The 57251-nt window shown below is 63.0% G+C and carries 52 protein-coding genes (2 of these 52 running past the window's edge); 27 read left to right on the top strand and 25 right to left on the bottom strand.

The features are described 5' to 3' along the window. Window positions 1-270, bottom strand: partial view of a LysR family transcriptional regulator gene (locus Q3C01_RS14930; protein ID WP_458146084.1) — the start only. The gene continues 714 nt to the left of window position 1, outside the view; 270 of the gene's 984 nt are visible here — the first part of the coding sequence; its start codon is at window positions 268-270; its stop codon lies off the left edge, out of view. 269 nt (window positions 271-539) lie between these two features. On the opposite strand from Q3C01_RS14930, the gene Q3C01_RS14925 reads away from it, so the two are divergent. The 9 genes from Q3C01_RS14925 to Q3C01_RS14885 all read left to right on the top strand — a co-directional run bounded on the left by Q3C01_RS14925 (window position 540) and on the right by Q3C01_RS14885 (window position 8400). Next, window positions 540-1505, top strand: a complete 966-nt coding sequence (locus tag Q3C01_RS14925; protein WP_458146083.1) for a helix-turn-helix domain-containing protein — start codon at window positions 540-542, stop codon at window positions 1503-1505. A 154-nt stretch (window positions 1506-1659) separates the two neighbouring features. After that, entirely contained in the window at window positions 1660-2121 is a 462-nt protein-coding gene (locus Q3C01_RS14920; RefSeq protein ID WP_458146082.1) for a DUF1127 domain-containing protein, read from the top strand. A 51-nt stretch (window positions 2122-2172) separates the two neighbouring features. Continuing rightward, the gene (locus Q3C01_RS14915; RefSeq protein WP_458146081.1) at window positions 2173-3777 is read left to right on the top strand and encodes a GMC family oxidoreductase; all 1605 of its coding nucleotides are present in this window, start codon (window positions 2173-2175) and stop codon (window positions 3775-3777) included. Window positions 3778-3895: 118 nt separating this feature from the next. Continuing rightward, a complete protein-coding gene (locus Q3C01_RS14910; protein ID WP_458146080.1) occupies window positions 3896-4351 on the top strand; it encodes a cupin domain-containing protein in 456 nt (151 codons plus the stop codon). A 139-nt stretch (window positions 4352-4490) separates the two neighbouring features. Further along, window positions 4491-5195: a hypothetical protein gene (locus Q3C01_RS14905; RefSeq protein WP_458146079.1), complete on the top strand. Its 705-nt coding sequence runs from the start codon at window positions 4491-4493 to the stop codon at window positions 5193-5195. Further along, entirely contained in the window at window positions 5196-6086 is an 891-nt protein-coding gene (locus Q3C01_RS14900; protein ID WP_458146078.1) for an alpha/beta fold hydrolase, read from the top strand. 230 nt (window positions 6087-6316) lie between these two features. After that, entirely contained in the window at window positions 6317-6721 is a 405-nt protein-coding gene (locus tag Q3C01_RS14895; RefSeq protein WP_458146077.1) for a VirK family protein, read from the top strand. 176 nt (window positions 6722-6897) lie between these two features. Further along, window positions 6898-7203: a hypothetical protein gene (locus Q3C01_RS14890; RefSeq protein WP_458146076.1), complete on the top strand. Its 306-nt coding sequence runs from the start codon at window positions 6898-6900 to the stop codon at window positions 7201-7203. 711 nt (window positions 7204-7914) lie between these two features. Beyond that, complete coding sequence (locus tag Q3C01_RS14885; RefSeq protein WP_458146075.1) at window positions 7915-8400, top strand: hypothetical protein; 486 nt, start codon at window positions 7915-7917, stop codon at window positions 8398-8400. 25 nt (window positions 8401-8425) lie between these two features. Here the strand turns inward: Q3C01_RS14885 and Q3C01_RS14880 are convergent, their stop codons facing one another. Both Q3C01_RS14880 and Q3C01_RS14875 read right to left on the bottom strand, forming a co-directional pair. Then, window positions 8426-9730: a TadE/TadG family type IV pilus assembly protein gene (locus Q3C01_RS14880; protein WP_458146074.1), complete on the bottom strand. Its 1305-nt coding sequence runs from the start codon at window positions 9728-9730 to the stop codon at window positions 8426-8428. Window positions 9731-10071: 341 nt separating this feature from the next. Continuing rightward, complete coding sequence (locus tag Q3C01_RS14875; protein ID WP_458146073.1) at window positions 10072-10326, bottom strand: hypothetical protein; 255 nt, start codon at window positions 10324-10326, stop codon at window positions 10072-10074. Window positions 10327-10632: 306 nt separating this feature from the next. On the opposite strand from Q3C01_RS14875, the gene Q3C01_RS14870 reads away from it, so the two are divergent. Then, window positions 10633-10797 (top strand): hypothetical protein, encoded by a 165-nt coding sequence (locus Q3C01_RS14870; protein WP_458146072.1) that lies wholly within the window; start codon window positions 10633-10635, stop codon window positions 10795-10797. 306 nt (window positions 10798-11103) lie between these two features. After that, window positions 11104-12684 carry a sensor domain-containing diguanylate cyclase gene (locus tag Q3C01_RS14865; RefSeq protein ID WP_458146071.1) on the top strand — a complete coding sequence of 527 codons (1581 nt, stop codon included), beginning with the start codon at window positions 11104-11106 and terminating at the stop codon, window positions 12682-12684. A gap of 15 nt (window positions 12685-12699) precedes the next feature. Here Q3C01_RS14865 and Q3C01_RS14860 read toward each other — a convergent pair whose 3' ends face one another. After that, window positions 12700-13260, bottom strand: a complete 561-nt coding sequence (locus Q3C01_RS14860; RefSeq protein ID WP_458146070.1) for a carboxymuconolactone decarboxylase family protein — start codon at window positions 13258-13260, stop codon at window positions 12700-12702. A 245-nt stretch (window positions 13261-13505) separates the two neighbouring features. On the opposite strand from Q3C01_RS14860, the gene Q3C01_RS14855 reads away from it, so the two are divergent. Both Q3C01_RS14855 and Q3C01_RS14850 read left to right on the top strand, forming a co-directional pair. Next, on the top strand, window positions 13506-13979 hold the full coding sequence (locus Q3C01_RS14855; RefSeq protein WP_458146069.1) for a 2TM domain-containing protein: 474 nt from the start codon (window positions 13506-13508) through the stop codon (window positions 13977-13979). Between the two features lie 105 nt (window positions 13980-14084). Further along, window positions 14085-14285, top strand: a complete 201-nt coding sequence (locus Q3C01_RS14850; RefSeq protein WP_458146068.1) for a hypothetical protein — start codon at window positions 14085-14087, stop codon at window positions 14283-14285. Window positions 14286-14309: 24 nt separating this feature from the next. Here the strand turns inward: Q3C01_RS14850 and Q3C01_RS14845 are convergent, their stop codons facing one another. Genes Q3C01_RS14845 through Q3C01_RS14835 form a run of 3 tightly spaced genes read right to left on the bottom strand, consistent with a single transcriptional unit; the run spans window position 14310 to window position 16524 of the window. Next, a complete protein-coding gene (locus Q3C01_RS14845; RefSeq protein ID WP_458146067.1) occupies window positions 14310-14882 on the bottom strand; it encodes a peroxidase-related enzyme in 573 nt (190 codons plus the stop codon). Next, on the bottom strand, window positions 14879-15349 hold the full coding sequence (locus Q3C01_RS14840; RefSeq protein WP_458146109.1) for a CMD domain-containing protein: 471 nt from the start codon (window positions 15347-15349) through the stop codon (window positions 14879-14881). The genes Q3C01_RS14845 and Q3C01_RS14840 overlap by 4 nt, the downstream gene beginning before the upstream one ends. A 17-nt stretch (window positions 15350-15366) precedes the next feature. Next, complete coding sequence (locus Q3C01_RS14835; RefSeq protein ID WP_458146066.1) at window positions 15367-16524, bottom strand: PLP-dependent cysteine synthase family protein; 1158 nt, start codon at window positions 16522-16524, stop codon at window positions 15367-15369. Window positions 16525-16604: 80 nt separating this feature from the next. On the opposite strand from Q3C01_RS14835, the gene Q3C01_RS14830 reads away from it, so the two are divergent. The 4 genes from Q3C01_RS14830 to Q3C01_RS14815 all read left to right on the top strand — a co-directional run bounded on the left by Q3C01_RS14830 (window position 16605) and on the right by Q3C01_RS14815 (window position 22032). Then, window positions 16605-17585, top strand: a complete 981-nt coding sequence (locus Q3C01_RS14830) for a LysR family transcriptional regulator (protein WP_458146065.1) — start codon at window positions 16605-16607, stop codon at window positions 17583-17585. Then, complete coding sequence (locus Q3C01_RS14825; RefSeq protein ID WP_458146064.1) at window positions 17582-19042, top strand: NAD(P)-binding domain-containing protein; 1461 nt, start codon at window positions 17582-17584, stop codon at window positions 19040-19042. Before Q3C01_RS14830 ends, Q3C01_RS14825 begins: the two co-directional genes overlap by 4 nt. A 26-nt stretch (window positions 19043-19068) precedes the next feature. Beyond that, window positions 19069-20376, top strand: coding sequence for a citrate-proton symporter (locus tag Q3C01_RS14820; RefSeq protein WP_458146063.1), 1308 nt, complete (start codon window positions 19069-19071; stop codon window positions 20374-20376). 93 nt (window positions 20377-20469) lie between these two features. Further along, window positions 20470-22032 (top strand): serine hydrolase domain-containing protein, encoded by a 1563-nt coding sequence (locus tag Q3C01_RS14815; RefSeq protein WP_458146062.1) that lies wholly within the window; start codon window positions 20470-20472, stop codon window positions 22030-22032. Window positions 22033-22074: 42 nt separating this feature from the next. Here the strand turns inward: Q3C01_RS14815 and Q3C01_RS14810 are convergent, their stop codons facing one another. After that, entirely contained in the window at window positions 22075-22539 is a 465-nt protein-coding gene (locus Q3C01_RS14810; RefSeq protein WP_458146061.1) for an Lrp/AsnC family transcriptional regulator, read from the bottom strand. Between the two features lie 163 nt (window positions 22540-22702). On the opposite strand from Q3C01_RS14810, the gene Q3C01_RS14805 reads away from it, so the two are divergent. Beyond that, window positions 22703-23716: a 1-aminocyclopropane-1-carboxylate deaminase gene (locus Q3C01_RS14805; protein ID WP_458146060.1), complete on the top strand. Its 1014-nt coding sequence runs from the start codon at window positions 22703-22705 to the stop codon at window positions 23714-23716. A gap of 203 nt (window positions 23717-23919) precedes the next feature. Here the strand turns inward: Q3C01_RS14805 and recQ are convergent, their stop codons facing one another. The 5 genes from recQ to Q3C01_RS14780 form a co-directional block, all read right to left on the bottom strand. Then, window positions 23920-25785, bottom strand: coding sequence for a DNA helicase RecQ (gene recQ, locus Q3C01_RS14800; protein WP_458146059.1), 1866 nt, complete (start codon window positions 25783-25785; stop codon window positions 23920-23922). Between the two features lie 244 nt (window positions 25786-26029). Then, a complete protein-coding gene (locus Q3C01_RS14795) occupies window positions 26030-26773 on the bottom strand; it encodes a polysaccharide deacetylase family protein (RefSeq protein ID WP_458146058.1) in 744 nt (247 codons plus the stop codon). Between the two features lie 111 nt (window positions 26774-26884). Then, window positions 26885-27880 carry a homoserine O-succinyltransferase MetA gene (gene metA, locus Q3C01_RS14790; RefSeq protein ID WP_458146057.1) on the bottom strand — a complete coding sequence of 332 codons (996 nt, stop codon included), beginning with the start codon at window positions 27878-27880 and terminating at the stop codon, window positions 26885-26887. A 12-nt stretch (window positions 27881-27892) separates the two neighbouring features. Beyond that, the gene (locus Q3C01_RS14785; RefSeq protein WP_458146056.1) at window positions 27893-29194 is read right to left on the bottom strand and encodes an O-acetylhomoserine aminocarboxypropyltransferase/cysteine synthase family protein; all 1302 of its coding nucleotides are present in this window, start codon (window positions 29192-29194) and stop codon (window positions 27893-27895) included. A gap of 166 nt (window positions 29195-29360) precedes the next feature. Next, on the bottom strand, window positions 29361-30296 hold the full coding sequence (locus Q3C01_RS14780; RefSeq protein WP_458146055.1) for an alpha/beta hydrolase: 936 nt from the start codon (window positions 30294-30296) through the stop codon (window positions 29361-29363). A 153-nt stretch (window positions 30297-30449) separates the two neighbouring features. Here Q3C01_RS14780 and Q3C01_RS14775 point away from each other — a divergent pair, with 153 nt between their 5' ends. Beyond that, window positions 30450-31337, top strand: a complete 888-nt coding sequence (locus Q3C01_RS14775) for a branched-chain amino acid aminotransferase (RefSeq protein ID WP_458146054.1) — start codon at window positions 30450-30452, stop codon at window positions 31335-31337. Window positions 31338-31343: 6 nt separating this feature from the next. Here the strand turns inward: Q3C01_RS14775 and Q3C01_RS14770 are convergent, their stop codons facing one another. The 4 genes from Q3C01_RS14770 to Q3C01_RS14755 form a co-directional block, all read right to left on the bottom strand. Beyond that, window positions 31344-31961: a class I SAM-dependent methyltransferase gene (locus Q3C01_RS14770; RefSeq protein ID WP_458146053.1), complete on the bottom strand. Its 618-nt coding sequence runs from the start codon at window positions 31959-31961 to the stop codon at window positions 31344-31346. A gap of 212 nt (window positions 31962-32173) precedes the next feature. Beyond that, a complete protein-coding gene (locus Q3C01_RS14765) occupies window positions 32174-33049 on the bottom strand; it encodes an acyl-CoA acyltransferase (RefSeq protein WP_458146052.1) in 876 nt (291 codons plus the stop codon). 36 nt (window positions 33050-33085) lie between these two features. Further along, the gene (locus Q3C01_RS14760) at window positions 33086-34066 is read right to left on the bottom strand and encodes an amino acid--[acyl-carrier-protein] ligase (RefSeq protein WP_458146051.1); all 981 of its coding nucleotides are present in this window, start codon (window positions 34064-34066) and stop codon (window positions 33086-33088) included. A 68-nt stretch (window positions 34067-34134) separates the two neighbouring features. Beyond that, on the bottom strand, window positions 34135-35355 hold the full coding sequence (locus tag Q3C01_RS14755; RefSeq protein ID WP_458146050.1) for an acyl-CoA dehydrogenase family protein: 1221 nt from the start codon (window positions 35353-35355) through the stop codon (window positions 34135-34137). A 342-nt stretch (window positions 35356-35697) separates the two neighbouring features. Between Q3C01_RS14755 and Q3C01_RS14750 the strand changes: the two genes are divergently transcribed. The 3 genes from Q3C01_RS14750 to mtnA all read left to right on the top strand — a co-directional run bounded on the left by Q3C01_RS14750 (window position 35698) and on the right by mtnA (window position 38256). Continuing rightward, window positions 35698-35970 carry a phosphopantetheine-binding protein gene (locus Q3C01_RS14750; protein ID WP_458146049.1) on the top strand — a complete coding sequence of 91 codons (273 nt, stop codon included), beginning with the start codon at window positions 35698-35700 and terminating at the stop codon, window positions 35968-35970. 282 nt (window positions 35971-36252) lie between these two features. Then, entirely contained in the window at window positions 36253-37128 is an 876-nt protein-coding gene (locus Q3C01_RS14745; protein WP_458146048.1) for an S-methyl-5'-thioadenosine phosphorylase, read from the top strand. Between the two features lie 18 nt (window positions 37129-37146). After that, complete coding sequence (mtnA, locus tag Q3C01_RS14740; RefSeq protein ID WP_458146047.1) at window positions 37147-38256, top strand: S-methyl-5-thioribose-1-phosphate isomerase; 1110 nt, start codon at window positions 37147-37149, stop codon at window positions 38254-38256. A gap of 115 nt (window positions 38257-38371) precedes the next feature. On the opposite strand, the gene Q3C01_RS14735 is transcribed toward mtnA, so the two are convergent. Next, entirely contained in the window at window positions 38372-39007 is a 636-nt protein-coding gene (locus Q3C01_RS14735; RefSeq protein ID WP_458146046.1) for an HAD-IA family hydrolase, read from the bottom strand. A 124-nt stretch (window positions 39008-39131) separates the two neighbouring features. On the opposite strand from Q3C01_RS14735, the gene Q3C01_RS14730 reads away from it, so the two are divergent. The 3 genes from Q3C01_RS14730 (at window position 39132) to Q3C01_RS14720 (ending at window position 44913) form a co-directional block, all read left to right on the top strand. Further along, window positions 39132-39893, top strand: coding sequence for a S1 family peptidase (locus Q3C01_RS14730; RefSeq protein WP_458146045.1), 762 nt, complete (start codon window positions 39132-39134; stop codon window positions 39891-39893). 120 nt (window positions 39894-40013) lie between these two features. Continuing rightward, window positions 40014-41516, top strand: coding sequence for a flavin-containing monooxygenase (locus Q3C01_RS14725; protein WP_458146044.1), 1503 nt, complete (start codon window positions 40014-40016; stop codon window positions 41514-41516). 328 nt (window positions 41517-41844) lie between these two features. Further along, the gene (locus Q3C01_RS14720; protein WP_458146043.1) at window positions 41845-44913 is read left to right on the top strand and encodes an autotransporter outer membrane beta-barrel domain-containing protein; all 3069 of its coding nucleotides are present in this window, start codon (window positions 41845-41847) and stop codon (window positions 44911-44913) included. A gap of 14 nt (window positions 44914-44927) precedes the next feature. Here the strand turns inward: Q3C01_RS14720 and Q3C01_RS14715 are convergent, their stop codons facing one another. From Q3C01_RS14715 to Q3C01_RS14690, 6 genes are all read right to left on the bottom strand, one after another. After that, window positions 44928-45740, bottom strand: a complete 813-nt coding sequence (locus Q3C01_RS14715; RefSeq protein WP_458146042.1) for an MlaD family protein — start codon at window positions 45738-45740, stop codon at window positions 44928-44930. Between the two features lie 85 nt (window positions 45741-45825). Then, window positions 45826-48039, bottom strand: a complete 2214-nt coding sequence (locus tag Q3C01_RS14710) for an acetate--CoA ligase family protein (protein ID WP_458146041.1) — start codon at window positions 48037-48039, stop codon at window positions 45826-45828. A gap of 296 nt (window positions 48040-48335) precedes the next feature. After that, the gene (locus tag Q3C01_RS14705; RefSeq protein ID WP_458146040.1) at window positions 48336-49328 is read right to left on the bottom strand and encodes a glycosyltransferase family 2 protein; all 993 of its coding nucleotides are present in this window, start codon (window positions 49326-49328) and stop codon (window positions 48336-48338) included. A 176-nt stretch (window positions 49329-49504) separates the two neighbouring features. Then, on the bottom strand, window positions 49505-50221 hold the full coding sequence (locus Q3C01_RS14700) for a DUF1614 domain-containing protein (protein ID WP_458146039.1): 717 nt from the start codon (window positions 50219-50221) through the stop codon (window positions 49505-49507). A 68-nt stretch (window positions 50222-50289) separates the two neighbouring features. After that, window positions 50290-50859: a class GN sortase gene (locus tag Q3C01_RS14695; protein ID WP_458146038.1), complete on the bottom strand. Its 570-nt coding sequence runs from the start codon at window positions 50857-50859 to the stop codon at window positions 50290-50292. A gap of 192 nt (window positions 50860-51051) precedes the next feature. Continuing rightward, a complete protein-coding gene (locus tag Q3C01_RS14690) occupies window positions 51052-53316 on the bottom strand; it encodes a marine proteobacterial sortase target protein (protein WP_458146037.1) in 2265 nt (754 codons plus the stop codon). Between the two features lie 188 nt (window positions 53317-53504). Here Q3C01_RS14690 and Q3C01_RS14685 point away from each other — a divergent pair, with 188 nt between their 5' ends. Then, window positions 53505-54266 carry a helix-turn-helix domain-containing protein gene (locus tag Q3C01_RS14685; RefSeq protein ID WP_458146036.1) on the top strand — a complete coding sequence of 254 codons (762 nt, stop codon included), beginning with the start codon at window positions 53505-53507 and terminating at the stop codon, window positions 54264-54266. A gap of 52 nt (window positions 54267-54318) precedes the next feature. Continuing rightward, window positions 54319-55794, top strand: coding sequence for a glycosyltransferase family 2 protein (locus tag Q3C01_RS14680; RefSeq protein ID WP_458146035.1), 1476 nt, complete (start codon window positions 54319-54321; stop codon window positions 55792-55794). 3 nt (window positions 55795-55797) lie between these two features. Here Q3C01_RS14680 and Q3C01_RS14675 read toward each other — a convergent pair whose 3' ends face one another. Further along, window positions 55798-57251, bottom strand: partial view of an acyl-CoA synthetase gene (locus Q3C01_RS14675; RefSeq protein ID WP_458146034.1) — the 3' portion only. Its footprint extends 100 nt past the window's final position; 1454 of the gene's 1554 nt are visible here — the last part of the coding sequence; the start codon falls outside the window, past its right edge — the gene reads right to left on this strand; it ends in the stop codon at window positions 55798-55800.

Here is a 57251-nt window from a genome sequence, read left to right as displayed (position 1 = left end):
CCGCGGCAACTCGATTGCAGCCTCGAGGGATTTGAGGGCCTCCCTGACCATCCCTGCCATAGCCAAGGCTCGCGCGGTGGGTTGCATTCCCGTAGTGGTTCGAATGAACAATTCGTCGTCGAGCATCTCCCTCAGGCGCGCCAGCGAGTGACTGACCGCCGATTGGCTGAGGTTAATCTTTTGGCTGGCTCGGAGGACACTGCGCTCCTCCATGACTGCGTCAAAGACGCGCAGCAGGTTGAGATCGAGCGTGTTGAACGAAGCGGTCATCTTGGATCCGAGTTTAGCGGCATCAATAGACCGCCGATCTCCAGCAGCAACGGTTCCTTATGGTCGATTTCCTTCGACATATTAGAGATCTAGGCCAAAATTTCGATCCCCTTCGGCTCGGCGCCTTTGGCCGGTATTGCCCGCCGTCGGAAGGGCAGCGGGCCAATCGAACTGCACAGCGCGCATTTTCATCCTGAAATCGTTTCACTTCCGCAGTGCCTCATTCCCATGAATATCGCGCCGCCGGCAGCGGTCGGAGCGAATGATGCTTGGCGGCCTCCTCCGAGGACAGGCGCCCGGTTCGGTCCATCTTCAGTGTGCTGACGCTTCGTGCCGCCGGTTGCCCACTCATCCGAAGGTTACCATCCATGATTGCAGATATTGGAGAAGTGTTCTCTGCGCAGAAAGACGGCTCTCCGCCGACGATATTGGCAAGTGGCTGCGCGCCCGGCGAAAGCGGTGTCTCCGTCGTGAGCTTGCGCTACAAGGGCGGCGCGCATTTCAGCGCCTGTCTGCGGCAGCATCTGATCGCCTTTGTTTCGAGGAGCCGGATTGCGTGCCGCCTAGCGGGTAGCGCGCTGTATCACAAGGCGCACGACGGATCGCTCGCGATCTGTCCCGCCGGACTTGATACCTGCGCCGACACCGTCCAGGACCTGGATGCGCTTCTTGTTGCAGTGCGGCCGGACAAGTTTGCGCTCGCGGCCGCCGAAGACGGAGCGGTTGAAGCCGAGTTGAGCAGTCGTCTCTGTGGCCACGACCAGACGCTTTTTGATCTGGCCGGCGTGCTGGCGCGCGAAAGCAAGGAAGGCTACCCGCGCGGGACACTGTTCTGGAACGAAATCGCGGGCCAATTCGTCGACATCCTTGCCGCACGTTACGCGATGCGGACCAGGGCGAAGCGAAACGCTCCGCTGACCGCCGACATGCTCAAGCGGTTGAAGGAGTTCGTCGTCGAGCATCTGAACGAACCGCTTGACGTCGCGACGCTTGCGAGAATGACGCACCGCAGCCAGTTTCATTTTTCCCGCGCCTTCACCCGGTCCGTCGGCGTCAGTCCACATCGCTACGTCGTTCATCTGCGATTGCAACGGGCGGTCGAGATGATTCGAGACGGAACATTTGGTCTCGCCCAAATTGCTGCCAAAACGGGTTTTGCGGACCAAAGCCATCTGACGCGCTGGGTTCGCCGCGTCCATGGCGTGTCACCCACGCAGATCATCGCTCGACGCTGAATCGGATCGCAGGAATCTTCAAGATCGGCCCCGATCATCATCCCAGATAGAGGCCACGCCAACCACCAGCGATCATGACCTGGCGCTGGTTTGGCGCATGACGTCACGCCCCAACAGGTCCTTTCGGTCTCGAAGAAGACCATGGAGAGATTCAATGGAAATGCATTCGCGAAAATCGCTCAACGAAATCCATGGCATCAGCGCTTTGCCGCGGCGCCGGCCGCGATGGCGCTCGCTCATGCGCCTCGGCATCGCACGTGTCCGGGCGGTCCTGAAAGGAATAACGAAGGCGATCGAGGCCGAACTAGCGGCTCGTCACGCCATCGCTGAACTCGTCAGCATGGATGATCACATGCTGCGCGATCTCGGATTAACCCGAGGCGAAATTGAAAACGTGATACGCCGGCCGCAAGGAAATGTCAGAGCGGATGATGTGCCGGTCCTCTCAAGCGATGCCGGTCGCCACCGACCGGCTTTGCCGCCGATCAGCTCTTTCGACCTTTCACCCGAAGCGCGGCCCGCAGCAACCTGCAGCGACTGTGCTCGTCGTGATCAGTTGGAACCTGATGGGCTCGTCAACGCGGATCGACATGCAAAGGCCCGGTCGCTGGTCTGAACGCGCGCGATGTCGTGTTCGCAATACCTCCGACATGGAGAGATCAATACCATGGCATCCAGTGAAGAGAGTTTCGCCGCGCGCGTTCGTGCGAACCAGTGCTCCCTGACTTCCGAAATCGGTACGAAGTTCGACTACATCGTCTGCGGTGCCGGCACCTCCGGTTCGGTCGTCGCCGCAAGGCTCGCAGCAAATCCGAACGTGCGCGTGCTTTTGCTGGAAGCCGGCGGCAGCGAAGAGGCGGACGTGATTGCCGATCCGAACCGCTGGCCGATGACGCTTGGCAGCGAACTGGATTGGGGTTTTGTCGCCGAACCGAATCCACATTTGAACGGTCGCGCGATTCCTTACTCGATGGGTAAGGTCCTGGGTGGCGGTTCCAGCATCAATGTCTCGACATGGTCGCGCGGACATCAGGCCGATTGGGATTTCTACGCCGCCGAATCGGGCGATGCTTCGTGGGGTTATGAAGCCGTTCTCGACCTGTATCGGCATCGAATCGAGGCGTGGACCGGAAGCGCCGATCCGGACTATCGCGGCAAGGATGGGGCGGTGCACGTACAGCCCGCGGCCGCGCCTCATGCGTTTTCGTTCGCGTTGCTCGAAGGCGCCGGGTCAGCAGGCCTGCCGCGTTTTCCGAATGCGAACGGCCGAATGATGGAGTCGCCGGGCGGGTGTGCGTTTGTCGATGAGACGGTCTGCGAGGGAAGAAGGCGGTCGATCTTCCGCTCCTATCTGTATCCGCGGATGGCCGAGCCGAACATCACGGTTGTAACGGGCGCGTTGGTGGCGCGCATTCTGTTCGAGCGTCGCCGTGCCACCGGCGTCGAGTTCCGCTGCAAGGGAAGAACCCTGCGTGCCACGGCCGGTTGCGAAGTCATTCTCTGCCTTGGCGCGATCCAGACACCGAAGCTGCTGATGCAGTCCGGCATTGGCGACGAGGACGAGTTGCGCCGCGCCGGCGTGCCGCTGCTGCAGAAGCTGCCGGCGGTCGGCCGCAATCTTCATGACCACGTCGCGTTCGGATGCGTCTGGGAAAGTACAGATATCGAGCTCCCCCGCGTGCCCAGAAGTCAGACTGCATGTTTCTGGAAAACGAATGCAGCGCTCGACGCGCCCAATTTCTACAGCTATGCGCATCGCGGGCCAGACGTCACGCCCGAGAATGCGGCGTTGCTCAAGTTACCGGCTGACTCCTGGTCCCTGGTCGTCGGAATGCGTCCCAGGAGCCGTGGCGCCGTTCATCTGACCGGGCCGGATGCAGATGATCCCGTCAGAGTTGATGCGAATTACCTTGGCGATGTCCAGGATCTGAAGGATCTTGTGGACGGCCTGGATGTCGCACGTCAGATCGGAAACTCCGCCGCGCTGCGACCTTTTACGGTTCGGGAGATCACACCGGCCACCCGCAATCCCCGAGAGCTTGAACGCTTCTTCCGCAACGGGCTTGGCACCTTCTGGCATCAATGCGGGACCGCGAGAATGGGCCGCGATGCAATGTCGGTGGTGGATGGCCGATTGAAAGTTCACGGCATTGACGGGGTGCGGGTCGCGGATGCGTCCGTGCTCCCGCGCGTGACGACGGGCAATACCATGGCGCCTTGCGTTGTCATCGGCGAGCAGGCTGCTGCCTTCGTACACGTAACAAGTTCGTAACCGGGCGATGAGCGGCGCGAACCGCAGGAATTTTCAAGATTGCGTTTTGCGAAATTCCTAAGTTGGGACCAGCGGTGCCAAGGGGCGGCAGGTTCGAAATAAAGATGGACAAGGAAAAATGTGTCAATCGGCATCTTCAAATTCTCTCCCGGATCGCAACAAGCCGGCCGAATGGCTGCAAACGAGACCTGGCGAACGTTCCCTGATACGCGTGCCGGCGGCCGATACAAACGGTGCATACTCGCTCGTCGAGATTGTCTCGGACCCCGGCGACGGCACCCCGCTGCACGTCCATCAGAATGAGGACGAATACCTCGTTGTGCTGGAAGGAAGAGCGCGCTTCGCGCTCGGCGACAAGGTGTTCGATGCGGAAGCTGGAACGATGGTCACGCTTCCCAGGAACATTCCGCATGCCTGGGGCAACCGCTCGGATTTGCAGCTGCGGATCGCGGTGGTTTGTTATCCCGGCGGGGTCGAGGAAGCCCTCCGCATCATTGCCGGTGGCGGCTTGATCGACATTCCCGCGCTGGCCTCGAGGTTCGGTGTCATCGCCCTCGGTCCCGCGCCGTTCTGAGCAGTGACGTCTCCGTCACGCATGCAATCACAACATCGTTCAAGAAATCTCCTCATGATTGTACTCAACATCAACCAGCTAGTCGCGAATTGGATCAGGTCCACTACCGAACGATTGATTGCGGCCAACTCGAATTATCATGTGTTTCACGCCGCAAATTCGCCGCCCAATCGGCCGTCGGACCGACAAGGCAGCACGCGCTTCTGATGGCGAAAGCCATTTTACACTCACCCACAAATCCGGAGATATCGAGATGCTACTTTTCATCATTCTTGCTCTGTTGGTCATTCTGGCCAAATCGCTGATGCCGCTTGCTGCTGCTGATGCCGACGTCACGTTTGATGCGGCGGTCGCAATTGCTGGGCTGCTTAGCTACGTCGCGATGTTCGGCTACATTTTTTGGCCGCCGAAAACGAACGGCAAGAGTCTCGATCGTTCTCGGCGAGATGCTTCGGTCGCCGAAGGGCATTTCGAAATGCTCGATCATTTGCAGCAAGACATCGCCGTACGCCCCGCAGGACGCGCAGTCGCGGGATCGGGCCTGGTACGGAGGCTTGTTCGGGCGAAAGACGATCCGGCAAAGCAGCGTATCCGGGCGCAGCTCAGCGAGATCGATGATGAGCGGCTCCTTCGCCTTGGCCTCACATCCGAAGACATTGCCGCGCTCCGCGGCACGGCGAGCCCGCAGGTCGAGGCGACTATTGCCCAAGCACTCGATGCGCCGTCAGAAGACGGTTGCACCTACCAGCACTCGCCTTCGATCGCAGGTGTTTCGGATGCAACGGACCATGCGCTGTACCATGAGAGCGATACGTCGCGGCGTGAACGCGTATCCGACTGCTGAGTGCCCAATTTCGGTAGCAAGCCAGGCTCTGGGTTCAATGATCCCGGCAACAATTCAAGCCCGAGGTGTCAAGCAATGACCGATCTACATGAATTATCTACCTCGCACGGCTCGATCGTCGTGGAGGAGACCGGAGACGGTGACCTGCCGGTCCTGCTGATCCATGGAAATTCGCTTTCGCGCGAGGTCTTTCGCAAGCAGCTTGGCGGCGCGCTCTCCAGAAAGTATCGCCTTGTGGCATTCGATCTGCCCGGTCACGGGGAATCCGGCGACGCCCTCGACCCGTCCCGCACATATACTCGTCCGGGTCTGGCGAGTGCGGTGATAGAGATGCTCAGTCTGCTCGGAATTAGCGAAGTTGCGGTGGTCGGCTGGTCGCTGGGTGGTCACATCGCACTGGAAATGGCGTCGAAATATTTCGGCATCAAGGGATTGTTCATCAGTGGGGCTCCGCCGGTAAGCCGGCACAACATGGCCGAAGGGTTTATTCCGACATCGCACATGAGGCTGGCAGGACAACTGCATCTTCGGCCGGAGGATATCCATAAGTTCGGCGAAGCGATCTTCGGTGCGCCGGTCCCCACCGAATTTCGTCGCGCAATCGCACGCGCCGACGGTCTGGCGCGTAAGACGATCTTTGAAGCGGCGCGTTCCGGTGTCGGGATCGATCAGCTCGTGCTGGTCGAAAATCTTGCCGTCCCGCTGGCCGTGGTGAACGGCTCCCAGGATCCATTCGTCAATCTCGATTATCTCGAGGTTCCGAAATATGCAAATCTGTGGGGAGGACGGTGCCATCGCCTGCCGGGATTGAGGCACGCGCCGTTCTGGGAAGCGCCGGACGTTTTTGACGAGCTTCTTGGAAGATTCATCGACGATATCGCTTCGCGATGAGTTGAGGCGATCGTCGACCGATCGCAGCCGGCATTCACAAGGCGTCAGCCAGCTCCGACACCAACCCATCGCAGCGGCGACGCGCAGGGACCTGTTTGGACCGGGCGACAAGGCGCTCGTGCCCCGAATGATGGCGGTCTTTCCGGCCGACAACGACCAGCGCTATCGCTGAAACTCTTGAGAGGACTGGTACGATGAGTAATTCAAAATATCTCGCTGCGGTTAGCTTCATGTGGCTGTTGTCCGGCCTGCCCGGACACGGCGCGTCGGCCGCCGCCGAGCCGGCGCCGTCGCAGTACACCGATGTCGTCAACGCCCTGCAAACCACAAGGCCGGTCAGGCTGCTGACCGATTTTGGCCAATGCGTAAATGAGAGTGCGGGGCAACCCAGCATCTCCTTGCAGGGCGGACTGTCCATCAACGCGTTCGTCGTGTTGCCGGGCCGTGGACTGTTTTTTTCCGACGTGCATCAGACCCTGGACGAGGAGAATCAGCCGGTCACCGAATACATTCGCTACAATTTGACGACTGACGACCGGTTGAAGGTTTCGTTGACGCGCATCGTGAATTCGGCGATGGCGAAGCAGGACAGCTTGGTCTGTCAGATTCCGCTCGGTGCCCGGTTCGTTTGGTAACCGCGCTACTCAATGCGTTCGCAATAGCCGCTGCAGCGGCGATCGAGAAGGGCGCCGGCGTGCCGGGCTGCTTAGCTTCATCGGATGTTTGGCTACATTTTTTAGCCGCAGAGAACGAGCGGCAAAGTCTCGATCGTTCTCGGCGAGGTGCTTCGGCTGCTGAGGAGCATCTCGAAATGACCGATCGTTTGCAGCAAGACATCGCGATACGCCCCGCAGGACGCGCAATCGCAGGATCGGGTCTGGTACGGAGGCTCGTTCGGGCGAAAGACGACCCGGCGAAGCAGCGTATCCGGACGCAGTTCAGTAAGATCGATGACGAACAGCTCCTTGGCCTTGGCCTTACATCCGAAGACATTGCCGCGCTGCGTGGTGCGGCGAGCCCGCCGGCCAACACGGCTATCGCCCAAGGCATCGATGCGTCGTCAGAAGACAGTTGCGCTTACCAGATCTCGCCACCGATTGCAGGCGTTTTGGATTAGGCGGGACTATCAAAGGTATCGCTGACAAATACGTTCCATAGGCATAACTTACAGGTGCGAGCTTGGTCGCGCATGACGCCTACACTGGCTCGTACCATTACTCGCGCGACGCGCGGAAGCTACGCGACGATCGACTGGATCAACTGACCGGCGGCGGAAATACTACGCAATTCCCGCAGGTCATCGCCGCCTATCGCAGGACGAAGGCGTAGAGCTGCAGGGCGTTGAAATCTGAGATAGCATCGACGCCGAGCGCGACCCCTTTCGCCGTCCAGCACGAATTGCCTCTGGCGGAGCTTGCGCGCGGCCTCCACGATCGACCGATAGTATCTGCCGCGCATGATCAGGCATGCTTCAGGATGCCAGTAACCCGCATCGTCTCCAGTGCATCCTCCCTATTTTGGTCACCTTTTGATCGCGATGTGAGCAGTCCAGATTGCGCGCAGCTAAGGTGTCAGTGATTTCAACAGCGAAGCGGATTTCAGGATGCGATGGAAAAGCGCTGCATTACTTGCCGTCGGATTGTTGTTTGTCAGTTTTTGGCTGCAGGGCGGCGCTCGATGTCAAACCTCGCTGGCCCCGCCGCCCTTGGTGAGCGACCAAGGCTCGCCACCAGCGGCTAGGTGTCACTGGGGCGGTCTCAGTCTGTGCAGCAACCCTGCGACAGCCAAAGGTTCGTCGCCTCCGCCGGCAATGGCGCCAGAAGTCCCGATGGATCCGCCGCCCGTTATCCTTGCCTCGCCGCCATCGGCGACCGCCAAAGGTTCGCCGCCACGGGCCAGCAAAAACGTTTCTCCACCCATGGCGACCGACGACGCTCCAGCGCGAACAGCGACCGCCAAAGGTTCGCCACGATCCGCAGCCGCCAAGAACTCGCGACCGCCTCCCAATGACAAAGACGCGCCGGCACCGGCCATCGACAACATTTTGCCCACGCCGACCATCGACAATAATCGGCCCAGGTCGCGCATCGGCAAGCTGTCTCCGTCACAGGAGCCCGGTCCTGATGGCTTTACCGTAGGTGTCGACGATGGCGAGGAGACAGGCGAGCCGCTGCCCATTAAACCTCGCTCAAAACAGTCCAAGGCCAGGCAAAAGGCCGACGTTGCCGAGAGACCATCCGCGACACAGTCGCTGGACGATCAAGCAGAAATTGAGAAACTGAAGCCAAATCTCTCGATTTGCCGAGGCTGCTAAAGGGTAAGGTGCCTTCCGGCGTGCGCTATTGCGTCAGGTGCGCCGAGGAGATGGCCTTCTGAAACAGCGCGGTCAGCGCGTCGCTGATACTGCTGTCGCTCGACACCTCGTAGTAATAGCCGGAGGTCGCGCAGGCCTTCATCTGGGTCGCGATCGAGCTGCGCCAGGGCGCGATGTAGGTGGTGTACCAGCTGTTGTTGGTGATCGCGAGATACGTGGTGTAGAGGATCGCGATGTTGATGCCACGATTCTTGATCGTATCGCAGATCGTGGTGGTGAGCGGCTCCTGGCATCGGCCCGACGAAGCGATGACGGTCTCGGAGCAACTCGACGGGTAGTAGTAGTCGGCCACTCCGTCCGAGATGAAGAACAGCCACTTTTGCGGCGAGGATGCAGTACCGGTGCCGGGCGTCGGAATCGTGCTGTTCATCGAGGACAGAATGCCGTCGAAGTCGGTGCACATATCGTTGTTGTAGTTGGTGTAGGGAATGGTCATCAGGTCGACCGAAGAAACAGCCGTCTTGACTGACGAGAGGCTCGAGGTGAGCGATGAGATCGTCGTCAGGCCGATGGAACTGCAATCGCTTCCCATGGTGTAGACCGCCATGCGGTACTGGTTGCTGACGAGCTCGCTCGACGTCGCCGTATCCGTCAACGACTGCGTCGCGGTCCGCACCAGGTCGATCCGCATCGTGATGCCGAGCTTCTTCGCGATCGAATAGTAACTGCTGGTTTGCTTGGTCTTCTTGGAGCTTGAAGTATAGGTGTCATGGCAAGCGAAGGCGCAACTGTCGGAGGTTGCGGCCTGCAAGGCGGTCATATCAGCGGTGGTCGCTCCGAGCCCCTGTGACGGCGAGTTGTCGAGCAGCACGTAGAAGTCGATATAGCTGGGCAGCGAGGCCGCCGCTGACGAGCTCGCCGACACCGTCATGGTCTTGTAGCCCAGCAGCCCCATGAAATAATTCGAAACGGTCAGTGTTGCAGTGCCGGTAGCCGTCCGGGTGGTCACGGTGTCCGTCACGGTGATGGTCACTGAGCTCGTTGTCATGCCGTATGCGGACATCTGTGCGGTGTACGTGTTCAGTGCATCGCTCTGTGCCGCAGTTGCGGTGTTCGTGATCTCGCTCTTGGCGGTGGCGACCAGCACCGCGGTGTCGAGTGCCGCCATCAGCTTGGCTCGGGCCCGCGTTGCGAGGGAGTAATCGACCGCAGCGCCAACGGTGGCGAGGACGGGCAGTAGAGCAATGGCAAAGGTCACAACGATATTTCCGCCGCGATCGGAGCGGAAACGCGAGAGCAGGCGACCAAAACGCGTGGCAGCAAACGTCAACTTGGCGTCCCCTTAAGCGAAGAATTGAACGCTTCAACCTAGCGCCGAGATGCTTAGGGGGTGGTTGCTTAACGCGTGAGGAGACGTTTCCAGCGCGTTGCTGACCGTGTCGCGCACTCGCGGCAAAATCGTATCGAATCATCGACATGAAAAAGCGGGTGTCGATCAGTCTGTGGTACCGCGCAGATCGTGGCAGTCCTGAAGCGTCGCTCTCTCATCTGAGCGCGCAGATGCGACCTCTCATGCGGCGCCATGGCCGAAGCTTCCCTTAGGTGTCGACCGAGGATGGCCGATGGAGGCGACCGATGCCACCTTGTCGCCCAACGCGAACGGCAGAAAGCTTACCCTCTTGCGCTCAGCACTGCTCGGGCCGCCGTCACATACTCCCGCCAATTCCTTTCCGCGTAGCGCTCGGCCTGTCGAGCGCAGGTGACGTCGGGCGCGTGCGCGGCTGCGATCATCCTGGCGAAGCGTTCTTCGGCGACCGTCGTGTCCGCCGCATCGGTGGTCGAAGCGAAGGTGCTGCTTGCGGCCTGCGGTGCGGCGACGAGTCCCACCATTCCGGTCAGCAAAACACGGCGTGATGTCGTCTTCATTGCGTCATCCTCTCTGGTTCTGGTCGCGCGAGCGTGGCAGGCGAGTGTGTCGTTGCAATCACGACAGAGTAAAGGCCCTCGCCCGGACAGTCCACCAGTCGCGAATACGACCTGACGCCGCGAATGGTCGCGGTCCACCCGGCGAAGGCTTTGCGCAAAACGCCAAACTTCGGACGCTGAGATGGCGAACGCAACGTCGGGCATGGCCGCTCCAGCATCGATGCGCAATGCGGTGCTTGGCTGCGTCGCCTGCATGTGCGATCCGGACCGGCGCTCGCCGCCGAGAGCGACGCGGAGGATGAGGCAATGCCGCCCGTCCCCAACATCTATCTCGACCTCAGGACGACCCACGCGACCATTCCCGCGGGCTCGCTCGGCCTCGGTTTCGGCGACTCGTCGCTGTCGATCGCGCTCGAAGCCCTGGCCACGCTGAAGCGTAGTTCGTTTCCCCACGGCCTGACGGCGGCGTAGTCGATTGCGGTCAATCTGCCGCTCACCGACGACGTCAGTGATCGGGTGTTGCTTTATGCCGCGTGCAACTGACTTCCTGCGTGGTGGATTTTCGGTAAAGCAAACGCACCGTAATTGTTCGGATGACGATGCTGCGCGTTCTCTCGCGCCCACTGATGGACAAGGCTTTTTTCATGCGCGCGATCTTCGCGCGGCAGCTTTACCCGTCAACAGATCGTTAGCCTTCCTGCGAAATCGCCAACTGCGTTATCCTGCCGCAAGGGGGCATTGCGGCAGACTGGAACTGGTTTCGCCTGGGAGGTCGTGATGCCCCGCTTGACGCCGGAACGAACGTTCCTGGCCGGGAAGATTATCTTCAACTTTGGGCAATCGTCGCTCGATTGCGTGGTGCGCCGCATGTCGGAGGAGGGCGCCACGCTCCAACTCGAGACTGGCCTTGGCGTACCCGACCAATTCCAGTTGAAGCTTGCGGACGACGAGTTGCTGGCGTGCCGCGTGGTCTGGCGCTCCGACCGCGAGATCGGTGTCGCTCTCGGCAGGGCCAGTGGCGAGGCGAGGAGCGAGGAGGCGCCGGTCCGGCGCGGCGACGCCTTGATGCGCAGCCAGATGCTGGCGCTGCGCGCCGCGCTCGATCACGTGCCGACCGGCATCGTGCTGCTCGACCCGCAACTCAGGGCGCGCCTGATCAACCGGTCATTCCGCCAGATGTGGCGGCTGCCCCAAGAGGTCGCCGACAGCAATCCCTCGATACTCACACTGCTCTATCATGGGCGCGATACCGGGGCCTACGAAGTGCCGGACACGGAGCTCGATGCGCTCGTTGCAAGGCGTGTTCGCCAGATCGAGGCAGGAGACCCCACACCGGTCGATCTGCGCCGAACCAACGGCGATGTCATGCGCGTGCAGTGCACCCCTCTGCCCGACGGCGGGCGAATGCTGACCTACACGCCCGTTACCGATATCGTGCGCTCCTCCGACGAGCTCAAGCTGCTGCGAGACGCGCTGGAGAACGTCCAGGACGGCGTGCTTCTCCTCGACGCCGACCTGAACGCGAGCTTCATGAACCGGCGGATGCGGCGGTTCTGGGAGGTGAGCGATGAGGAAGCGGCAGTCCGGCCGGCCTACGCGTCACTGGTGCGGCGCGTGCATCGCGCCAGCGCGCCGGATCTTCCCCCAAGCGAGCTGGCAAAATTTCCAGCCAGGCGCGTCGAAGAGGTCAAGGCCGGCGATCACGTGCGCGACCTTCAAACGCCTGACGGCCGGCGGATCCGCGCCCATTGCACGACGATGTCGAATGGCGGCCGCATGCTGACCTATGTCGATATCACCGACCTCACGCAAAAGGCCAAGATGCTGGAGACGTTGGCCACAACCGATCCGTTGACCGGTCTCTTCAACCGCCGCCATTTCCTCGAAAGCCTCGATGCCGAATGGAGCCGCTTCCAGCGCTATTATCGCTCGGTGTCGGTGTTGATGCTCGACATCGATCACTTCAAGTCGGTCAACGACCGCTACGGCCATGCAGTCGGCGACGCCGCGATCAGGACGGTCGCTGCCGCGTGCCTCGATGGTAAGCGCAAGTCAGATATCGTCGGCCGTCTCGGCGGCGAGGAGTTCGCGGTTCTCCTGCCCGAAACCAGCCTGTCCCGCGCGAGAACGGTTGCCGAACGCATCCGCAAGCGCGTGATGAGCTCACATATCGCCGCCCACAAGATCCAGTTCGGCGTCACCGTGAGCATCGGCATCGCCGAGGCCAGCGTCAGCATGTCCGGCACCGATGCGTTGATGAGCGCGGCCGATCACGCGCTCTACCAGGCCAAGGCAGAGGGCCGCAATCGCTGCATTGCCTGGTCGCCGCCGCCGCCCGCAAGCAAGGCGGCGGAGTGATCGCGGGAACCGCTTCTACTCCGGCACCGGCACGTCGAACGTGTTCAGCGTGACCGAGACCATGCAATAGATGCCGACGAGATAGGACAGTTCGGCGGCGCCGTGCTCGCCGAACTCCTTCACTGCCGCGCGCCAGGTCAGCTCGGGCAGCACGCCGCCGCTCACCAGTGCGGACGCCATGTCGTAGGCGACGGCCTCCTGCTTGGTCAGGTCGACCGGCCGCTGGCCGGCGACGATGGTCCCGAGTTTCTCGTCGGACAGGCCGCGCTGCTCGGCGACCAGCACATGCGCATAGAGCTCATAACCGGAGCGGAAATGCGAGCCCGTGACGAGGATCGCGACCTCGCGCACCGGCGCCGGCAGCAGCGGATTCGCTGCGATCGCCTTGACCAGATCCCACACCGGCTTGCCGAAGCGCGGCTCGCGGAGCCACGGATTCCATGGGCCGAGCAGCGCGCCGTCCTCGCGCATGTTCACAAAGCCCTTGAAATGGTCCCTGATCCCCGCTCGCATGTCGTCATAGAGCGGCTTCTGCTCGGCGGTCAGCTTTTTCGGATCGAGAATGGGAAGGCGCATGGCAGCTCTCCTCGTTGAGAAGCGCCGTACCTTGCCCGCACGCTCGTAGGAGGCAAGTGACGTTAAAGTGACGCGTCGGCGATCCCTAGACGTCGCTAGGCGTTTCCTCCCTTATCGTCGCTTTGTCTCGTAGAACCCGATATTTACGCTCTCCTGTCGGGGAAACGTCAGGTGTCTGTCGGGTCGCTGTCGTGTTCGCCATGGAGCCGCACAGCTAGTTTGCAGCCGTCAAATCGAGGACTGACATGATTGTGCAAAAGCTGAGGCTCCAACGAGGATGGTCGCAAGAGGAGCTGGCGGAGCTGAGTGGACTGAGCGTCCGCACCATCCAGCGCATCGAACGTGGCAATGCGGCCAGCATGGAGTCGTTGAAAGCCTTGGGCGCGGTCTTCGAGATCGATTTTTCAACCCTGAAGGAGACAGACATGGATATGACAGCAGGCGAACAAACGATGAAGCCGGACGAAGTCCTGGCCTTCAACAGGGTCAGGAAGATCAAGGGCTTCTACCTGCACGTGACCCAGTATTGCATCGTCGTCGGCGTCCTCGCCGTCTTCAACATCATGACGTACCCACGCTATCTCTGGGTCCTCTGGGTCGCCTTTGGCTGGGGTACCGCCGTGCTGATCCACGGCCTGCGCACCTTTGATAAGGTGCCTTTCATGACCGGCGAGTGGGAGCGGCGTGAGGTCGAGCGCTATCTCGGTCGGAAACTTTGATGAGGCGCGCCGGACCGTATGGGGTGAGCCTCTTCCCCTCTTTTCGAACCGGGCCCTCCAGTCCGCCGACAAAGGCGGGTAGGTTCGATCAAGAGAGCGTTTTGGATGCGAAAGTTCGTCGTTTTTGCTCTTGCGAGCGCGATGTTCGCTGCAGGCTTGTACATCGCAGCTGTTGAGCTGTTCTTGCGCGAAGCGATCTACTATCGTCTTCTCTTCGTTGGCGGCTCCCTGGCCTTGCTGGGCGGTTATCTCCTTTGGACCGATTTTCTTGCGCCGTCGCTCAACATCCGGACCTGGGAGGACTGACGTCCGGCCCGGCCGCGTCCGGCATCACGCCAGCGGTTCGCCCAGCGTGTGCATCAGCCGATTGGCCCAGCCGAAGATCGCGGCCGACAGCACGAGGTCGATCTGTTCGAGCTCGCTGAGGCCTGCGTCAGCCAGTTTGAGAGCGTCATCCGTCGTTGCCTCGATCGGTGTCGTCGAGAGCTTTGTGGCGAAATCGAACAAGACCTGCTGTCGCGTCTCCAGCGCGGCGTCGCGCTCGTCGGCAAAGATCTCCTCGACGACATGGTTCTGCCCGGTGAGACTGATGAAGCGCGAGGCATGAACGGCAGCACAGTAGATGCAGCGGTTGACGATGGAGGCGCTGAGCGCGCCGAGCTCGCGCTCGGCGGACGACAGGCCGTCCTTGCCGTACATGATCATGTTGAACAGCGGCGAGCGGACCTCGAGTGATTCCGGATCATGCGCCAGCGTCAGCACGTAAGGTGACACGCCCTTGTTCGAAGGCGTGACCTTCATCGCCGCGAGCTGCTCCGTCGTTGCGGATGCGAGCTCGACCGGGGTGACATAAGGCGACCAGGTCGGGATCGTGGCGGTGAAGGTGTGAACGACCTCGCTCATCGGGCCTCGACCAGTTTGAGAAGTTTCAGGCCAGCAACGACCCGCAACTGATAGTTCACGAAAGCGGCGAGCTCAGACAGCCGCACGATGTCGGCTTCGCTGACACCGGCGGCCTTCATTGTCTCGATGTCCTGCCGCGTTGCCTTGCGCGGGGAGAGCGTCAGGAGGTCGGCGTGTCGTGCCATGGCGTCGTTCAGTGGATCGCCCGAGCAGCTGCCGGGCTCGGCGAGAGCGGCGACATCCAGATCATGCGAATGCGCGAGATAGGATTTGTAGTGCGCCGTCAGCGCGGCATCGCCGAGGTGCCGGCACATCCGCGCCGCGAGCGCTGCGCGCAGGCCGTGGCTCAGCCCGCCCGGCTCCCGCGGGACCAGCACCGCATCATGGGCGGCTTCGCTCAGGCGCAGGATCTCGGCGCGCGCATTCAGCGCCTGGCCAAGCCGCGACCCCTCTGGCACGCCGGCCATCGTCTCAATCAGCGTGGTCACGCGCCACCTCGTGAGTTTTGCGGGTTTGCGACATCCGCGACCGTGAAGCTGAGCGACTTGCCCATCTCCAGAAAGGCCGACAACTCGGCTTCGTAAGGCGCGGGATCAAGCCCGCGCGCGGCGAGCCATTGCGGATCGTAGTAAGTCTGGCGATAGCGCTCGCCGGAATCGCAGATCAGCGTGACCAGCGATCCCGTCTCGCCGGCGTTACGCATCTCGCTGGCAATGCGGCACAGCGCCAGGAAATTGGTTCCGGTCGAGCCGCCGACCGCACGGCGCAGCCGGCGGGTCAGCAAATTCATCGCCGCGATCGTCGCTGCGTCCGGGATCTTCATCATGCGATCAACCACACCCGGAACGAAGGAGGGCTCGCAACGCGGACGGCCGACGCCTTCGATCAGCGAGGGCCGCTCGCAGATTTGCGTACGATCCTGGTTGCGGAAACAGTCGAAAAAGGCGGAATGCTCGACGTCGGCGACGCAGAGCCGGGTCGGATATTGTCGGTAGCGCAAATAGCGCCCGATGGTTGCCGAGGTGCCGCCGGTACCGGCGCCCATCACGATCCAGTCCGGCACCGGGCGCGGCTCGCCCTTGAGCTGGGTGAAGATCGACTCGGCGATATTGTTGTTGCCGCGCCAATCTGTGGCGCGCTCGGCAAAGGTGAACTGATCCATGTAGTGGCCGTTCAGCCGCGCGGCGAGCGCGGCGGCCTCCGCATAGAGCGCGCGGCCATCGTCGATCAGATGGCAGTTGCCGCCATAATGCTCGATCGCGCCGATCTTCTCCGCCGAGGTCGTGCGCGGCATCACCGCATAAAAGGGTACGCCGATCATCTGCGCGAAATAGGCTTCCGAGACTGCCGTCGATCCCGATGACGCCTCGATCACCGACGTGCCTTCGCGGATATGACCGTTGCAGAGTGCGTAGAGGAACAGCGATCGTGCCAGCCGATGCTTCAGGCTGCCGGTCGGATGGGTCGATTCATCCTTCAGATAGATGTCGATGCCCGCGAGCGCCGGCACGATGAGGCGGATCAGATGCGTATCCGCCGAGCGGCACTGATCGGCTTCGATCGACGCCACGGCCTCGTCCACCCAGCCGCGCCTGTAGGCCGGTCCGGTCGGGTTTTGATGGCGGAAAGGGGCTGGCTCCATGACAAAAAGCTCTCATAATTCTTCTTGCACATCAAGAAATATCATTCATGCTATATCCGAATAATGCAAACGGCCTGCCAATGAACAACGAAATTATCGACATCCGGCTCTTGGAGGCCTTCGCGGCGGTGATGTCGGCAGGCAGCATCACCGGCGCTGCGCGGCTGCTCGGCCGTTCGCAGCCAGTCGTGACGCGGCAGATCCAGGACCTCGAGGCCGATGTCGGCTACCTCCTGTTCTCCCGCAACGGCCCGCGTATCAGTCCGACGCCGAAGGGCGTGCTGTTTCATGCCGAGGTCGAGCGGCTCCTGATGGGCCTGAAGCACATCCGCCAACGCGCCAATGCAATCGGCGCCGGCGCGCTTCCGGTGCTCAGCCTCGCCGCGATCCCGGCGCTGGCCGCGGGCTTCGTCCCGGCCGCGCTTGCCGCGCTGGAGCGCGAGCTGCTGCCGGCTCAGGTGCATGTCCAGGCGCTGTCGGCCGAGAATGTCGTGCAGTCGGTATTGTCGCAATCGGTGGATTTCGGGCTAGCCAGCCTGCCGGTCCAGCATCCCGGCCTCGACGTGCAATGGGTCTGCGAGGTGCCGTGCGTCGCGTGTCTGGCGATCGATCATCCGCTCGCGAAGAAGAAGGTGATCCGGCTGAAGGATCTCGGCGGCGGCCGTCTGCTGACGATGGCCAATCCCTACCGGCTGCGCCGCCGCGTGGACGAGGCGCTGGAGCGTGAGGCCGTGATGCCCGCGGAGGTCATCGACACCAATTCCTCGATGACCGCGATCGCGATGGCCAAGCAGTCGCTCGGCATCGCCATCGTCGAGCCGGTGCTGACGTCGAGCCTTCCGGTGGAAGGCGTCGTCACCCGGCGTCTCGATGTCTCCATTCCTTTCCTGTTTGCGGCACTCTCGCCAACCGGGCGCGAGCTGACGCCGACGGTCGCTTCCCTCAATGACGCGCTGCGCGCGGCGGTCGCGCTGATGCCCGGCGCGAAGCTGCACAGCGGCGCGGCCGCAAGCCTCGAGCTCGATGAGGTGGCCGACGAATTCGAGAAGGCCAATTCATGACGATGATGACGCCTAACGCAGCCGGCCTCGCGGCGCTCGAAGAGCGACTCAAGCAGGATCTGTCTTGGCTGGAACTGCCGGCCAAATCCTGGGTGCCGCGTCGCGCCGTGGACGGCGTGGCCGTCGTCGACGTCGTGATCGTCGGCGCCGGCATGGCGGGCCTCGTTGCATCGGCCATGTTGAAGCGGCTCGGCGTCGACAATCACCTCGTACTCGACCGTGCGCGCGCAGGTGAGGAGGGGCCATGGGTCACCTTCGCACGGATGCGCACGCTGCGCTCGCCGAAGGAATTGACCGGCCCCGCGATGGGGATGCCGGCGCTGACTTTCCGCGCGTTCTACGAAGCGCAATACGGCCGGGAGGCCTGGAAGGGGCTCGACCGCGCGCCGCGCACGATGTGGATGGACTATCTCGTCTGGTACCGCAAGGTGCTCAACCTGCCGGTCCGCAACGAGGTGACGGTCGAGCGCATCCACGGGCGTGCCGACGAGCTGTTCGAACTTGATGTCAGCGAGCGCGGCGCGCGGCAAAAAATCCTGGTGCGCCATGTCGTGCTGGCGACGGGACGCGACGGCCTCGGTGGCGCTTACGTGCCGCCGCTGGCCGATGGCATCGACCGACGCTTTTGGGCGCATTCGTCTGATGCGATCGACTTCGAAATGCTGCGCGGCAAGCGCGTCGCCGTGGTCGGCGCGGGGGCATCCGCGATGGACAACGCGGCAGTCGCGCTGGAGAGTGGCGCTGCCCGGCTCGATCTCTTCATCCGGCGCGCCGACATCCCACGCATCAACAAGTTCACGGGCATCGGCAGCCAGGGCGTCGTGCATGGCTTTGCCGGCCTCACTGATGAGTGGAAATGGCGCTTCCTCGATCACACGCTGAAGGCGCAGACGCCGCCACCGCGCCAGAGCGTGCTGCGCGTCTCCGCCTACCCGCATGCGCATTTCCATCTCGCAAGCCCGATCGATGATCTCGTCGTTGAGAATGACCACCTTGTCGTGACGACCCCAAAGGGACGCTATGAGACCGACTTCATCATCTTCGGCACCGGCTTCAAGGTCGATCTCGCGCTGCGGTCCGAGCTCGGGGAGTTCGCGCCGCATATCCGCTTCTGGCGCGATCGTTTCCCGACGCCTGTAGGCATGGACAATGCCGAGCTCGAAGGCGCGCCCGATCTCGGCGACATCTTCCAGTTCCAGGAGAGGGTGGCCGGCGCCTGCCCGATGCTGTCGCGACTTTACGGCTTCAACTATCCGGCGACGCTGAGCCACGGCAAGCTCTCAGGCGATATCCCCGCGATCAGCGAAGGTGCCGATAGGCTGGCACGCGGTATCGTCCGCCGGCTCTTCGTCGAGGATCGCGAGATTCACTTCGCCAATCTCAAGGCGTTCGCCACGGCCGAGATCCTCGGCGACGAATGGACCGACGCCGACGCCATTCATCAACCCGCCGAGTAACCACAAACCGGACAGGCAAGCGCGAGATGCAGACGAGCAGAAAAGCCATCGTGGCAGCGATCGCCGGCAATGCGATGGAATGGTACGATTTCACGGTGTTCGCGCTGATGACGCCGGTCATCAAGAACCTGTTCTTCCCGGTCGACCCGAAGGTACCGGGCAGCGAGATCAACGCACTGCTGCTCACCACCGCTCTGTTCGGCACCGGTTTCTTCATGCGGCCGGTCGGCGGCCTCGTGCTCGGCTATTTCGGCGACCGCAAGGGGCGGAAGGCGGCGATGACGCTCGGCATGGGTATCATGGCGCTCTCGGTCGCGCTGCTCGCAATGGCCCCGACCTATGCGACGGCCGGCATCGCCGCGCCGCTCATCGTACTGTTGGCGCGGCTGCTCCAGGGCTTTTCCGTCGGCGGCGAGTTCGGCACTTCGACGGCCTATCTGATCGAGGCGGCACCTGTCGGCCGCACCGGCTTCTACGGCTCGTGGCAGATCGCGGGTCAACTCATGGCGAATGTGCTGGGCGCAGTGCTCGGTGCCGTCTTGACGCTGACATTTACGCAGGAGCAGCTCGCGGCCGGCGCCTGGCGCATCCCGTTTTTCGTCGGCCTCGTGATCGTTCCGATCCTGCTCTACATGCGCGCCAAGGTCGTCGAGCCCGAAGCATCCCAGCGCAACATGGCAACCGTCCACAAGGAGCGCTTCATCGCCGCGCTTAAACATCCCGGCCGCAACTTCCTGATCGGCATGGGCATGGTGGTCGCGAGCGCAGTCTCGTTCTACGTGACGTTCGGCTATACCGTGACCTACGCCAAGGAAGTGCTGAAGCTGCCGCTGATGCAGAGCTTTCTGGTGCAGATGATCGCGGCGATCGTCATGGTCGTCGTCGTCCCCATCGCCGGCGCCGTGTCCGACCGCTATCCGCGCAAGCCGCTGCTGCTCGCATCCCTCGCCGGCTATTTCGTCTCGCTCTATCCGCTCTATGCCTGGGTGATCGCCGAACCGTCGATCGCAAAGCTCCTGGTCGCGCAGGTCGTGATCGGCTTCTTCAGCGCGTTCTTCCTCGGCGTCTACTGCACCACGCTGGTCGAGTTGTTCCCGATCCGCGTCCGCTCGACCGCGCTCGCGATCGTCAACAATGTCGCGGTGCTGATCTTCGGCGGTTTCGCGCAGTTCTTCGTGACCTGGCTGATTGCGCTCACGGGCTCCCCGCTCGCGCCGATCTTCTACGTCATGATCGGCGTCGGCCTTGGCCTGATCTCGGTGATCGCGATGCGTCCCGAGGACGGTGAGCGCGACATGGCTGCGGCGGAGCGCGTCGCCGAACAGGTCTCGTAACGGCGCGCGCCGGTATATTTCACGAGATTGTATCATTGAGCAGGTGCCGCCTGTGGTATATGCCTGTGCGCAACGAGCACAGGCAGGTAAAACATGCAGGTGGCTGATTTCGTCGTCAGGCTTTCATCACGAAGCATCGCCCTGCTTGGCACGCTCATCCTGCTCACGTCGATCTATTCCGACACCGTAAGCGCACAGGGCACTGAGGCGATCTGGCCGACCGCTCAATGGCAGACCTCAACGCCGGAAGAGCAGGGCATGGATTCGGCCGCGCTGGCCAAACTGGTCGCGTCCGGCATCCCGCGCAGCTTCGACAGCCTGCTTGTAACACGCCACGGCCGCATCGTGCTCGATGCCTATTACGCGCCTTATACGGCTGATATGCCGCACGTGATCAACTCCTCTACCAAGGCGGTGGTCGCGACGCTGCTGGCGATGGCCTACAAGGATGGCCTGCTGGATCGTCTCGATCGTCCGATGCTGGATTTCTTTCCCGATCGCGACGTCGCCAATCTCGACGAGCGCAAGAAGGCCATCACGGTCCAGCAGTTGCTCAACATGACATCCGGCCTCGAGTGGGACGAGGGGTATGTCGGCGGCCGGGAGCAATCGCTTCGCGACATGAGCGCGAGCTCCAATTGGGTTCAATTCATCCTCGATCGCCCGATGGCGCATACGCCGGGCGAAGTGTTCTACTACAACAGCGGCGGTTCGCATCTGCTATCCGCGATCGTGGCCAGGATCACCGGCAAGAGCACCGCTGACTATGCGCAGGAGAAGCTGTTCGGGCTGCTCGGGATCGCCCAGCCGTTTTGGCGCCGTGATCCGCAGAAACTCCCGATCGGCGGCTTTGGCCTTTCGATGCGGCCGCGGGACATGGCGAAGATCGGCTATCTCTATCTGCGCAAGGGCGAGTGGGCGGGCAAGCAATTGCTGCCGGCGGATTTCCTCGATGCCGTCAATCATGCCACCATCGACATGAATGCGCGATTTGAGCCCGGGCTGCGCTACGCCAACCAGTTCTGGGCCATTCCCGACAAGCCTGTCTTCATGGCGGTCGGCTATCATTGTCAGGTGATCATGGTACTGCCGGAGCGCGACATCGTCGCCGTGATGACGGCGACCAATTTCTGTCCATTCCGCAAGCTGGCCGACGAGATCTCTGCCGCCGTCAAATCCGAGTCTGCTTTGCCGGCCGATGCAATTGCGGCCGAACAGCTGGCAAAGCTGGTCGCGGACGTGTCGATGGAGAAGCCGACATCGGTCGGCGCCACGCCCGCAACCGCGTCTGCGATCTCGGGCAAGACCTATAAGTTTTCCGACAACGCCTCGGGCATCAAGACACTGACGCTGTTCCTGGCCGATGAGAACCCGCGCTATGTTGTGGAGACGGACGCGGGCGACCCCGCGCGGCGTCGCCTCGACGGGCCGATCGGTCTCGATGGCCTGTACCGCAAAAGTCCGCCAGGCATTTTCGGTGTTCGCGCCGCCAAGGGCACGTGGCAGAACGAGCGGACATTTGTCATCGACCTCCAATATGTCGGAGGCGGCGACGCCTGGACGTGGACGCTCACCTACGACGGCAACAAGATCGCGCTACGCGGCAAGGCGAGGGACGGCCGTGAGGAGTCGGCGGAAGGGGTCGCGGGCGGCTAGCGTCTCGGTCCGGATTGACGCGAGGACGATGGCCTGGGCCGCTCAAAACTCCAGTGGCGCATTGTCGACGACCTCCTTCATCACGAAGAAGGTTCGGGTCTGGCGAACGCCGGGCAGCGCGATGAGCTGCTCGCCATGGATGCGGTTGAAATCCTCCATGTCGCCGACGCGGATCTTGAGGAAGTAATCGAAATCGCCGGCGACGAGGTGGCAGTCGAGCACGAATTTCAATTTCGCGACCGCCTGCTCAAAGATCGCAAAGCTCTCCGGCGTCGAGCGGTCGAGCACGACGCCGACCATCACCAGCGTGCCCTTGGCCACCATCTTCGGCGCGACCATGGCGCGCACCGAGGCGATAAAGCCGTCCTCGAACAGGCGCTGGGTGCGGCGATGGCAGGTGGCAGGGCTGATGGCGACAGTTTCGGCCAGCTCAGCATTACTGAGCCGGCCGTTATTTTGCAGCAATCGCAATATCTTAAGGTCGGTGCGATCGAGTCTCGATGGCATGAAAGAAATTTCCGCAGAATGTGTATCTGATGAAAGAAAATAGATCAAATAGCGAAGAATATGCAACGATCAGTCGCATATTTCGCCCCCTTTTGAGAGCACATTTCCTGCGGCTGATGCTAATCGTTCGCTCCAGCTCAACGCCAATCGGGATGACCTTACGATGCTCGAAAAATTCGCGCGCTATCCGCTGACCTTCGGGCCGACGCCAATCGAGAAGCTGGAGCGACTGTCCAAGCATCTCGGCGGCAACGTCGAGATCTATGCCAAGCGCGAGGATTGCAATTCCGGTCTTGCCTACGGCGGCAACAAGCTGCGCAAGCTCGAATACATCATTCCCGACGCGATCGCCTCGAATGCCGACACGCTGGTGTCGATCGGCGGCGTGCAGTCCAACCATACCCGCATGGTCGCTGCCGTCGCGGCCAAGATCGGCATGAAGTGCCGCCTGGTGCAGGAAGCGTGGGTGCCGCACGAGGACGCCGTCTACGACCGCGTCGGCAACATCCTGCTGTCGCGCGTGATGGGCGCCGACGTGCGCCTCGTCGAGGACGGTTTTGACATCGGCATCCGCAAGAGCTGGGAGCAGGCGCTCGAGGAAGTGAAGGCCGCGGGCGGCAAGCCCTACGCGATTCCGGCCGGCGCTTCCGTGCACAAATATGGCGGGCTCGGCTATGTCGGCTTCGCCGAAGAGGTGCGCAAGCAGGAGCAGGACCTCGGCTTCACGTTCGACTACATCATCGTCTGCACAGTCACCGGCTCGACCCATGCCGGCATGCTGGTTGGATTTGCCGCGGACGGCCGCGCGCGAAAAGTGATCGGTATCGATGCGTCCTTCACGCCAGCGCAGACCAAGGCGCAGGTGCTGTGGATTGCGCAGAACACCGCGAAACTCGTCGAGCTCGGCAAGGAGATCGTCGAAGACGACGTCGTGCTGGTCGAGGACTACGCCTATCCCACCTATGGCGTGCCGTCGGAAGAGACCAAGGAGGCCATCCGCCTCACCGCGCGTCTCGAAGGCATGATCACCGACCCCGTCTACGAGGGCAAGTCGATGCAAGGCCTGATCGATCTCACCAAGAAGGGCTATTTCGAGAAGGGCGCGAAGATTCTCTACGCCCACCTCGGCGGCGCGCCCGCACTCAACGGCTACGCTTACGCGTTCCGGAACGGCTAAGGCGGCCCCATCAAGACTGTCGTCCCGGGGCGCGACGAAGTCGCGAGCCCGGGACCCATAACCACAGGGTCGCGTTTGGCGAAGAACGACGTCGTGCGTGCCTCAAGATAGATCACGCGGTATGGATCCCGGATCTGCGCTCCGCTTCGCTACGCTTGTCCGGGATGACGACGTGGAGCGCGCACGAGCCATTAGAGCGCACCCTACCGCATCCTGACCATTCGCAGCAGCTCCTCGCCGTAGTGCTCGAGCTTCTTGTCGCCGATGCCGGGCACGTTGCGCAGCTCGTCCAGCGTCGTCGGCCAGGCACGAACGATGCCGTCGATCGTTGCATCGTGCAGCACGACATAGGCGGGAACACCGCGCTCGCGCGCGACTTCGGAGCGCCAGGCGCGCAGGCGTGCCCGCAATTCGGGATCGACGTCGGCTTGTGGCGCGTTCGACGCCGGCGCAAGATCGCCGCGACGAGATTTTGTACGGCTGGCGCGAAGGCGCGTGCCAGGGGCTTCCTCGCGTAGCCAGACTTCCGTCTCGCCGCGCAAAACTCCGCGTGAGGACTCCGTCAGCTTCAGCGCGCCAAAAGCCTCGCTGTCGCTCTGCAAATGTCCCATCGCCACCAATTGCCTGAGCACCGTGCGCCACTGCTTCTCGTTGAGCTCGCGGCCGATGCCAAACACCGACAGCTTGTCGTGGCCGAACTGCGTGACCTTCTCGGTCAGGCGGCCCACCAGCACGTCGATCAGGTGCATGGCTCCGAACCGCTGCCCGGTGCGGTAGACGCAGGACAGGAGCTTCTGTGCCGGCACCTTGCCGTCGCGCATCTGCGGCGGCGTCAAGCAGTTGTCGCAATTGCCACAACTGTCTGCCGCGACGGTCTCGCCGAAATAGGCAAGCAGCCGCCTGCGCCGGCAATGCGCGGTCTCGGCAAGCCCGACCAGCGCGTCGAGCTTGCCGATCGACGCCCGCTTGAACTCATCGGATGCGCCGGACTCGCCGATCATGCGACGCTGCTGCACGATGTCGGAAAGGCCGTAGGCCATCCAGGCAGCGGATGGATTGCCGTCGCGGCCGGCGCGCCCGGTCTCCTGGTAATAGGCCTCGATGCTCTTGGGCAGGTCGAGATGCGCGACGAAGCGCACGTCGGGCTTGTCGATGCCCATGCCGAAGGCGATGGTCGCGACGATGACGATGCCGTCCTCGTTCAGGAAGCGATCCTGGTTGCGCGAGCGCACACTGCCGTCGAGCCCGGCATGATAGGGCAGCGCCGGAATGCCCGCATCGCTCAGGGCGGCAGCGACCTCCTCGACCCGGTTGCGCGACAGGCAATAGACGATGCCGGCGTCACCGGCATGGCGCTCCCGGATGAACTCCTTCAGTTGTGCGACCGAGTTGCGCTTGTCGACGATCTCGTAACGGATGTTCGGCCGGTCGAAGCTGGAGACGAATTGCGGCGCGTCTGAAAGTTGCAGCCGTTCGACGATCTCCTTGCGCGTCAGCTCGTCCGCGGTGGCGGTGAGTGCGATCCGCGGCACGTCGGGAAAACGCTCGGCGATGACCGAGAGCGCAACATACTCGGGACGAAAATCATGCCCCCATTGCGAGACGCAGTGCGCCTCGTCGATCGCAAAAAGTGCGACCCTGGCGTGCGCCAGCATTGACAGGCAGCGCGGCGTGACCAGCCGCTCGGGCGCAACATAGAGCAGGTCGAGATCGCCCGCGATCAGGCGACGCTCGATCTCGGAAGCCTCTTGCGGCGTCAGCGAGGAGTTCAGCGCGGCAGCGTTGACGCCGGATTCGATCAGGCCCGCGACCTGGTCGCGCATCAGCGCGATCAAAGGCGACACCACGATGCCGCAGCCTTCGCGCAAGAGTGATGGCAACTGGTAGCACAGCGACTTGCCGCCGCCGGTCGGCATCAGCACCAGGCAATTGCCGCCCGTGGTCACATGCCTAACGATTTCGCCTTGCGCACCGCGGAAACCGGTCAGCCCGAACACCGAATGCAGCACCGACAACGCGTCGCGGCCATCGGCCGGCGCAGGTTGGGAAGCGGTGGAGGGGGCGGACATGGGCGTGTCGGACCGGGCCGTGTGAAGAGCTGAACGGCAGTCGCATGCCGGCACGGTTGTGGCAAGAGTGTTGAGGCTCATGCGCAGCTTGCTCTCCCTCTCCCCGTTCTTGCGGGGAGAGGGTCGGGTTGAGGGGCTCTAACCGCGAAGATGATGCCGGAGGCATGCGGAACTCCCCCTCACCCAAATTGCGCGTTTCACGCAAATTCGACCTCTCACCGCAAGTGGGGCGAGGTGAAGACTGCTACGCCCCGATCCGTCGCAGGGCTTCGGCGACCGTCACGATCGGAACGTCCCGCTCCTGTGCCGCCTTCAGCGCGTGGTGCAACAGGGACGGCGTGCAGCCATAAGGGCTCGGCTGGTCGACGACGTCGTGGCCGTAGAAGATCAGCCAGCCGCCGCTCGCGGCGGTCTCGTCGAAATAGCGATCGACGCCATCGGCATCGATGTCCTTGTCGATCAAGGGCGTGGAACGCAAGAACTGCAGGTCGATGACGTCGCGATTGACGCCGGGAAGGATGCCGCGTGCCGAGCGGAAGCTCTTGCTAAGCTGCGGCTTGCGCCAGATCGAGGCGAGACCATACGGATAGGCGAAATTCTCGAGCCTGATCGTCGGGTCGAGTGCGAGAAAATAGTTGCGGTTCTGCTCGATCTCGCGCGCAAGCGCGGCCTGGTCGAGATCTGCCGCGCGGCGATGCGAGAACGTGTGGCAGGCGATCTCATGGCCGCGATCATGGAGTTGCAGAATCGCGTCCTTGGACAATCCGAGCCAGTGACCGGACCATTGCCCGATCTGGCTGCCGGCCAGATAGAACGTAGCGCGGCCGCCATACTCCTCCAGCATGGGGGCGCCAAGGCTCGCGGCGCTGTCGGGAGCGTCATCGAAGGTGAAGCTGACCATCGGCGCATGTGTCGGCAGCCGATGCGGCTTCACGGCAAAATGCCGGGCCAGCCGATTGCTCACGCGTCCGTTGATTGCCGACCACACCGGAGTTGTTTCCCTTTGTTTCCAAGCGGGGCCGTAGCAATGAACCATCCGCCCTCGGCCCGACGCAAGCTTTACGATTGATTATGCCTAACGAGGAACCTGTTCGGTCCATTAGCGCAGAGACAGCGGCGTGGCTGCTTCTTCGACGAGAGAATCGAGCCAGTTCCTGAAAAGCACGGCCGCGGCGCTTCCCGCAGCGATGTCGCCACGCAAATTCAACGCCGGCAGCTCGCTCGCCATCGCCGGATGACGCTGATGCCTGGCGCGCTTTTCGAAGCGGAAAAGCTTCACTTCGGTCGCCGCGTCAAAATAGCTCACGGGCACCGATGGATAGGCCTCGCGCTCGCGTGCGAGGAAGCGGCCGATATCACGCAGATATTCACGCTGCAGCGACAGCGCGTCATATTCAGGATGACCCTGGAAGAACACGAAACGGCTGGCATATTGCCGGACGAAAACGTCGACGCCGGCCTTCGCCGAGCGTGTCAACACCTGATAACCATGCCTGGCGAGGTCGGTTTCCGTGACCTCGTTAAGGCGTGAATGCGAGACCTTCAAGGGTGCGGGGGCGGCGCGAGTCAGGGGATCGCTGCCGACTGTCTCGCACTCGAAAATGCCATGGCATTTGGCGGCCAGCGGCCGCCGCGCGATGCGATCGAGATGCAGCACCGCTGCGTGCGCGGCAAGGCACGACCAGATCGCCGAGCGCGTATTGGTCCTCGCCCAGTCGATGATGTCGGTGAGATCGCGCCAGTATGGCTCCTGGTCGAGATCGGGGGCGACCGGCTCGGCGCCGGTCACGATCAGTCCGTCGAATCTTCGCCGCCTCAGATCGGAGAGGTCGGAATACTCGCTCTCGACGTGCCAGCGCGCTTCCGGCGAGCGCTTGACCGAGGGCAGCGAGAAGCATTGGAAGCGGATGCGGCGTGTGCCGGCAGCGGCCTGCAACAGCTTCATGAACTGTCGTTCAGTCGCTTTCAGTGCCGGATCCGGCATGTTGTTGATCAGCCCGATGGTGATCTCGCGACTGTCGACGCGTGCGTCGTCCAGCGCCGGCACCAGGGCCGGGCTCAAAATACCTTGATCCTTGTCGATCAAGATGGTCATCGGCGCTGCCGTCTACTCCGCAGCCTGAAGCCGTTCCGAGGGGCAGGCCTTTGCGAGCGCCTGGTCGATGTCTTCGACGATATCGGCGATATGCTCGATACCGATCGAGAGGCGGATCGTCTCCGGCAGCACGCCGGCAGCACGCTGCTGCTCGGCCGACATCTGGCGGTGCGTGGTCGAGGCCGGATGGCAGGCGAGCGATTTTGCATCGCCGATGTTGACGAGCCGCGTGATCAGCTTCAGTGCGTCATAGAAGGCCTTGCCGGCTTCCATGCCGCCCTTGATGCCGAAAGTGAACAGGGACGAGCCGTTGCCCGCGAGATATTTTTGCACCAGCGCGTAGTATGGGCTGTCCGGAAAGCCGGCGTAATTGACCCAGGCCACGCGCGGATCAGCGCGCAAGAACTCGGCGACCTTGCGGGCATTCTCGACATGGCGCTCCATGCGCAGCGCCACAGTCTCGATACCCTGAAGCAACAGGAAGGCGTTGAAGGGCGACAGCACCGAGCCCATGGTGCGCTGATAAATGCTGCGCGCGCGCTCGATGAAGGCGGTCTTGCCGAAGCGCTCGGCATAGACGAGGCCGTGATAGGACGCGTCGGGCGTGTTGAAGGCCGGGAATCGTGCGGCGTGTTGCGCCCAGGGAAAACGCCCGGAATCGACGATCGCCCCACCGAGCGTGGTGCCGTGGCCGCCGAGAAATTTCGTCAGCGAATGCACGGAGATGTCGGCGCCGTATTCGAACGCCTTGAGCAAGATCGGCGTCGCCACCGTGTTGTCGACGATCAGCGGCACACCATGGGCATGCGCGATTTTCGCCAGCGCCTCGATGTCACAGACATTTCCGGCGGGGTTGCCGATGGTCTCGGCGAACACCGCGCGCGTGTTCTCGTCAATCAACTTTGCGATCGCCTCGGGCTTGTCGCTCTCGGCGAAGCGGCCCGTGATGCCCTGACGTGGCAGGATGTGGGAGAGCAGCGTGTGCGTGGTGCCGTAGAGCTGCGGCACCGAAACGATGTTGCCGCCATGATCGGCGACGTTGACGAAGGCGAAATGCAGTGCCGCTTGTCCGGTTGCGACCGCCAGCGCCCCGACGCCGCCTTCGAGCTCGCTGATGCGCTTCTCCAGCACCGCGGTGGTGGGATTCGCGATGCGGCTGTAGCGATAGCCTTCTGCTTCGAGATTGAAGAGAGCTGCGCCATGATCGGCGCTGTCGAACGCATAGGCCGCGGTCTGGTAGATCGGCACGGCGACCGCATGCGTGGTCGCTTCTGGTTCGTAGCCGGCGTGAATTGCGATCGTTTCGTTGCGCATCGTCCACCTCCGCGTCGGGCGGGTCGCAACTTGGATGTGCGTTATCCGCCGTCTTCGTGTTAGAGGCGGGTGGTAAAGCCGGCAATAATTCGTCTAGAGATCGACGAAGTAACCCTAACGATTGCTGCTCAATTAGCTAAAATTTGAGTCAATTTAGGCTCGACGCTCAGCTGCCCACAGCGCGGCGGATCTGTTCGCCGATCTGCGACAGCACGAGCTGCGCCTGCGGCAGGATCGCGCCCATGGCATGGAAATTGTGAACCATGCCTTCGTGGCAGACATGCTCTACGACAACGCCGGCAGCCAGTAGCTTGCGCGCATAGGCGTTGCCCTCGTCGCGCATCGGATCGAACTCGGCCGTGTGGATGATCGCCGGCGGCAAGCCCGTCAGCCGCGACGCGCGGAGCGGAGAGACGCGGGGATCGGCGGCGTCGATGCCGTCGGGCAGATAGTCGGCGAGATCGGCTTCGATCGTGGCGCGATCAATCAGGTGATTTTCGGTAAAGGCCTCGCGCGAGGGTGAGGTCTCCTCGAAATCAAGCACGGGGCAGATCAGGCATTGCGCGACGATGGAGAGGCCGGCGTTCTGCGTCGTCTCCTGGCACACGACGGCGGCAAGCGTAGCGCCGGCGGAATCGCCGCCGATCACCAGCCGCTCGGCGTCGATGCCGAGGAGAGAAGCATTCCGCGCCACCCATTCGGTCGCTGCGATCGCGTCGTCGATCGCGGCGGGGAATTTGTGTTCGGGCGCGAGCCGGTAGTCGACCGACACCAGGCGGCAACCCGTCACGTGCGCGATGCCGGCGGCGACGCGGTCATGGGTCTGGATACTGCCCGCGACGAGCCCGCCGCCGTGGAAGAACACGAAGCCCGGCGCTCGCGATGCGGCGTTCTCCGGCGCATAGAGACGGTAGGCCAGCTCGCCGCCGGGGCCGGGCAGCGTGCCGTCGGACGTCACAACGCCGGGAGCCTCGGCGCGCGCAAATTGCATCAGTTTCGCCAGTGACTGCCGCCGCCCCTCGACGCTCGGACGGGCGCGCGCCGCGGGAGCTGCCGCGGCCATCATGGTCAACAAGCGCTTTGCGAGTGGATCGAGCGGCATGGGGCACCAGTTAACGACAAACTATAGCCGGATATTACTGCAAATCTGAATGCCTGCGCACGCTGGTTAACGGTAGTTTCGCGCAGGAAATCGTTTAGGAATTCGGCTAATAGTGACGCATATTGCGGCATGACGGTAAGGGGAGGCTGGCTAATGGCCGAGAGCACAAAACCCATCGAGTACTCGCCGAGCTGGACCTTCTTCGACGGCAAGTGGCACGAAGGCAACGTGCCGATCATGGGACCGCGTACGCATGGCGCCTGGCTCGGCTCGGTCGTGTTCGACGGCGCTCGCGCCTTCGAAGGCGTCGCGCCCGATCTCGATCGCCACGTCGCCCGCGCCAATCAATCCGCGATCAATTTTGGCCTCAAGCCGGTGGTCGACACCGAGACCTGGATGACGCTCGCGCGCGAAGGCATTGCGCGCTTCGCGCCGAAGGCCGAGCTCTACATTCGTCCGATGTATTGGGCGCAGAACGGCTCGGGTGGCGGCGTGCTGTTCGATCCAGACACGACCAATTGGTGCCTGTGCATCTACGAGGCGCCGATGCCAAAGCCGATCGGCAACGCGATCACGCTTTCGCCGTTCCGCAGGCCGACTGCGGAATGCGCGCCGGTCGAGGCGAAGGCGGCCTGCCTCTATCCGAACAATTCGCGCGCGCTCGCCGAGGCCGCCTCCCGCGGCTTCCAGAACGCGCTGATGCTCGACATGCTCGGCAATGTCGCGGAGTTCGGCAATTCCAACGTATTCATGGCGAAAGACGGCGTGGTCTACACGCCCGCGCCAAACGGCACGTTTTTGAACGGCATCACGCGCCAGCGCGTGATCGGCCTCTTGCGTGCCGACGGTGCCACCGTGGTCGAAAAGACCTTGTGTTATGCCGATTTTCTCGCCGCCGACGAAATCTTCTCGAGCGGCAATTTCGCCAAGGTGGCTCCCGTCATTCGCATCGACGAGCGCGAGCTGCAGCCGGGCCCGTTCTACACCAAAGCGCGCAAGCTCTATTGGGACTTCGCGCACGCCGTGAAGCTCGCGGCGTAGGGCTGCTCACCCGCGTCTGCGAAAACGGCTGAACTGAAACGCCTGCGTCGAATTCCAGGGCGTGCGATGGACGTCGTGACGCGTCTCCAGCAGCGCGAAATCTGGCCCGAGCTCCGCGGCAAGACTGTTGCCGTCATAGCGCTGCACCGGCAGGCCGCTGCATTTCTCTGGACCGTCGAGTGCGAAGGTGCCGATGATGACGTGACCGCTCTCGCGCACCGCCGATCGCATGCGACCGATATACGCCGCCCGATCGGAAGGCCCAGTCAGGAAATGAAACGCCGCGCGGTCGTGCCAGACGTCGTACGAACGTGCGGGCTGCCATGTCGTGACGTCGGCAACGATCCAGTCGATATCAGCTGCGGCAAGTCCGATCCGCGCCTTTGCAGCGTCGAGCGCATGGGCGGAGACATCGAGCACCGCAATGGAGCGATAGCCGTCCTGCAACAGCACATCGGCCAGCCGCGATGTGCCGCCGCCGACATCGATGATGGCGGCGCCATGGCCTGGACTCGCGGCGCGGATCATTTGAAGCGAGATCGCCGGGCTCTCCTGGAACCAACTCACCTCGGTCTCGCCCTTGGTCGTGTAGACCATTTCCCAATGCGTGCTGCGCTCGGACATGGTGGCGGCTCCCGTGATCCCGAGAGCTTACCACGTCGGTCGTGCCATTGGCCGTGAAAAGCGCGAACTCGCCACACCCTCAGCTGTTATCGCCCGGCTTGACCGGGCACTCCGAGACGCCAATGAGGTACGGAAAAGCCGCGGCGTACTGGATGTCCCGGTCAAGCCGGGGCATGACAGCCGAAAGGATAGTTCTCGCATTAATCGCGAGGCTACGGCCCGTACAGCACGAGCTCCGTGTCCGTGAGGTCGGCCAGTTGCGGCCGGTGCGAGCCCTTGAAGTATTTGCGGCCGCGCCGCTCGGTATAGACGCCGGTGAGGCCGGGAATGGGGCCGTTGGAATCGACGATGACGGAGATCTTACCGAGCCGCAGCAACAGGCGGCCGATGCGGCCGGCGCAGGTGACGAATTCGGTGACGCTGCGGCAATAGATCAGTTGCATCGCAGGTGGCGCGATCCAACCGCGGCGGATGCGCACTGGCTGCAGGATGAAGGGGAACACGCCCTTCGGCGTGCGGACCACGAGGCTCAGGCAGTTGTAGCGCGCATGGCGCGTCAAAAGCTCGGTCTCGGCTTCGCCGAGGCCCTCGATCTGCTTGGCGTGCGGTGCGATCACCTCGATCCTGGTCCAGCGCGGCACGCGCGACAGCACCGGCACCGAAAAGAACAGGCCGCGGCAATACGCCCTAAATCCCTGCGTCTCGATGATCGGCCAGGTCCACACCGCCGGGCTGATGTTGAGATAAGTCACGTCCTTGTGACGCTGCGCGATCTTGGTCAGCAGCGGTGCGTAGTTGCGGAACGCCGGCTCGACGTACCAGCTCGACAGGTTGCAATGGATGGCGGTGGTCTCGCCATCCTTGCGCGCCGTATAGATCAGAAGCAGCACACCGACCGGCATGCCGTCATTGTCGAGCATGTAGCCGAAGCGCGGATAGCCCTCGGGCACCGGCCGGAACGCCTGCCGGCGCAGGCCCTGGATCCAGTAGTCGCGCGAGCGGCCGACGAAGCCGCGCGTCAGCAGGTCCGCGATAGCATCGACATCGGACTCTGTGATCTCGCGGCATCGGACCTTGGTATGGATCACGCTCGTCTTGCCCGTAGAAATGGTCGGCCTCGTCGCTTAGCGCCAGCCTTCGACATGGGCGTCAGTCGCCACGTGCGGCGACAGGCCCAGGATGTCCCGCACCTTGGCGGGCCAGGTGGAAAGATCGGTGCCGTGAGTGTGGAACATCGCGACGGCGAGGCGATCCATGCCGAAGGCGACGCAGCCCGTGTGGGCGGGCTCGCCACTGGCGTCCTGGATGCCCCAGGTCGTGCCGAAGTGCTCGCGATGATAGTTGAAGCTCATGCAGGCTGTCGGTTGCTCCTCCGAGCGCAGCGGAATGAGAAGCTCGAATTTGAGCTGTTGCTGCTTCTGGCTCACGGCCTTCATCTGGCCGACGCGGCCGAAGAAAGGGTCGCTGGCATAGTCGACGCGGAAGGTGAGGCCGAGATCACGGGCGATCGCCTGCGCGCGCACCATCCAGCGCTCGCGGAAATCGGCGACGTCGTCAGGGCTGCCGATGCAGACATATTCGCGCATACGGAACGATTGCAACCGGTCGAGATGACGCGACGGCTCGCGGCGGAAGCAGTCTGCGGCAACGTCGAAGCGCAAGCCGCCCTTCGGCAGCTGTCCGCGGCTCGCTGCGATCGGATAGACGGGATAGCAGGCCGCCGGCGACAGCACGAGATCGGCGGGCGACAGCGACGTGGTCCAGTCGCCGCCGGCATCGAAGCGGCTCACCGCGGCATTGATCTCGCGCTCGGTGCCATGCAGGCCGCAGACGCAGCCGAGCAGGTTCGGGAAGCTCTTGAGGTAACCGGATTTTTCCAGCTGCGCCCGGCTCATGACAGGCGGAAATCGCATGACCTCGGTGCCGGTCTCACGGTGCCTTGTGATCAGCGCAGCCAGCCGCTCCACGACATCCTCATAGAGTGCCGTGCGGGCATAGACGCCGTCCGAACCCATGCGATGGAACAGCACATCGGTGAGATGATCGAGCGGATCAACAGCTTGCGGCGCGGCGTCGGGCGAGGTCGGGAGAACGGCAACGTTCATGGCCAAGACTTCCTGTTATCTGCAATTCTTCTTGTTGGTCGTGCAGGCGCGTCAGCTTCGAAGGGATGTTAGTCGCGAAGGCTCGCCGGCACGCCGCTCATCAAGGTCGAGGTCGCCGCGTTGGCGAGGATGCGGTCGTTGTTGATCATGATTGGCGCGGACAGAACGTCGCGTAAGTGGCGGCCCATGGTGAAGTCGCCGTCGTTGCGGTAGCCGGCAAGGCCGGTCGTGCGCATCGCGTGCATCACGGTTTCGACCGCAAGCTCGGAGGCTTGCACCTTGAGGAGCGTGATCGAGGACTGGAAGTCGAGCGAGCCGAGCGTGCGCTCGTCATGCTCATGATGGGCGAAGGTGTCGATATTGGAGGCGATCAGTGCGCGGAGCTTTGCCAGCGACATCTTCGCAGCAGTGAAATGGGCGGCTGCCGGTGGCATCTGCCCGCCGGAGGCGCGCGCCGCCTTGCGGACGAACGCCTGCGCGCGCGTCACGGCGGCAGCGGCAACGCCGGCCCAGGCCGACGACCAGCACAGATGCGCGAACGGCGTCATCGTCTGTGCGTGGATCTTGTCGTAGGATTCCGGGAAGACGCGGTCGGCGGGGCAGTCGACCCTCAGCTCGAAGCCGGTCGAACAGGTACCACGCATGCCGAGAGTTTCCCAACCCAGCGTCCGCTTCAGCGAATAATCGTCCTTGGCGAGCGCTAGCAACACCTGGTCGGAGGCTGCCGCATCGCCCGCGCGGCGCGCGATGGTGACGAGGCCGTCGGCCTCGGCGCCGTAGGAGATCACGGTGGCGTCGCGCGTCAGCGCGATGATGTCGCCTTCATGATCGACCGCAGCCGCGCTCGCGCGGATGTTGCCGCCGTTCTGGCCTTCGGTGGTGGAAGAGGCGAGCAGCCACTGGTCGCGGCCGACCCGGCGCATCATGGTTTCCATCCAGGGAATGCCGTGGCCGTGCCGGATAACGCAGGCGACCTTGGTCGTATGCATCGCATAGATCATTGCGGTCGAAGCGCAAGCGCGCCCGAGCGTGTAGCAGATGTCGGTGACGTCGTAGATCGAAGCGCCAAAGCCGCCGAATTCGACGGGGATCATCACGCCGAGCAGTTTCTGCTCGCGTGCCGCGTCGAATGCCTTGTGGGGAAAGCGGCCATCACGATCGACGCCCTCGGCTTCGCCGGCTGCCACCGTCGCCACGCGTGCGGTGCGCTCGACCAGCGAGGGACTGTGCTCGAGAAAGCTTGCCTGGGTGTCATCGATGGGTTGAAGGGCCGCTTCACGCACGTTCATGCTGGTTCGCCTCCGTTTAGTCGTTCGAGATCGGCACGGTTGCGCCTTGCCGATCATCCGACCATGTTTGCTTGGCCCGGAGGCTACGGATTTAATTCAAATTCGTCGACGAAATTGAAGGTAAACGAGGCCTAATTCGGAACGAGCAGTTAAGACCTGGTTTTTTGCGCCATCCGACTTTCCGAGATCGCGTTAATGATGAAAGAAAGCCACGAGTTTTAGTCAATCTGAGTCATCGTTTACTAAGAAACGCGAGTTAAGAGTCGCGCCCATTGCGGGACCGGCCCGTTGTGCCCATCGTAGACGGTAGTCTCGACCTTATCAGAGCATGGGATATTGCAGATGCAAGCGTTCGATACCGACGTGCGGGCTTGCATCATCAAGCTGGTGAAGGGCATCCTCGAACAGAACTCGCTCGCTGCGGACGTCACGCCAGGTGCGCGCCTCGTCGATATCGGCCTGACCTCGATGGACATGGTCAACCTGATGCTCGGCGTGGAAGCCGAATTCGACTTCACGATTCCGCAGTCCGAAATCACGCCAGAGAATTTCCAGTCGGTCGATACGCTGCATCGGATGGTGGCGAACCAGTTGCAGCCCGTGAAGGCGGCATAGCAAAAAAATGCTACTGCTTCCCCAAGGTCGTCCCGGCGAACGCCGGGACCCATAACCACAGGAAGTGGTTTGGCGAAGACTCGTCGTTCGGTACTCTTATCATCCGCCATTGACAGATTCCGCGGTATGGGTCCCGGCCTTCGCCGGGACGACATTGAGCGTGTGGCGCTCGCTTGCGATCCACTCTCAAGGACGATCCGCCCCACCAACCCCCGTTCCAAATCCGTCTCAAAACTGGCATAGCTTAACCACGTTGCACATCGCGGACGGGGTGAAGCAGGCATGACGCAGGCGGTATTGGGCATCATCGGCGGATCCGGCATTTACGACCTGCCAGGGCTCGAGGGCGCGCACGAAGAGGTGATCAGGAGCCCCTGGGGCGAGCCGTCGGCGCCGGTCAGGCGCGGCACCATCGCCGGTCTGCCGATCGTGTTCCTGCCGCGGCATGACAAGGGTCACCGCCTGTCGCCCTCCGACATCAACTATCGCGCCAATATCGACGTCCTGAAGCGCGCCGGCGTTACCGATCTGGTGTCGCTCTCGGCCTGCGGTTCCTTCAAGGAGGAACTGCCGCCCGGCACCTTCGTGCTCGTCGATCAGTTCGTCGATCGCACCCACAAGCGCGAGAGCTCGTTCTTCGGCAAGGGCTGCGTCGCGCATGTGTCGATGGCGCATCCGGTCTCGCCGCGGCTGCGTATCCATCTCGCCGCCGCCGCCGAAGCCGAAGGCATCGCAATCGCACGCGGTGGTACCTATGTCTGCATGGAGGGACCGCAATTTTCGACGCTTGCGGAAAGCATGACCTACAAGACGCTGGGTTGTTCCGTAATCGGCATGACCAACATGCCCGAGGCCAAGCTCGCCCGCGAGGCGGAGATCTGCTACGCCACCGTCGCCATGGTGACGGACTTCGATTGCTGGCATCCGGATCACAGCGCCGTCACGGTGCAGGACATCATCCGCGTGCTGACGTCGAACGCTGACAAGGCCAAGGCGCTGGTGGCGCGGCTGGCGAAGGATTTTCCGCGCGAGCATGAGCCGTGCCCGATCGGCTCGGACCGCGCGCTGGACACCGCGCTCATCACCGCGCCCGAAGCGCGCGATCCGGAGCTTCTCAGCAAGCTCGATGCCGTGGCGGGGCGCGTGCTGCGCGCATAAGACGAAAGGCGGAACGCCATGAAGGTCGACGGCAAGCATTATCGCAGCATCTGGCGCGAGCGCGACGGCTGGTCGGTCGGAGCCATCGACCAGCGCCGGCTGCCGCACGAATTCGTCATCGCGCGCCTCACCACGAGCGCGGAAGCGGCTGACGCCATCCGCACCATGCTGGTGCGTGGTGCGCCGCTGATCGGCGCCACGGCCGCGTTCGGCATGGCCCTCGCCATGCGCGAGGACAGTTCCGATGCCGGCTTGAAGCGCGCCTACGAGACGTTGGTGGTGGCGCGCCCCACGGCCATCAATCTCAAATGGGCACTCGACGAGATGCGCGCGACGCTCGCGCCGATCGATCCCCTGGAGCGCGCCGAAGCGGCTTACGCGCGTGCCGACGAAATTCTGGAGCAGGATGTCGAGATCAACCGGGGCATTGCCCGCAATGGTCTGGAGCTGATCGAGGCGATCGCCGTGAAGAAGAGGTCGGGCGAGACCATCAACGTGCTGACCCACTGCAATGCCGGCTGGCTTGCCACCGTCGACTGGGGCACCGCGACAGCGCCGATCTATCTGGCGCATGATCGCGGCATCAGGATCCATGTCTGGGTCGACGAGACGCGACCGCGCAACCAGGGCGCCTCGCTGACCGCCTGGGAACTCGGGCATCACGGGGTGCCGCACACGGTGATCCCCGACAACACCGGCGGGCATTTGATGCAGCACGGCATGGTCGATCTCGCGATCGTCGGCACCGACCGCGTCGCGGCCAATGGCGACGTCTGCAACAAGATCGGAACTTACCTGAAGGCGCTCGCCGCGCACGACAACAACGTGCCGTTCTACGTCGCGCTGCCTTCGCCGACGATCGATTTTGCGGTCAATGACGGCATCCGCGACATCCCGATCGAGCAGCGCAGCGCCGTGGAGGTCACCGACATGACCGGCCGCACCGCCGACGGGCGGCTCGAGACGGTGCGGATCGTGCCCGAGGGCTCGCCGGTTGCCAACTACGCCTTCGATGTGACGCCGGCGCGGTTGGTAACGGGCTTGATCACGGAGCGTGGCGTGCTGAAGCCGGATCGCGTCGCACTTGCGGCTGCGTTTCCTGAGCGCATCGTCGCGGCGGCGGAGTAGTTCTATTCTCGTAGGGTGGGCAAAGGCGCATCGCGCCGTGCCCACCACTTTTCTCGATGTGATTAAAAGTGGTGGGCACGCTTCGCTTTGCCCACCCTACGGCCCGTCGATCCGGCTACCCGAGCTTCAGCCCCGTGGCTGCCTCGAGCTCCGCAATCGCCTGTGGGCCGCTCACGACCTTGATCGTCGTCATCCCCATCTCGCGCGCGGGCTTCAGGTTGACGCCGAGGTCGTCGAGATAGACGCAGGCGCCCGGATCGACCTTCAGCGCCTCGACCATCATCCGGTAGATCCGCGGATCCGGCTTGCGCAGGCCGATCTTGGCGGATTCGATGACGTGATCGAACAACGCCATCACCTCGGCGACATAGAGTGTGCGGCCGGTCATGCTGCCAATGGCATTGGCGGGGAGATTGTTGGTGATGCAGCCGGTCTTGAAATGCGCCGTGATCCGCTTCAACGCCTCGACCATCTCGGGCCGCAAATTGCCTTGCAACAGCGGCAGCACGTCGCGACCGCGCACTTCCGCGCCCAGCGCGAGCGATTCCGCTGCGAACAGCCGGTCAAAAGTTTCGACGTCGACCTCGGCGCGTTCGAACTTCGCCCAGGCGTTTTCCAGATGATTGGCGGCGTTGGTGCGCCGGATGATGTCGGCCGGCAGGCCACGCTCCTGTTCGAAGCGTGTGAAGGCCTCGAAGGGCGAGCTCGTCAACACACCGCCAAAGTCAAAAATCACAGCGCCGATCGTCACCGTCCTGCCCTCGTCGATATCAGGTGAAAACCGCTAGCACGCTGCCGCCACAACGGCCAGCACGAACGATCTCTCGGCAAGTGTCTCTTGGCTAATGGCGTCCCAGCGGCTACCACACTCGCCCATGAACAAGACGTCGATCCTGCTCGCAGCAGTGGCGCTGCTCTTCACCGCGCCCACCCACGCCATCGTCGGCGGCGGCACGCCGCAGTCCGAAGGCGTTGCGCGTTCCATCGTCACGATCGTCGGATCGCGCGGCAATTTCTGCACCGGAAGCTTGATCGCAGCGAGGCTGGTGCTCACCGCAGCACACTGCGTGCAGCCGGGCGCGGACTACAAGATCCTCGACTATGGCGCCGACGGCAAACCGCAATTGCAGAATGTGCGTGCGGTCGCGATCCATCCGAGCTTCAACATGCAGGCCATGCTGGCACATCGTGCGACCGCCGATGTGGCGTTGCTGCAACTCGAAATTCCACTCAAAGGAAAATCAACATCGCAGATCGGCGCGCCGCAAATTCCGATCGTGGTCGGCGGCCGCTTCACCATCGCAGGCGTCGGCGTCACCGTGCCCGGCGACGGCAAGAGCAGTGGCGTGACTCGCGTTGCGGGCCTCGTCGTGACAGGCCAGCCGGGTACGCTGCAAATGAGGCTCGTGGACCCCGTGACCAACGGCGTTCGCACCGGAATCGGCGCCTGCACCGGCGATTCCGGCGGTCCCGCGTTCGAGGACAAGCCCAACGGCCCCGTCGTCGTCGGCGTCATCAGCTGGTCGACGGGACCGAATGGCAGCGCGGGCTGCGGCGGTTTGACCGGCGTCACGCCGCTCACGCTCTATCGAGACTGGATTCTGCAGACAGCGCGGAGCTGGGGTGCGGCGCTGTGATTTGATTGCGATTTGATCTATGTCATTTTGAAGCGGAAGCGCGATGGGCAACCATGAACCCGTCGCGGAGGAAACGCGTCGCCTGATCAAGGGCGGCCTCAAAAAGGCAAAGAATCAACAATGAATGTCGCTGTCCGTAGTCAGCCCACCACACAGCAAGCCACTGAACATTTCGATGTCCTGATCGTCGGCGCCGGGATATCCGGTATCGGCAGCGCCTATCATCTGACGAAGCAACTTCCTGGTACGAGCTTCGTCGTATTGGAAACGAAAGACAGCTTTGGCGGCACCTGGATCACGCATCGCTATCCCGGCATCCGCTCCGACAGCGATCTCCACACCTTCGGCTACCGCTTCAAGCCCTGGGTGGGGCCGCCGATCGCGACTGCCGACGAGATCCTCGCCTACATGAACGACGTGATCGAGGAGAACGATCTCGGCAAGCACATTCGCTACAAGCACAAGATCAATTCGGCGCGCTGGTCGAGCGACACCAATCTTTGGACCATCGAGGCGGTGACGACCGACACCGGCGAGACAAGAACCTTCACCGCGAATTTCCTCTGGATGTGCCAAGGTTATTATCGCCATTCCGAAGGTTACACGCCGGAATGGAAGGGCATGGACAAGTTCAAGGGCCGCATCGTCCATCCGCAGACCTGGCCTGATGATCTCGATCTCACCGGCAAAAAGGTCGTGGTGATCGGTTCGGGTGCAACGGCCGCGACGCTGCTGCCGAACATCGCGGACAAGTGCGCGCACGCCACCATGCTTCAGCGCTCGCCGACCTATTTCCGCATCGGCCGCAATGCCATCGAGATCGCCGAGGAGTTGCGCAGGCTCCAGGTGGATGAGGAATGGATCCACGAGATCGTACGGCGGAAGATTTTGTTCGAGCAGGACGCGTTCACAAAACTCTGCGTGGCGAAGCCCGAGCAGGTGAAGAAGGAGCTGATCGGGCAGATCTCCGCGATCCTCGGTCCGGACTACGATGTCGAGACGCATTTCACGCCGACATATCGGCCGTGGCGGCAGCGCATCGCCTTCGTGCCCGATGCCGATCTGTTCAAGGGCATCGCCAGCGGCAAGGCCTCGGTGGTCACCGACGAGATCGAATGCTTCGTCGAGAACGGCATCCAGCTCAAATCCGGCAAGCTGCTCGAGGCCGACGTCATTGTGACCGCGACTGGCTTCAATCTGGCCTCGCTCGGTGACGTCGCCTTCGAGATTGACGGAAAGCCGCTCGCCTTCGGCGACACCGTCACCTATCGCGGCATGATGTTCACGGATGTGCCGAACATGGTGTGGGTGTTCGGCTATTTCCGTGCCAGCTGGACGCTGCGCGTCGATCTCGTAGCCGATTTCGTCTGCCGGCTTCTCGGTCATATGAAGGAGAAGGGCGCCAAGAGGGTCGAGGTCAAGCTGCGGCCCGAAGACCACAACATGCCGATCCTGCCCTGGATCGATCCGGAAAACTTCAACCCCGGCTACATGATGCGCAACATGGACTTGCTGCCGAAGCGCGGCGACAAGCCGGAATGGCAGCACAGCCAGGACTACTGGACCGAGAAGGACGAGATTCCGAAGACGGATCTGGATGACAAGGCGTTCGTGTACGGGTGAGGTATCCCGCGATAGCGCCACACCTTCCGATGTCGCCCCGCCGTGAGCGAGGATCCACTACCAGGGAGATGTTGTGCGGGGGACTCCTGCGGCAACCGGCCGCGGGCTGGCCTTCGCGGCCGGCATAGCGTGCGCGGGATGATAACCGCAACCTCGCGAAGCGTGGCGTGGTTGCAACAACCGCGCTTGAATCTGTTCGGGTTGTACGGGAATCGGCCGATTCCGTGGGGCACGTAGTTTCACGCAGGGACCCCATCGCCTAATTTCCCGTCGGCGCTGCTGGGAGCGCTGGGGATGTGGGGCGTTGGGGGTGGAGTTTCGGTCGCCATTGAGCAGGCGCGACGGGTCGTGGCACGTTGCCACAGCCCTTCGACCGATCGTCTGGGTCATTCTGGCCTTGAGTGGTGTTGTTGCGCCGGCTCCTGTCAGCGCTCAGCAATTCTTCAATGGATCACAGACCACGCCGAATGGCGCCGTCAACGGCAGCGGCGGCGAGTGGGATACGACCACGACCAACTGGACCAACGATCCCGGCACGGTGAGCTCCGTCTACGATCCATCCGCGCTGACCACGACGGTCTTCGGCGCTTCGGGCACCTCTACGCCAGCCACGGGCGGCACGGTGACGGTCACGTCCGCCGGCGTGCAGCTCACGGGCAGCGTCGTGTTCGATCTTACCGGCGACCTCTCGATCTACACCATCCAGGGCGGCGACCTCCGGCTCGCCGCAGGCGGAACGACGATCAGCGTCGCCGATCTTACCGGCTCGACCGATCCGTCGGCGGTGATCGCCTCGCGTATCGTCGGCAGCGGCGGTCTGAACGTCCAGGGGCCGGGCGTGCTCGCATTGACGGGAGCCAATACCTATACCGGCGGCACCTTCATCTGCTCCTGCGCAACGCTTCAGCTCGGGGACGCCACGAACACCGGCAGCATCGTCGGTGCGGTTACCAATGATGGCTTCTTCAACATCGTCAACGCCAACACCTCGGGCATCACCTCGATCCTGAATGACGGCGCGGCGACGACCACGTTCTTCAATGCGACCAGCGCCAGTTCGATTGCGATCACCAATCTCAACGGTGGCGAAACGTTCTTCGGCTCGTTTGGGGGAACCGATACCGCAACCGCTGCCAACGCGACCATCGTCAACGATGGCGGCGGCACGATCTTCCTTGCTCAGACCACCGCGGGCTCGGCGAAGATCACCAACCAGAACGGCGGTGGCACTCTCTTTCTCGAGCAGTCCTCGGCGGGCTCCGCCACCATCGTGAACGCGAATTTCGGAGCTACCGTCTTCGGCCAGCCGTCCGGAACCGATACGGCGACCGCCGGCAATGCCACGATTACCAACGAAGCAACTGGCCTGACCCGGTTCGGCGCCTTCTCCACCGCCGGTAACGCCACCATCATCACCAAGGATGGCGGCGAAACGGATTTTTACGACAACTCCACCGGCGGCAATGCGCTCTTCATCACCACCGGAACCGGCATCGTCGACTTTGGCGGCAGCATCGGTCCCAATGGCGATGGCCGCATCACCGCCGGCTCGATCGAGGGAAGCGGCAACTACTACATTGGCGGCGGCAACACACTCGTCGTCGGGGGGAACAATCTCTCGACCGAGGTGAGCGGCGTCATCGGCGACTACAATCCCTGCGGCTGCGGTCCGACCGGCTCCGGCAACCTGGAAAAGGTCGGCAGCGGAAAGCTGATCCTCTCGGGCACCAATACCTACACCGGGACCACCACCGTGAATGGCGGTGTACTGGAAATCGACGGCGTGAACTCCCAGTCGAGCCTGACCACCGCAAACGCGGGCGGCGCGCTGTCCGGCTTCGGCATTGTCGGCAACACCATGATCGCCTCTGGTGGCATCTTTGCGCCCGGCGACGGCGTACCGGGCTCGAGCATGCTGGTTCAGGGCAACCTCGCCTTCCAGTCCGGCGCGCTCTACCTCGTGCAGATCGGGAGTGGCATCAGTTCGAGCCTTGCCAACGTGCTCGGCAATGTCACCTTGAACGGCACTGTCGGTGTCTCGCTATATCCGGGCAGCTCGGTGTTATCGCAATACGAGATCATGCAGTTTACGGGCACCGCCACCGGCAACTTTACCGGAGTCGCCGCGCCGGGTGGCCTCATCGGTACGACCAACGTGGTCGCCGGCATCGTCTATCTCAATTTCACGCTCGACTATGGAGCCAAGTACGGCCTCAACGTCAATCAGAAGAACGTCGCTACTACGCTGCAAAACTTCTTCAACGCCAATGGCGGCGTGCCGGCCGTCTTCGCGGGCCTCGGTCCCAATGGCCTGACCCAGGCTTCGGGTGAGCCGGCAACCGGTTCGCAGCAGGCCACGTTCAATGCGATGAGCCTGTTCCTCAACCTCCTGACCGATCCGTTCTCGGCTGGACGCAATGGTGGTGCACCAGGCGCGACGCCCTTTGCCGAAGAGCCTGGCGCGAGCGCCTACTCATCGAGCGGCAAGGCCACGGATAGGAGCGCGCGCGATGCGTTCGCTTCGATCTACCGCAAGGCGCCGCAGGCTGATTTCGAGCAGCGCTGGAATGTGTGGGCAGCGGGCTTTGGAGGTTCGCAGGCCACGGATGGCAACGCTGCGCTCGGCTCCAGCAACACGACGAGCAACGTGTACGGCACGGCAGTCGGCCTCGACTATCGCTTCTCGCCATCGACGCTCGCCGGCTTCGCGCTCGCCGGTGGCGCCACCGGCTTCAACGTCAACGGGCTCGGCTGGGGACATTCCGATCTGTTCCAGGCAGGTGCCTTCATTCGTCACACGTCGGGGCCTGCCTACGTCACGGCTGCGCTGGCCTATGGCTGGCAGGACGTCACCACCAATCGCATCGTCACGGCCGCGGGCTTCGATCAATTGCAAGCCCGGTTCAACGCCAACGCATTCTCGGGGCGCATCGAAGGCGGTTATCGTTACGTGACGCCCTGGATGGGCGTGACGCCCTATGCCGCGCTTCAGGCGACCAACTTCAATCTGCCGAACTACACTGAAGCCGCGGTCGTCGGCAGTAACGCCTTTGCGCTCATCTATGCTGCCAAGAGTGTTACCGATACCCGGACCGAGCTCGGCTTTCGTACCGACAAATCCTTTGCGGCCTATGGCGGCGTCGTCACGCTGCGCGGTCGTCTCGCCTGGGCGCATGATTTCAATTCGGACCGCACCATTGGTGCCGTGTTTCAGAGCCTGCCGGGCTCAGCCTTTGTCGTGAATGGTGCGGCACTCTCGCGTGACTCCGCGTTGACCACGGCCTCGGCCGAGATGAGCTGGCTGAACGGCTGGTCCGCGGCGGCAACCTTCGAAGGCGAGCTCTCCAGCCTCACCCGGTCCTATGCCGGCAAGGGCGTCGTGCGTCACGCCTGGTAGGCAAATCGCCGCTTCTACTGTGTGGGCCTGCGCGGCGGACGAGGGGCCACCGGCGTGCCGGCCATCTTGTTGGCGGCATCGCTGATGTCGAGGAGGGTGCGGCGGCCGTCCTCGATGAAGCTCGCCGACTTCTTCTTCATGGTATCGGCGAGCTCGCGCAGCCCCTTCACCTTCTCGAACAGTTCGTCGGCCTTGCCGTCGGCGAAGCCGGGCACCACGTTCTCGATCTTGGTGACCGCATTGTCGAAGCTCGCGAAGCCCTTGTCGATCTTGCCCATCACGGCGTCGATCTCTTCGCCCTTGCCCTTGAGGTCGGCGGTATAATCTTCGAACGTGCGCAGGCCGTCCTTGATCGCGGCCGAGTTGCTCACGATCATGCGGTCGACATTGTGCAGGGTCTCGACGATCGATTCGGCGTCACTGAGATCGGCAGTCAGCACGGGAATGCCGTCTTCGTCCAGCGGCACGGGCGGCGCCGAGGGCGCGCCGCCGATCAGCGAGATCGCGGCGATGCCGGTCAGGCCCTGGAACTCGATGCCGGCCACGGTGTCCTTGCGGATCGGGGCCGCATTGTCGAGCAAGACGAGGGCGACGATCTTGCGGGGATTGTCGAGCTTGATCGAGACGATCTGGCCGGCCGGTACACCGTCGAAATTCACCGGGCCGCCCCGGCGCAGGCCGCTGGCCGAGCCACCTTCGAACACGACACGCAGCTGGCTGCGGCTCTGGGCCGCGTGGTATTTCTGCACGCCAAGCAGGCCGCCGAACGCGATGGCGATCGCCAGCAGCGTTACGGTTCCGATCATCAGATTGCTTCTGCGCGCCATAGTCCGTTCCGGCTCGCGCCCCGCCGCCAGGGAAAGCGGAGTCGCGCGCAGATTTTATGGGCAAAGCGCGGCCAGTGGAAGCCGATCAATGCGCGGCCGCGCGTCGGGCGGCGGCGTTGTTGAGGACGATCAGTGCGTCTACGGCGACACCGGTTCTGGCGTTGATCAGGAACGGGTTGACGTCGATCGAGGCGATCCGGTCGCCGGCGTCCGCGATCAGGTTGGAGAGGCCGACCAGGGCCTTCACGGCGGAGGCCTCATCCAGCTTCGGCTTGCCGCGATAGCCGCGCATTTTGACACCGGCCTTGGTGCGGCCAATCAACTGCCGTGCCTCGACCGCATTGAGCGGCGCGCCGGCCAAGGCGACGTCCTTCATCAGTTCGATGTCGACGCCGCCGGTGCCGAACAGGACAACTGGCCCCATCTCGGCGTCGAGCGAGGCGCCGACCACGAGCTCGAGATCGGCCTTGACCTGCTGTGCGATCAGGATGCCGTCGAGCCTGGGCTTGCCCTTAAGCTTCTTGACCCGCGCGGTGATGTCGTTGAACGCCTGCTTCACCTCGGTCGCGCTATTGAGGTTGAGAACCACGCCGCCGATGTCGGACTTGTGCAGGATTTCGGCGCTGACGACCTTGGCGACCACGGGGAAGCCGATCTGCCTGGCGATCTTCACGGCCTCGGCCGGCGTCTGCACGATTCCTTCCTTGGAGATGGGGATGCCGTAGGCCTTCAACAGCCTCTTCGATGCGACCTCGTCGAGCGCGGCGCCGTTCGCCGTCTTCAGCGTCTTCTCCAGCAAGGCCCGCGCCGCGGGCTTCGAGCTTGCGACGACATCGGGCACTTCCTTGGCGAGCTTTGCGTAGTCGAGCAGCGACTTGATCGCGGTCACGGCACGGTCGAGGCCCTGCATCACCGCGATATGCGGCAGCGATTTCCGCAAGGCTTTTGTGAACTCGGTGAAGCCGATCGACATGGCGCTGATGTAGATCACCGGTTTTGCAGCTCGGCTCGCCATCTCGTTGACGATGCGCAAGTTGCGCTCGCGCAGCTCATGCGGCGCCTTCGGCAGCTCGGCATCGATGATGACGATGTCGATATCGGGATCGTCGATCATCAGCTTGATCGATCTCATGTAGACGGAGGGGTCGACCACCGCGGCAAAGCCGGCGTCGAGCGGATTGCCGACGATCGAGCCGGGACCCAGCATTTTTGCGAGGTCGCCGCTGACATGCGGGCTCAGCGGTGCAAAGTCGAGCCCCGCCGCGTAGAAGGCATCGATCAGGAGCCCGCGCTTGCCGCCCGAGAGCGTTACCGCCGCAAGCCGATTACCTTTCGGCACAATGGTGTGCGCGAAACATTCGGTGGTCTCGATCAGCTCGTCGAGACCGCGCACGCGGATCACGCCTTCGCGCGTTGCGATCGCGTCGAAGGTTTCGATGGATCCCGCAAGCGCGCCGGTATGTGCCATCGCCGCAGCCCGGCCGCCCTCGGAGGCGCCGAGCTTGAGCGCGATCACCGGCTTGCTGGCGGCACGCGCCGCCTTGCAGGCGTCACGAAACGCCTTGGTGTTGCGTACGCCCTCGAGATAGACGACGATCACGCGGATGCTCGGATCCTCGGCGAAATAGCGCATGAGGTCCGGCGTCTCGAGTCCGGCCTCGTTGCCCGTTGTCACCATGTAGCCGACACCGACGCCGCGATCCTCCAGCGCCTGGCGGATCGCCATCACGATGGCCCCGGATTGTCCGGCGATCGCCACTGCGCCCTGTTCCATGGTGACGACGCGGTCGTCGATATTGGTGAAGAGGTTTTCGCCGGCGCTCAAGTTTCCGAGGCAGTTCGGTCCGGTGACGGCGAGGCCGGTCTCGCGGATCGCCTGCTGCAATTCGGTTGCGAGTTTCTGGCTCTCTTCATCTTGCAGCTCGCTGAAGCCCGAGGTGACGATGGTGGCCGAGCGTGCGCCAGCCGCGGCGGCATCGCGGATCACCTGCACGGCGAAGCGCGCCGGCACCAGCACCAGCACGTGATCGGGCTTTTCGGGGAGGCTTGAAAAATCCTTGTAGCAGGTCACGCCCCAGATCGTTTCGCGCTTCGCGTTGATTGGAAACAGCGAGCCTGCGAATCGGTACCTGATCAGGTTGTTCCAGATGCGCTCGGCATAGTTGCCGGGCTTGTCGGTGGCGCCGACCAGCACGATGTTGCGCGGATGCAGCATCGCGTGGATGCCCTTCACGACGTCGCTGGCATCCGGAGCTGGAGACCATGGCAGGGCGGTCGCAGCGGTTACCTTCGCTTCCATGGTTCCTCACCTTTTTCTTCTTGGCGTGCGTTCTTGTCGGCACGTCCCCTTTTGTAGGGTGAGTTCGCAAAGGTGGCAACCGCGCGCCCCGCATGCCGCCGCGCGGAATAGTCTTACTGCGTCACAAGACCCCCATGGTGAGGAGCGCGGAGCGCGTCTCCGGACGATGCTTTGCATCGCCGGGCGAACCGTGAAGGCCCGGATCTTACCCACGGCCATCCTTCGAGACGCGCGTTCCGCGCTCCTCAGGATGAGGAAAGAGTGCTTGTGACGCAGTAGAATAGGGCGTGCTGCAATCAGTACTTCAAGAGGCCGAGCTTGTAGCCGTAGTGATAGGCGATCTGGAGCGCGAGATAGGGCGCGATGACGCGGCGGATCTCGGCCTGCGTCGGATCAATACCCAGCACACGCCGCCGCAGGATTCCCATCTCCTTCACGCCCACCGCGTAGGTGGCGGCGGTCTTCTGCGCATCGTGGATGCGGAAGCACGACAGAAAGCGCGGCAGGCGAACGAATTTGAAGCCCGCCGCCTGCGCGCGCAGGATGAAGTCCCAGTCCATCGCGTAATGGAAGCTTTCGTCGATCTGCCCCACCTTGTCCCACACCCGCTTGCGCCAGAACATGGTCTCCTGCGGGATATAGTCGGCATATTGCAATGTCTTGCCATGATAGGGCGGCAGCACGGCGCGGCCGACCTCAAGCCCGTCGCGATCGACGAATACACGATGCCCATAGATGATGTCGACGTTCGGATGGGCCGTGAAATAGCTGGCGACATAGGCGAGTGTGCCGGGCAGCAGCATATCGTCGCTATTGAGGTACGCCATGATCTCGCAATCGACGCCGGAGAAGCCGATATTGATGGCGTTGGATTGGCCCTTGTCGGGCTCGCTACGCCAGCTCAGGCTGTTGCCGCGCTTGCTCAGCAGCTCAGCCGTTCCGTCGATCGAGGCGCCATCCTGCACGTGATAGTGCAGGTTCGGATAGTTCTGGTTGAGGATGCTGTCGATGGTGGCGTCGAGATAGTGCACGTGATTGTAGCTCGGCGTCACCATCGCGATCCGGGGTGCGTTCGCCGGCATCGATGGCGCGGGCTGAAAGCTGTTCACGTTGAGCAGGCGCGGCGGATATTGCTCGAATGTCCACATCGGCGGTCGCCGCCAGAGGCTGCGTAGCGTCTCTCGCCTTTGTCCCGCAGCGATGAGATGCTGGTTTCTTTCCAGAAGTGCGATACGACCTTCGATCTGATCGAGCTGTTGCAAGACCTTCTGCTTGAATTCGTCGTCCATCAATGAAGTTCCGCAACAGGAATACAGTATCAAAAATCGTCCGGCCAAGCCGTTCGCTACGAGCCGTTCTCTATACGTCTACGGCCCGAGATGCCAGCTTAGTTCCCGAGTTAATACGGCGTACCCGGAAGCCATGGTTAGAAGCCACCGTTAATCGTGCGCGACATGAGAAGCTCTCACCAGACCTCCCTGGGTCTTGAGGGGGAGGCGATGCCGGCCAGCAGCACGGCCAGGATGCCCGTCAGGAAGATGCCGTCGAACGTCCCGGCGCCGCCGATCGAGGCGACGGGAGCGCCCAGACCGCTGATCTTGTCGAGGTTGAGCAAATCGGCACCGATCAGGGTGCCCATCGAGCCGCCGATATAGGCGAGCGGCGCGGCATATTCGCGCGACAGCAGGAAGGCCAGGATCGCGGTGACTACGACCGGCGCGAAGACGGGAACGGCGATGCCGACACCCTGCACCGGTGTCGCCATCAGGTGGATGACGAAGGCGATCGCGATCACCGCGATCGCGGCCTTCAGCCAGAGCTGATAGCGCAGCACGAGATAGCTCGACATCAACGTCGGGATCACGGCACCGCCGACGTTCACCGCGAGCACCGTCCCCGGCCATTGTGTCACCAGCGGCACCACATAGCGCATGCCGAAGAAATCGACGATCTCGCCCGAGCGCACCGCCTTGCCGGGTAGTACCGTGATCGGGATGTTGAAATAGCTGCCGACCAGCGAGCCGAACAACAGCAGCAGCGCAACGCCTGGTCCGACGCCAAGCTTCATATAGGCATAGCGCAGGATGCGGAGCTGGATCAGGATGATCAACCCGGCGAACAGCAGCACCAGGATGGAAAACAGGCCGGGTGTGATCGGCAGGTATTGAACTTGTGAATGCATGGTCACACGGCTCGATCTGGCACAGTACGACCCTGCCAACATCCCACGGGATGGCCGTGATGACAAACCTAACTGCCGGTTCCAATCAGTGTCGCGTGCAGGATGTAGCGATCTGGGCCTGAGGTGAACGCGTCAAAGGGCCAGCAGGTCGAGAGCACGAGCTCGTAGCCCTGCGTGTTAGGATCGATGCCCGAGGCGTCGAAGCGCACGATGGCCGAGGAGTCGGCCTGGTAGTGGAAGCGCTTGCCGTCGCTGCGCGTGACCTCGATCTCGTCACCGATGGCAACGTCTCGCAAGAAACGGAAATGCGTATCGCGATGTGCCGCGTAGACGGCGACGCCGCGCTCACCGGCATCCGCGGTCTGTTCGACATGTCCGGGGCCGAAGGCGAGCGCCTGGCCGCTCGATCCTGCGAGCACGATGGCGCTGGCGTCGATCCGCTTCACCTCGATCCGTGCCACTGGCCAAGTGTCCGCCCATGACCACGGCTTCGTCGGCTGACCGCTTGCGATGCTCATGGTGAACGCGCGTTCCAGCAGCAGTTGCGCCAGCCATGCCTTGGCATGGATATAGGCGCCGTCGCCGAACAGGATGACGCCGACGAGGGCCAGGGTGAGAGGAGAGATCAGGCGGCGCATTGGTGTTCACTCTCTCGTCATTGCGAGCGAAGCGAAGCAATCCAGACTGCATCCGCGGCGGCAGTCTGGATTGCTTCGTCGCTTCGCTCCTCGCAATGACGGTATTGAGAAAAAAGCGCGCGCGGCTGTTTTGGGGCGGGTGACGGGCAGCCGCGCGCGCTGAAGAAGAGGAGGTGGCTGAGACCTCCTCTTTCACCCGGCGTCAGTGAGCAAGGGCTGACGCCGGTTGAACACGAACAGGACCAGGCTGAGCAGCAGCACGATCAGTCCCGCGATCATCTTCAACTCGGCCGAGGTTGCCGTCTTTGGCAGGCGAACAGTGTCGGCTGCCGCAGGCGTCGGGCGCCGCGCCGGCGGCTGGCCGCTTGCGTCCGCATGACGCTCCTTCAGTTGCACCGGTACTTGCTGCGGCCGTTCGCCGAACACCTTTTCGAAGTCCCAGCCGGCCGGCAGGTTGATCGGCAGCTCACTGAGCTTGAGCGGCTCGCCCTCGGGGCGGCTCGGCGTCTTGTCGACAGCGACGAGGCTGGTCAGCCGGGTGACGATCTGGTGCTCCAGCGCCAGCCGCAAGATGGCCTTGTCGGCATCCTCGGGACTCATCTGGCGCATCGTGCGCGCCACCTCGGCATCGCCAATCTTGCGATTGGCCCAGAGTTTCGAGAGGCCCTTGCCCTCGGCGGCATTTTGCAGCGGCAGCGTCACCGACCACGGCCGGTCACCGACGCGGCCCTTGATCTCGAGCGAGCCCGAGAGGTTGTCGAGCTTGGCCGCGAGCACCAGCGGCTCGTCGCGATAGACGTCGGGAATGATCGCCGGCGTTATATCGGCCGAGGCTTCCGAAAACTTGGCGGAGAGGCCGGTTACGGCCGGATTTTCCAGCTTGGCGAACAGGCCGCGCATGCGCTCCTCGACTTGCTCGACCGAGCCAATATGCGTGAAGGCGCCGCGTCCGAGCTCGGAAGCGCGGGTCATCAGATAGGTATTGGGCGCAGAGCCGATCCCGACCATGAAAACGCGCGAGCGGCCGCGCATCGCCGTGATCGTTTCGAACAATTGCTGCTCATTGCCAATCGCGCCGTCCGTCAGGAACACGACCTGGCGTACCATGCTTGTGTCGCCGAGACTGTCGGTCAGCGCGGCGCGCATTGCCGGCACCATCTCGGTGCCGCCACGTGCCTGAAGCGCGTCCACGAAAGCTGTTGCCTGCCGCACATGCTCGGTGTCAGCGGGCACTGATGTCGTGAACAGCACGTCCATGGTGTCGTCGAAGCGGATGACGTTGAAGCGATCGCTCGGCTGGAGGCGCGAGAGCGCGTAGTTGAGGCTAGCCTTGGCCTGGACGATCGACGTGCCGCCCATCGAGCCGGAATTGTCGATCACGAACACGACCTCGCGCGGCAACGGTTTTTGCGTCGCTTGCTCGATCGACGGCGGGGCCACGAAGGCGAGCAGGTAATCGGCGCCGCCGATATGTTCGCGGAACAGGCCGACCGACGGTGCCTTCTCGACCGCGGGCTTCCAGGTCAGCTCGAAATCGCGGTCCGCGGGCACGGTATCGTCGGCGAGACGAACGATCCGCGTTGCATTGTCGGGGCTTTCGATCTTGACGGCGTGGTGATGGCTCTTGACCTCGCCGAGCGCAAAGCCCCCCTGGAGACGAACCGTGATGCTGGTCGGATTGACCGGCGGATTCTTGGCGGGATCCAGCACGGGCGGCGAGATACGGTCACGATCCGGCACCGGATCGGTCCTGCTCGCGCCCCAGCCGGAGCCGTCGGGACGGAAATCGACGCTCTGCACGATCGGCGACGGATTGTAGCGCGGCCCGACCACGAGCGGCACGCGCAGCGAGTATTCGTTGCCGGACTGGTGCACCGGCTCCTGATATTCGATCTGCACCAGCACGGTTTCACCCGGGCCGATATTGGCGACCGAATTGGTGAAGATGTTTGGCCGCTCTTGTTCGGTGAGCGCGGCCTTCTGGCCGTCCCGGCGCGCCTGCTCGTAGATCACGCGCGCCTGCTGTCGCTCCTTGATGTCGCCGACGATGACGCGATCGCCAACCACCATCTTCAGCGTGTCGACAGCGCCGCTCGTGGCCATCGGATAGACATAGGTCGCCTCGACCCAGCTCTTGGTAGGATTCCTGAATACTTGCGTGACGCGGGCGCGCAGCGTCGGGCCGGAGACGGTGATGTCGACGTCGATGCCGAGGCGGACGGCCTCTGTGGTGGCGCCATCGTCCTTCAGAAACAGCGTCCCCGAACGGGCCTCGCCCGGCTGCAGCAGGCTTGCCTGCTCTGACGTGGCGGACCAGCTCGGCACAAAGCTCACGAGCAGGGCCACGAAAGCAATCAGGATCACCGCAACGCCCTGCGCCAGCAGAAACAGCCCCACATTGATCAGCTTTCGCAGCATGGGATGCTCGTCTCTGTCGGTCTCGTCATAAATGCTCATTTCACCTGCTCCCGAAGCGCGTTTTGGCTGGCCTCTATTTCGGCCGCGGAGCGCTGATTTCGCGAGCAGAATGATCGGCAATGTTCGGCCGCCGGCCACCCGGGCCGGCCGCCGTGGAGACGGTCCTGTGCGGTTTTGTGCTGATTTGTCCGTCCTGCTAGAGTGTCCGTCTGGAGCAGGGAATACCGATGCAGACGCCGGACAAGCAGCTTACGGACGAGCAGAGCCACGAGGTTGCGGAGAAAATCCGCGAGGAGCTCGCCAAACGGCGTATCTCCCGGCAGGCGCTGGCCGAGCAGGCCAAGCTGAGCCTGTCGACGCTGGAGAAGGTGCTGGGCGGCCGGCGCCCGTTCACGCTGGCGACCACGGTGCGTCTGGAGCAGGCCTTGGGAGTCTCCTTGCGGAAAAATCACGTCGCACCGCCGGCGCCTGGCGCAGGCAACGATGTCGCGCCCGACAGTCTCGGCTCCTATTCGCACCGCGCGGTGACCTGGCTCGAGGACGTCTACATCACGCTGCGGCCGTCATTCGGCGACAAGGATGCGCTCTTTGCCTACCGCACCGAGATCGCCTGGGAGCCGAAAGTGTCGTCGCTGGTTTTCCGCGAGGGTGAGCGCACGGACGCCGCCTACGAGCATACCGGCGAGGTCGCCGTTCCCCATCAGTCCGGCTTCATCTATCTCGTCATCAACCGGCACGGGCAGCACCGGGTGATCACGGTGTCGCGGCCGACGGTGGCTGGCGAGATGTATGGCATCATCTCGACGCTGCGTGCCGGCCCGGGCTCGCAGCTGACGCCGATCGCGGCACCGATCGCCCTCGTCCCGGCGCGAAACGTCAACACGCCGACCTTGGGGCGGATCTCTCCCGACAACGTCAATTACGCGTTGTACCGTGACCATCTGCGCCGCACGGTGGACGAATCGTTCGCGCTTTTCCTTCCGGTCTAGCGGCTCTTTCGCCGGCGTTGCTTTTTATTGAATCCATTTGCCAGTGTCATTCATGCCCAGTCCGCAAGCCGCGCCCGACGCCGAGCGTCCGCTGTTCTCCGTCATCATTCCGCTTGAATTTCACCGCGGGCAATGGGAGCAGTCATGGCAGGGCTGGATGTCGCAGACCCTCGCGCGTCCGCTTTACGAGATCATCCTGGTCGTGCCGCCGGACTTCTCGCCGCGCGGGAATCTGTCCGCGCTTGCCGACGGTGAGGCGCGGCTCGAATTCTCCGACTCGGCTCATGACATCGGCCTCTGTGCGTTCGGCGCGGCGAAGGCGCGCGGCAGATATCTGTTCTTCACGGAATCGCACTGCTGGCCAGAGCCCAACGTGCTCGCGCTCTGTGTCCGCGCCTTCGAGGATCATCCCGAATGGTCGGGCTTTTCCTGCAAGTCGATTCCGGTCTGCCACAATCGCCTCTCCGAAGCGGAGGCCGCGATGTACCAGGCTGACATCGATTTCGGCATGAAGGTGCATCCATGGCGCAAGGTGCTGGACCAATGCTTCGTGACGCGGCGTGAGGCCTATGAGGAATGCGGCGGCCTGCGCGAGGAGCTCGGCCATTTCGCCGAATGGGTGCTCGCGGCCGCCTACCACGCGCGCGGCCACGTCATCGGGTATCTGGAAGAGGCGCGCTTCCATCATTACTATATCGGACGGCTGTCCGACTTGAAGACGTTCACGCTCGATTTCGTGCAAGGTGAGATCCGCTACCTCAGCGAAGGACGACTCGAGCCCGGCAGCGAGCTTCTGGAAATTCCCGTGGAATGGCGCAGCCAGGACAATTTCGATCCCGCGCTTGCGCGGAGCGCGCTTCGCGCCTTGGTGCTTGATCGCCATTCTTGGTCGGAACGACCTCGCGAGACATGGGACGGATTCCGGCGCTGGGTCGAGCCTGCGCTGTTTGGAGACCTCCTCGCGCGCGGCGCGGCGCGACTCGCAGCAGCCTCTGCCCGTTGCGTCCTGACCGTTCTGGCGCATGTCGGCTCGCGCGAGAGTGTCGCGCGCTGGATGAAGCACTACATTGCTGCCCTGATCGATTTTCAGCGTCTCGATTGCATCCAGCGCGTTCGCGAGGCTGGCGGCGCTCTCTTGCAGCGGTTGGGCGATCAGGTGCTTGCGCAGGCCGGCTTCAATGCCGGGGAGACCTGGCACGGCCGCGCCTTCCGCTGGAGCGAGCCCGAGGCCGCGGTCCGGATCGGCGGAAGCCCCGGCCGCAACGTCGTTCGTGTTGAATGCCTCAACATCCGCGAACCCCTCGATCGAATCGGGCTTCGCTTTTACCTCGACGGCGTACAAATCGCCGACCGATCGATCGCGATCCACGAGGGTGGCTTCGAGCTGCGCCTGGATCTGCCATCGTCCGACGAGGCCACGCTGGCATGGACTTGTCCGCGCTTTGCAGCCGCGGGCGATTCGCGCCGCCTCGGCCTGCCGGTGGTCGGGATCGAAGTCGCAAGCGACACGCAGCCGCGCGAGGTTTGATGCTCAGGCGGTCGCTCGCGTGGCCTTGTCGACTTCCGAAGCGGCCGAAAATTCCTGGCGCAGCGTTGGCTTGTGGATCTTGCCGGTGGCGTTGCGTGGCAGCGCGTCGACGAAGCGGACCTGGCGCGGACATTTGAAGCGCGCGAGATTGGCTGCGCAGTGCACGAAGATATCCGCTTCACTCAAGGTTTGTCCCGGCTTGAGCGCAACGATGGCAAGGCCGACCTCGCCCCATTGCGCATCGGGAATGCCGATCACGGCGGCTTCCGCGATGGCCGCGATTTGATGCAGGACGTTCTCGACCTCGGCCGGATAGACGTTCTCGCCGCCGGAAATGTACATGTCCTTCCAGCGATCCACGATGTAGTAAAAACCCTCCTCATCGATGCGCGTCGCATCGCCCGTATGCAGCCAGCCGTCCGTGAAGGAGGATTTGTTGGCTTCCGGCCGGTTCCAGTAGCCGGGCGTGATGTTCGGTCCCTTCACCCAGAGCTCGCCAAGCTCGCCGACAGCGGCATCGCTGCCGTCGGGCCGCACGATCCGCACCTCCGTATGCAGCACCGGCTTGCCGGCGGAACCTGCTTTCCGCGCTGCATCCTCGCGGTCAAGCACCAGCACGGCCGGCGAGGTCTCGGTCATGCCGTAGCCCTGCTGAAGCGCGACACCGCGCGTCTCCCAGTCTTTCAGCAGCGGCAGCGGCATCGGCGCGCCGCCGACGCCGCAGGTCACGAGCCGGCTCAGATCCGTGGTGGCGAAGGCCGGATGCTGCGCCATGAACTGGTAGATCGCGGGCACGCCGAAGAACACGTTGATGCCTTGCGTGGGGTCGCCGAGCAGTTGCAGCGCGAGGGCGGGATCGAAGGTGCGCATGATCAGCACGGTGCCGCCGGCATGCAGCGCCGGGTTGGTGTAGCAGTTGAGCCCGCCGGTGTGGAACAGCGGCAGCACGGTGAGCAGCACCGTGGACGGCCCGATGCCGGCAGGGCCCCCGAGATTGACGCAATTCCAGAACGTCATGCCGTGGGTGATGGTCGCGCCCTTGGGGTGACCCGTGGTGCCCGAGGTGTACATGATGGTCGAGATGTCATCGAGCGTGACTTGCTCGATCCGGTCGAGCGGCGTTGCCGCCGCGATGCCGGCCTCGTACGAGCCTCCAGGGCCAAGTAGTAGCGTCGTGCCGACGCCGCAGAGGTTTGTCACCGCAAGCGCGGTCTCGGCGAGATCGCCGTCATGGACCATCACCTTCGGCGCGCAATCGCCGACGATGAACTGCAATTCGGGAACGGTGAGGCGGGTATTCAGCGGCACGAAGACCGCGCCGAGCCGGAAGCAGGCGAACTGCACCTCCAGCGTGTCGGTCGTGTTTTGCGCCAGCACCGTCACGCGATCGCCGCGCGAGACCTTGAGGCTGTCGCGCAGATGCGTGGCGAGGCGCGAGATGCGTGCGTCGAATTGCG

This window comes from Bradyrhizobium sp. UFLA05-109, assembly GCF_054185165.1.
The sequence above is the reverse complement of the archived record's forward strand: the minus strand, read 5'-3'. Positions and strand labels throughout refer to the sequence as shown.

Bases quoted from the DNA above. Each gene is read 5' to 3' on its own strand.
- Q3C01_RS14915 (WP_458146081.1), top strand. From the start codon at position 2,173: ATGGCATCCAGTGAAGAGAGTTTCGCCGCGCGCGTTCGTGCGAACCAG.
- Q3C01_RS14770 (WP_458146053.1), bottom strand. From the start codon at position 31,961: ATGTCCGAGCGCAGCACGCATTGGGAAATGGTCTACACGACCAAGGGC.
- Q3C01_RS14810 (WP_458146061.1), bottom strand. From the start codon at position 22,539: ATGCCATCGAGACTCGATCGCACCGACCTTAAGATATTGCGATTGCTG.
- Q3C01_RS14785 (WP_458146056.1), bottom strand. From the start codon at position 29,194: ATGCGCAACGAAACGATCGCAATTCACGCCGGCTACGAACCAGAAGCG.
- metA (WP_458146057.1), bottom strand. From the start codon at position 27,880: ATGACCATCTTGATCGACAAGGATCAAGGTATTTTGAGCCCGGCCCTG.
- Q3C01_RS14775 (WP_458146054.1), top strand. From the start codon at position 30,450: ATGGCCGAGAGCACAAAACCCATCGAGTACTCGCCGAGCTGGACCTTC.
- Q3C01_RS14680 (WP_458146035.1), top strand. From the start codon at position 54,319: ATGCCCAGTCCGCAAGCCGCGCCCGACGCCGAGCGTCCGCTGTTCTCC.
- Q3C01_RS14905 (WP_458146079.1), top strand. From the start codon at position 4,491: ATGTGTTTCACGCCGCAAATTCGCCGCCCAATCGGCCGTCGGACCGAC.
- Q3C01_RS14780 (WP_458146055.1), bottom strand. From the start codon at position 30,296: ATGCCGCTCGATCCACTCGCAAAGCGCTTGTTGACCATGATGGCCGCG.
- Q3C01_RS14730 (WP_458146045.1), top strand. From the start codon at position 39,132: ATGAACAAGACGTCGATCCTGCTCGCAGCAGTGGCGCTGCTCTTCACC.
- Q3C01_RS14875 (WP_458146073.1), bottom strand. From the start codon at position 10,326: ATGAAGACGACATCACGCCGTGTTTTGCTGACCGGAATGGTGGGACTC.
- Q3C01_RS14835 (WP_458146066.1), bottom strand. From the start codon at position 16,524: ATGGAGCCAGCCCCTTTCCGCCATCAAAACCCGACCGGACCGGCCTAC.
- Q3C01_RS14865 (WP_458146071.1), top strand. From the start codon at position 11,104: ATGCCCCGCTTGACGCCGGAACGAACGTTCCTGGCCGGGAAGATTATC.
- Q3C01_RS14815 (WP_458146062.1), top strand. From the start codon at position 20,470: ATGCAGGTGGCTGATTTCGTCGTCAGGCTTTCATCACGAAGCATCGCC.
- Q3C01_RS14695 (WP_458146038.1), bottom strand. From the start codon at position 50,859: ATGCGCCGCCTGATCTCTCCTCTCACCCTGGCCCTCGTCGGCGTCATC.
- Q3C01_RS14885 (WP_458146075.1), top strand. From the start codon at position 7,915: ATGGATCCGCCGCCCGTTATCCTTGCCTCGCCGCCATCGGCGACCGCC.
- Q3C01_RS14910 (WP_458146080.1), top strand. From the start codon at position 3,896: ATGTGTCAATCGGCATCTTCAAATTCTCTCCCGGATCGCAACAAGCCG.
- Q3C01_RS14705 (WP_458146040.1), bottom strand. From the start codon at position 49,328: ATGGACGACGAATTCAAGCAGAAGGTCTTGCAACAGCTCGATCAGATC.
- mtnA (WP_458146047.1), top strand. From the start codon at position 37,147: ATGAAGGTCGACGGCAAGCATTATCGCAGCATCTGGCGCGAGCGCGAC.
- Q3C01_RS14855 (WP_458146069.1), top strand. From the start codon at position 13,506: ATGATTGTGCAAAAGCTGAGGCTCCAACGAGGATGGTCGCAAGAGGAG.
- Q3C01_RS14710 (WP_458146041.1), bottom strand. From the start codon at position 48,039: ATGGAAGCGAAGGTAACCGCTGCGACCGCCCTGCCATGGTCTCCAGCT.
- Q3C01_RS14685 (WP_458146036.1), top strand. From the start codon at position 53,505: ATGCAGACGCCGGACAAGCAGCTTACGGACGAGCAGAGCCACGAGGTT.
- Q3C01_RS14870 (WP_458146072.1), top strand. From the start codon at position 10,633: ATGCCGCCCGTCCCCAACATCTATCTCGACCTCAGGACGACCCACGCG.
- Q3C01_RS14715 (WP_458146042.1), bottom strand. From the start codon at position 45,740: ATGGCGCGCAGAAGCAATCTGATGATCGGAACCGTAACGCTGCTGGCG.
- Q3C01_RS14895 (WP_458146077.1), top strand. From the start codon at position 6,317: ATGTGGCTGTTGTCCGGCCTGCCCGGACACGGCGCGTCGGCCGCCGCC.
- Q3C01_RS14850 (WP_458146068.1), top strand. From the start codon at position 14,085: ATGCGAAAGTTCGTCGTTTTTGCTCTTGCGAGCGCGATGTTCGCTGCA.
- Q3C01_RS14825 (WP_458146064.1), top strand. From the start codon at position 17,582: ATGACGATGATGACGCCTAACGCAGCCGGCCTCGCGGCGCTCGAAGAG.
- Q3C01_RS14690 (WP_458146037.1), bottom strand. From the start codon at position 53,316: ATGAGCATTTATGACGAGACCGACAGAGACGAGCATCCCATGCTGCGA.
- Q3C01_RS14805 (WP_458146060.1), top strand. From the start codon at position 22,703: ATGCTCGAAAAATTCGCGCGCTATCCGCTGACCTTCGGGCCGACGCCA.
- Q3C01_RS14820 (WP_458146063.1), top strand. From the start codon at position 19,069: ATGCAGACGAGCAGAAAAGCCATCGTGGCAGCGATCGCCGGCAATGCG.
- Q3C01_RS14845 (WP_458146067.1), bottom strand. From the start codon at position 14,882: ATGAGCGAGGTCGTTCACACCTTCACCGCCACGATCCCGACCTGGTCG.
- Q3C01_RS14840 (WP_458146109.1), bottom strand. From the start codon at position 15,349: ATGGCCGGCGTGCCAGAGGGGTCGCGGCTTGGCCAGGCGCTGAATGCG.
- Q3C01_RS14755 (WP_458146050.1), bottom strand. From the start codon at position 35,355: ATGAACGTGCGTGAAGCGGCCCTTCAACCCATCGATGACACCCAGGCA.
- Q3C01_RS14750 (WP_458146049.1), top strand. From the start codon at position 35,698: ATGCAAGCGTTCGATACCGACGTGCGGGCTTGCATCATCAAGCTGGTG.
- Q3C01_RS14860 (WP_458146070.1), bottom strand. From the start codon at position 13,260: ATGCGCCTTCCCATTCTCGATCCGAAAAAGCTGACCGCCGAGCAGAAG.
- Q3C01_RS14760 (WP_458146051.1), bottom strand. From the start codon at position 34,066: ATGAACGTTGCCGTTCTCCCGACCTCGCCCGACGCCGCGCCGCAAGCT.
- Q3C01_RS14830 (WP_458146065.1), top strand. From the start codon at position 16,605: ATGAACAACGAAATTATCGACATCCGGCTCTTGGAGGCCTTCGCGGCG.
- Q3C01_RS14700 (WP_458146039.1), bottom strand. From the start codon at position 50,221: ATGCATTCACAAGTTCAATACCTGCCGATCACACCCGGCCTGTTTTCC.
- Q3C01_RS14745 (WP_458146048.1), top strand. From the start codon at position 36,253: ATGACGCAGGCGGTATTGGGCATCATCGGCGGATCCGGCATTTACGAC.
- Q3C01_RS14890 (WP_458146076.1), top strand. From the start codon at position 6,898: ATGACCGATCGTTTGCAGCAAGACATCGCGATACGCCCCGCAGGACGC.
- Q3C01_RS14725 (WP_458146044.1), top strand. From the start codon at position 40,014: ATGAATGTCGCTGTCCGTAGTCAGCCCACCACACAGCAAGCCACTGAA.
- recQ (WP_458146059.1), bottom strand. From the start codon at position 25,785: ATGTCCGCCCCCTCCACCGCTTCCCAACCTGCGCCGGCCGATGGCCGC.
- Q3C01_RS14920 (WP_458146082.1), top strand. From the start codon at position 1,660: ATGGAAATGCATTCGCGAAAATCGCTCAACGAAATCCATGGCATCAGC.